Annotated in this window: 56 protein-coding genes and 1 pseudogene (1 of these 57 running past the window's edge); 43 read left to right on the top strand and 14 right to left on the bottom strand. The window is 44.1% G+C overall.

All coding sequences use genetic code 11. The features are described 5' to 3' along the window. Positions 1 to 203, bottom strand: the 5' portion of a protein-coding gene (locus tag F0251_RS17685) for a hypothetical protein (RefSeq protein WP_019822780.1). It extends 118 nt beyond the left edge of the window; the window shows 203 of its 321 coding nt (coding positions 1-203); its start codon is at positions 201 to 203; its stop codon lies off the left edge, out of view. A gap of 342 nt (positions 204 to 545) precedes the next feature. Between F0251_RS17685 and F0251_RS17680 the strand changes: the two genes are divergently transcribed. From F0251_RS17680 to F0251_RS17640, 9 genes are all read left to right on the top strand, one after another. Beyond that, positions 546 to 1,175 (top strand): PepSY-associated TM helix domain-containing protein, encoded by a 630-nt coding sequence (locus F0251_RS17680; RefSeq protein ID WP_019822778.1) that lies wholly within the window; start codon positions 546 to 548, stop codon positions 1,173 to 1,175. Between the two features lie 71 nt (positions 1,176 to 1,246). Next, entirely contained in the window at positions 1,247 to 1,765 is a 519-nt protein-coding gene (locus tag F0251_RS17675) for a DUF2271 domain-containing protein (RefSeq protein WP_171731490.1), read from the top strand. A 118-nt stretch (positions 1,766 to 1,883) separates the two neighbouring features. Next, a complete protein-coding gene (locus tag F0251_RS17670; protein ID WP_019822774.1) occupies positions 1,884 to 2,720 on the top strand; it encodes a DUF4198 domain-containing protein in 837 nt (278 codons plus the stop codon). A gap of 115 nt (positions 2,721 to 2,835) precedes the next feature. After that, a complete protein-coding gene (locus tag F0251_RS17665) occupies positions 2,836 to 3,171 on the top strand; it encodes a hypothetical protein (protein WP_061030894.1) in 336 nt (111 codons plus the stop codon). Beyond that, on the top strand, positions 3,168 to 3,761 hold the full coding sequence (locus F0251_RS17660; protein WP_171731489.1) for a hypothetical protein: 594 nt from the start codon (positions 3,168 to 3,170) through the stop codon (positions 3,759 to 3,761). The genes F0251_RS17665 and F0251_RS17660 overlap by 4 nt, the downstream gene beginning before the upstream one ends. A 45-nt stretch (positions 3,762 to 3,806) precedes the next feature. Further along, positions 3,807 to 4,742 carry a zinc ABC transporter substrate-binding protein gene (locus tag F0251_RS17655; RefSeq protein WP_171731488.1) on the top strand — a complete coding sequence of 312 codons (936 nt, stop codon included), beginning with the start codon at positions 3,807 to 3,809 and terminating at the stop codon, positions 4,740 to 4,742. Then, entirely contained in the window at positions 4,742 to 5,476 is a 735-nt protein-coding gene (locus F0251_RS17650; protein WP_171731487.1) for a metal ABC transporter ATP-binding protein, read from the top strand. Before F0251_RS17655 ends, F0251_RS17650 begins: the two co-directional genes overlap by 1 nt. Then, positions 5,476 to 6,351: a metal ABC transporter permease gene (locus F0251_RS17645; RefSeq protein ID WP_171731486.1), complete on the top strand. Its 876-nt coding sequence runs from the start codon at positions 5,476 to 5,478 to the stop codon at positions 6,349 to 6,351. The genes F0251_RS17650 and F0251_RS17645 overlap by 1 nt, the downstream gene beginning before the upstream one ends. 2 nt (positions 6,352 to 6,353) lie before the next feature. Continuing rightward, positions 6,354 to 7,277, top strand: coding sequence for an ABC transporter substrate-binding protein (locus tag F0251_RS17640; RefSeq protein WP_171731485.1), 924 nt, complete (start codon positions 6,354 to 6,356; stop codon positions 7,275 to 7,277). Between the two features lie 115 nt (positions 7,278 to 7,392). On the opposite strand, the gene F0251_RS17635 is transcribed toward F0251_RS17640, so the two are convergent. After that, positions 7,393 to 7,602, bottom strand: coding sequence for a DUF2986 domain-containing protein (locus tag F0251_RS17635; RefSeq protein WP_171731484.1), 210 nt, complete (start codon positions 7,600 to 7,602; stop codon positions 7,393 to 7,395). Positions 7,603 to 7,699: 97 nt separating this feature from the next. On the opposite strand from F0251_RS17635, the gene F0251_RS17630 reads away from it, so the two are divergent. Further along, positions 7,700 to 8,215: a GNAT family N-acetyltransferase gene (locus tag F0251_RS17630; protein WP_171731483.1), complete on the top strand. Its 516-nt coding sequence runs from the start codon at positions 7,700 to 7,702 to the stop codon at positions 8,213 to 8,215. A gap of 3 nt (positions 8,216 to 8,218) precedes the next feature. Further along, entirely contained in the window at positions 8,219 to 8,614 is a 396-nt protein-coding gene (locus F0251_RS17625) for a nitrous oxide-stimulated promoter family protein (protein ID WP_017060975.1), read from the top strand. Between the two features lie 109 nt (positions 8,615 to 8,723). Here F0251_RS17625 and F0251_RS17620 read toward each other — a convergent pair whose 3' ends face one another. Next, entirely contained in the window at positions 8,724 to 10,121 is a 1,398-nt protein-coding gene (locus tag F0251_RS17620; RefSeq protein ID WP_171731482.1) for an MATE family efflux transporter, read from the bottom strand. 50 nt (positions 10,122 to 10,171) lie between these two features. Here F0251_RS17620 and F0251_RS17615 point away from each other — a divergent pair, with 50 nt between their 5' ends. The 3 genes from F0251_RS17615 to F0251_RS17605 all read left to right on the top strand — a co-directional run bounded on the left by F0251_RS17615 (position 10,172) and on the right by F0251_RS17605 (position 12,054). After that, on the top strand, positions 10,172 to 11,065 hold the full coding sequence (locus F0251_RS17615) for a helix-turn-helix transcriptional regulator (protein ID WP_171731481.1): 894 nt from the start codon (positions 10,172 to 10,174) through the stop codon (positions 11,063 to 11,065). Positions 11,066 to 11,213: 148 nt separating this feature from the next. Then, complete coding sequence (locus F0251_RS17610; protein WP_171731480.1) at positions 11,214 to 11,558, top strand: winged helix-turn-helix domain-containing protein; 345 nt, start codon at positions 11,214 to 11,216, stop codon at positions 11,556 to 11,558. A 154-nt stretch (positions 11,559 to 11,712) separates the two neighbouring features. Next, positions 11,713 to 12,054: a helix-turn-helix domain-containing protein gene (locus tag F0251_RS17605; RefSeq protein ID WP_061030905.1), complete on the top strand. Its 342-nt coding sequence runs from the start codon at positions 11,713 to 11,715 to the stop codon at positions 12,052 to 12,054. A gap of 102 nt (positions 12,055 to 12,156) precedes the next feature. Here the strand turns inward: F0251_RS17605 and F0251_RS17600 are convergent, their stop codons facing one another. Continuing rightward, positions 12,157 to 13,308: an MFS transporter gene (locus F0251_RS17600; RefSeq protein ID WP_061030906.1), complete on the bottom strand. Its 1,152-nt coding sequence runs from the start codon at positions 13,306 to 13,308 to the stop codon at positions 12,157 to 12,159. 268 nt (positions 13,309 to 13,576) lie between these two features. Further along, positions 13,577 to 14,602, bottom strand: a complete 1,026-nt coding sequence (locus F0251_RS17595; RefSeq protein WP_171731479.1) for an AraC family transcriptional regulator — start codon at positions 14,600 to 14,602, stop codon at positions 13,577 to 13,579. 390 nt (positions 14,603 to 14,992) lie between these two features. Between F0251_RS17595 and F0251_RS17590 the strand changes: the two genes are divergently transcribed. Next, a complete protein-coding gene (locus tag F0251_RS17590; protein WP_171731478.1) occupies positions 14,993 to 16,606 on the top strand; it encodes a long-chain fatty acid--CoA ligase in 1,614 nt (537 codons plus the stop codon). Continuing rightward, positions 16,593 to 18,260: a GMC family oxidoreductase gene (locus F0251_RS17585; protein ID WP_171731477.1), complete on the top strand. Its 1,668-nt coding sequence runs from the start codon at positions 16,593 to 16,595 to the stop codon at positions 18,258 to 18,260. The genes F0251_RS17590 and F0251_RS17585 overlap by 14 nt, the downstream gene beginning before the upstream one ends. A gap of 108 nt (positions 18,261 to 18,368) precedes the next feature. Here the strand turns inward: F0251_RS17585 and trxC are convergent, their stop codons facing one another. Beyond that, a complete protein-coding gene (gene trxC, locus F0251_RS17580; protein ID WP_171731476.1) occupies positions 18,369 to 18,803 on the bottom strand; it encodes a thioredoxin TrxC in 435 nt (144 codons plus the stop codon). A 122-nt stretch (positions 18,804 to 18,925) separates the two neighbouring features. Here trxC and F0251_RS17575 point away from each other — a divergent pair, with 122 nt between their 5' ends. The 5 genes from F0251_RS17575 (at position 18,926) to F0251_RS17555 (ending at position 22,961) form a co-directional block, all read left to right on the top strand. After that, positions 18,926 to 20,023 (top strand): ketoacyl-ACP synthase III, encoded by a 1,098-nt coding sequence (locus tag F0251_RS17575; RefSeq protein WP_105058219.1) that lies wholly within the window; start codon positions 18,926 to 18,928, stop codon positions 20,021 to 20,023. 22 nt (positions 20,024 to 20,045) lie between these two features. Further along, positions 20,046 to 20,510, top strand: coding sequence for a GNAT family N-acetyltransferase (locus F0251_RS17570; RefSeq protein WP_171731497.1), 465 nt, complete (start codon positions 20,046 to 20,048; stop codon positions 20,508 to 20,510). Positions 20,511 to 20,607: 97 nt separating this feature from the next. Then, positions 20,608 to 21,840: a glycosyltransferase gene (locus F0251_RS17565; protein ID WP_171731475.1), complete on the top strand. Its 1,233-nt coding sequence runs from the start codon at positions 20,608 to 20,610 to the stop codon at positions 21,838 to 21,840. 213 nt (positions 21,841 to 22,053) lie between these two features. After that, entirely contained in the window at positions 22,054 to 22,530 is a 477-nt protein-coding gene (locus tag F0251_RS17560) for a YeeE/YedE family protein (protein ID WP_171731496.1), read from the top strand. Continuing rightward, positions 22,530 to 22,961: a YeeE/YedE family protein gene (locus tag F0251_RS17555; protein WP_105058216.1), complete on the top strand. Its 432-nt coding sequence runs from the start codon at positions 22,530 to 22,532 to the stop codon at positions 22,959 to 22,961. The genes F0251_RS17560 and F0251_RS17555 overlap by 1 nt, the downstream gene beginning before the upstream one ends. Before the next feature lie 96 nt (positions 22,962 to 23,057). Here the strand turns inward: F0251_RS17555 and F0251_RS17550 are convergent, their stop codons facing one another. Next, positions 23,058 to 23,936 (bottom strand): endonuclease/exonuclease/phosphatase family protein, encoded by an 879-nt coding sequence (locus tag F0251_RS17550; RefSeq protein WP_105058215.1) that lies wholly within the window; start codon positions 23,934 to 23,936, stop codon positions 23,058 to 23,060. A 303-nt stretch (positions 23,937 to 24,239) separates the two neighbouring features. Between F0251_RS17550 and nrdD the strand changes: the two genes are divergently transcribed. After that, entirely contained in the window at positions 24,240 to 26,360 is a 2,121-nt protein-coding gene (nrdD, locus tag F0251_RS17545) for an anaerobic ribonucleoside-triphosphate reductase (protein WP_171731474.1), read from the top strand. 156 nt (positions 26,361 to 26,516) lie between these two features. After that, the gene (gene nrdG, locus F0251_RS17540) at positions 26,517 to 26,987 is read left to right on the top strand and encodes an anaerobic ribonucleoside-triphosphate reductase-activating protein (RefSeq protein WP_171731473.1); all 471 of its coding nucleotides are present in this window, start codon (positions 26,517 to 26,519) and stop codon (positions 26,985 to 26,987) included. Positions 26,988 to 27,104: 117 nt separating this feature from the next. On the opposite strand, the gene F0251_RS17535 is transcribed toward nrdG, so the two are convergent. Then, positions 27,105 to 28,532 (bottom strand): MATE family efflux transporter, encoded by a 1,428-nt coding sequence (locus F0251_RS17535; RefSeq protein ID WP_171731472.1) that lies wholly within the window; start codon positions 28,530 to 28,532, stop codon positions 27,105 to 27,107. Between the two features lie 90 nt (positions 28,533 to 28,622). On the opposite strand from F0251_RS17535, the gene F0251_RS17530 reads away from it, so the two are divergent. From F0251_RS17530 to F0251_RS17515, 4 genes are all read left to right on the top strand, one after another. Then, the gene (locus F0251_RS17530) at positions 28,623 to 29,459 is read left to right on the top strand and encodes an AraC family transcriptional regulator (protein WP_171731471.1); all 837 of its coding nucleotides are present in this window, start codon (positions 28,623 to 28,625) and stop codon (positions 29,457 to 29,459) included. Between the two features lie 211 nt (positions 29,460 to 29,670). Continuing rightward, positions 29,671 to 30,855: an amino acid aminotransferase gene (locus F0251_RS17525; protein WP_061030919.1), complete on the top strand. Its 1,185-nt coding sequence runs from the start codon at positions 29,671 to 29,673 to the stop codon at positions 30,853 to 30,855. Between the two features lie 11 nt (positions 30,856 to 30,866). Beyond that, positions 30,867 to 31,553, top strand: a complete 687-nt coding sequence (locus tag F0251_RS17520) for a RimK/LysX family protein (protein WP_061030920.1) — start codon at positions 30,867 to 30,869, stop codon at positions 31,551 to 31,553. A 290-nt stretch (positions 31,554 to 31,843) separates the two neighbouring features. Then, positions 31,844 to 33,451, top strand: a complete 1,608-nt coding sequence (locus tag F0251_RS17515) for an ABC-F family ATPase (protein ID WP_081090279.1) — start codon at positions 31,844 to 31,846, stop codon at positions 33,449 to 33,451. A gap of 125 nt (positions 33,452 to 33,576) precedes the next feature. On the opposite strand, the gene F0251_RS17510 is transcribed toward F0251_RS17515, so the two are convergent. From F0251_RS17510 to F0251_RS17500, 3 genes are all read right to left on the bottom strand, one after another. Next, positions 33,577 to 35,463, bottom strand: a complete 1,887-nt coding sequence (locus tag F0251_RS17510) for a methyl-accepting chemotaxis protein (protein ID WP_061030922.1) — start codon at positions 35,461 to 35,463, stop codon at positions 33,577 to 33,579. Between the two features lie 304 nt (positions 35,464 to 35,767). Continuing rightward, complete coding sequence (locus F0251_RS17505; protein ID WP_061030923.1) at positions 35,768 to 36,292, bottom strand: hypothetical protein; 525 nt, start codon at positions 36,290 to 36,292, stop codon at positions 35,768 to 35,770. Between the two features lie 98 nt (positions 36,293 to 36,390). After that, the gene (locus F0251_RS17500; protein ID WP_061030924.1) at positions 36,391 to 36,768 is read right to left on the bottom strand and encodes a YgiW/YdeI family stress tolerance OB fold protein; all 378 of its coding nucleotides are present in this window, start codon (positions 36,766 to 36,768) and stop codon (positions 36,391 to 36,393) included. Between the two features lie 196 nt (positions 36,769 to 36,964). Between F0251_RS17500 and F0251_RS17495 the strand changes: the two genes are divergently transcribed. Genes F0251_RS17495 through modC form a run of 4 tightly spaced genes read left to right on the top strand, consistent with a single transcriptional unit; the run spans position 36,965 to position 41,030 of the window. Then, a complete protein-coding gene (locus tag F0251_RS17495) occupies positions 36,965 to 38,464 on the top strand; it encodes a cobyric acid synthase (protein WP_061030925.1) in 1,500 nt (499 codons plus the stop codon). A 5-nt stretch (positions 38,465 to 38,469) separates the two neighbouring features. Further along, the gene (gene modA, locus F0251_RS17490; protein ID WP_105058211.1) at positions 38,470 to 39,228 is read left to right on the top strand and encodes a molybdate ABC transporter substrate-binding protein; all 759 of its coding nucleotides are present in this window, start codon (positions 38,470 to 38,472) and stop codon (positions 39,226 to 39,228) included. Next, a complete protein-coding gene (modB, locus tag F0251_RS17485; RefSeq protein ID WP_061030927.1) occupies positions 39,229 to 39,927 on the top strand; it encodes a molybdate ABC transporter permease subunit in 699 nt (232 codons plus the stop codon). Further along, complete coding sequence (modC, locus tag F0251_RS17480; RefSeq protein ID WP_171731470.1) at positions 39,924 to 41,030, top strand: molybdenum ABC transporter ATP-binding protein ModC; 1,107 nt, start codon at positions 39,924 to 39,926, stop codon at positions 41,028 to 41,030. The genes modB and modC overlap by 4 nt, the downstream gene beginning before the upstream one ends. A 319-nt stretch (positions 41,031 to 41,349) precedes the next feature. Here modC and F0251_RS17475 read toward each other — a convergent pair whose 3' ends face one another. Continuing rightward, positions 41,350 to 41,787, bottom strand: coding sequence for a DUF3069 domain-containing protein (locus F0251_RS17475; protein WP_008224132.1), 438 nt, complete (start codon positions 41,785 to 41,787; stop codon positions 41,350 to 41,352). 131 nt (positions 41,788 to 41,918) lie between these two features. Between F0251_RS17475 and F0251_RS17470 the strand changes: the two genes are divergently transcribed. Beyond that, positions 41,919 to 42,887, top strand: a complete 969-nt coding sequence (locus F0251_RS17470; RefSeq protein ID WP_171731495.1) for a diguanylate cyclase — start codon at positions 41,919 to 41,921, stop codon at positions 42,885 to 42,887. Positions 42,888 to 42,968: 81 nt separating this feature from the next. After that, on the top strand, positions 42,969 to 43,979 hold the full coding sequence (locus F0251_RS17465) for a Solitary outer membrane autotransporter beta-barrel domain (protein ID WP_105058209.1): 1,011 nt from the start codon (positions 42,969 to 42,971) through the stop codon (positions 43,977 to 43,979). Between the two features lie 95 nt (positions 43,980 to 44,074). Here F0251_RS17465 and F0251_RS17460 read toward each other — a convergent pair whose 3' ends face one another. Then, complete coding sequence (locus F0251_RS17460) at positions 44,075 to 45,316, bottom strand: GGDEF domain-containing protein (protein ID WP_171731469.1); 1,242 nt, start codon at positions 45,314 to 45,316, stop codon at positions 44,075 to 44,077. 395 nt (positions 45,317 to 45,711) lie between these two features. On the opposite strand from F0251_RS17460, the gene F0251_RS17455 reads away from it, so the two are divergent. From F0251_RS17455 to F0251_RS17415, 9 genes are all read left to right on the top strand, one after another. Further along, on the top strand, positions 45,712 to 46,080 hold the full coding sequence (locus F0251_RS17455) for a late competence development ComFB family protein (RefSeq protein WP_008224142.1): 369 nt from the start codon (positions 45,712 to 45,714) through the stop codon (positions 46,078 to 46,080). A gap of 39 nt (positions 46,081 to 46,119) precedes the next feature. Next, the gene (locus F0251_RS17450) at positions 46,120 to 46,401 is read left to right on the top strand and encodes an HlyU family transcriptional regulator (RefSeq protein WP_105058207.1); all 282 of its coding nucleotides are present in this window, start codon (positions 46,120 to 46,122) and stop codon (positions 46,399 to 46,401) included. 391 nt (positions 46,402 to 46,792) lie between these two features. Continuing rightward, complete coding sequence (gene pntA, locus F0251_RS17445) at positions 46,793 to 48,340, top strand: Re/Si-specific NAD(P)(+) transhydrogenase subunit alpha (RefSeq protein ID WP_061030931.1); 1,548 nt, start codon at positions 46,793 to 46,795, stop codon at positions 48,338 to 48,340. A 10-nt stretch (positions 48,341 to 48,350) separates the two neighbouring features. After that, positions 48,351 to 49,748, top strand: a complete 1,398-nt coding sequence (gene pntB / locus F0251_RS17440; protein ID WP_061030932.1) for a Re/Si-specific NAD(P)(+) transhydrogenase subunit beta — start codon at positions 48,351 to 48,353, stop codon at positions 49,746 to 49,748. A 276-nt stretch (positions 49,749 to 50,024) separates the two neighbouring features. Beyond that, positions 50,025 to 51,497, top strand: coding sequence for a sensor histidine kinase VxrA (gene vxrA / locus F0251_RS17435; RefSeq protein ID WP_061031335.1), 1,473 nt, complete (start codon positions 50,025 to 50,027; stop codon positions 51,495 to 51,497). Continuing rightward, on the top strand, positions 51,472 to 52,131 hold the full coding sequence (gene vxrB / locus F0251_RS17430) for a response regulator transcription factor VxrB (RefSeq protein WP_061030933.1): 660 nt from the start codon (positions 51,472 to 51,474) through the stop codon (positions 52,129 to 52,131). Before vxrA ends, vxrB begins: the two co-directional genes overlap by 26 nt. Then, entirely contained in the window at positions 52,131 to 53,018 is an 888-nt protein-coding gene (locus F0251_RS17425; protein ID WP_105058206.1) for a DUF2861 family protein, read from the top strand. Before vxrB ends, F0251_RS17425 begins: the two co-directional genes overlap by 1 nt. Before the next feature lie 50 nt (positions 53,019 to 53,068). After that, positions 53,069 to 54,217 carry a conjugal transfer protein TraF gene (locus tag F0251_RS17420; protein WP_171731468.1) on the top strand — a complete coding sequence of 383 codons (1,149 nt, stop codon included), beginning with the start codon at positions 53,069 to 53,071 and terminating at the stop codon, positions 54,215 to 54,217. Between the two features lie 41 nt (positions 54,218 to 54,258). Beyond that, positions 54,259 to 54,411 (top strand): YoaH family protein, encoded by a 153-nt coding sequence (locus F0251_RS17415; RefSeq protein WP_008224757.1) that lies wholly within the window; start codon positions 54,259 to 54,261, stop codon positions 54,409 to 54,411. Between the two features lie 701 nt (positions 54,412 to 55,112). Here the strand turns inward: F0251_RS17415 and F0251_RS17410 are convergent. Further along, positions 55,113 to 56,378: a GGDEF domain-containing protein gene (locus tag F0251_RS17410; RefSeq protein WP_171731467.1), complete on the bottom strand. Its 1,266-nt coding sequence runs from the start codon at positions 56,376 to 56,378 to the stop codon at positions 55,113 to 55,115. Positions 56,379 to 57,549: 1,171 nt separating this feature from the next. Between F0251_RS17410 and F0251_RS24685 the strand changes: the two are divergent. Further along, positions 57,550 to 57,671: pseudogene (locus F0251_RS24685) on the top strand (regulator); the annotation flags it as partial.

Below are 57,671 nucleotides of genomic sequence, written 5' to 3'. Positions count from 1 at the left end.
TTGTCTAACGGCTTCTTGGTTTCAATCCAAGCATAATTTCGAGACGCCCAAAAACTGATAGGGCGTGACCGTTCGGTGAGATAACGTTCTTGTACATCGGATATGTCTGAACCGATGTATTGTTGAATATGTTCTTCCGTGCTGGTTATTTGGCTGGTACACGCCGTTGCTAGCGCAGCAAAAACCAAAACAAAAATACGCATTTAAAATCCTTTTAAGCTTCATTAGCTATCATCAAACCAGTGATCAAATAGTCCCAACTTTCAATCCTTAAAGCCACAACTGTTACCTTAAACCCATCTTAATCAAGCATGTTGAGATTGACGTTTTTTGAGCTTTGACCTGTTATCGATAAGCTCTAATAGAACGAATCAAATCCCTTTAGTACACGTTAGCAAGAATATGCATACAGTTCGATTACTTCCGATGTAATGTTATGTAAATTTCCTTACGCCGCTCAGCAAACGTAAACAATGTAAATTGAATGCCAATACGAATGATTATCAACTAAATTGTCGCCATAAAATTTATAGGTATTGGTTTGTATGTCGTTAAAAAGTAGGGCGGTTCAGTCATGGGCTCGTCGACTTCATGTTTATATTTCTATGGCGCTTCTGTTCGTGGTTCTTTTCTTCTCAGTGACAGGTATAACCCTGAACCGACCTGAGTTATTTGAATCAAGCCAACCTAATATCCAACGCTCTACGCTAACGCTTCCTACGAGTTTATTTACGATCCAAGACGGCCGTTTAAAAGCTGACGAGACAGCCTTTGAAAAGTTTCTGTTTGAAGAAGCTAACCTCTCCGGCGTTCCTTCAGGTTTGGACGTCTACGCAGAGATCGAAGAGGGTGAGTTGCTCATCGGTGAAGTGTCTATGGACTTCAAAGGACCGGGCTACAACGCTTCCGTGTTTGTTGACGTTACGTCTGAATTTGTAGAAGTCGAAACCACTAACTACGGCGTTATCGCATTGTTGAACGATCTACATAAAGGTCGTAACAGCGGTGAAGTATGGAAATGGTTTATCGATATCACTGCGCTACTGATGATCTTCTTTGTGCTTACTGGCGTGTGCTTACTGTTACCTAAGAAAAAAACGCTTAATACCTCCATCAAATGGACGGTGTTTGGGTCTGCAATCTCACTTGTTATCTATTTTGTCGCCGTGCCTTAACACTTGATTCGATTGATGAATCAGATTGAAGAACGAGCTTAAGGTTAAACGGGTTTATAAGGTTGTTAAACATGAAAAAAATGAACTGGAGCAAGGCGTTTCTTGCTTTATCTCTTTTGCAAAGCCTAGGTATGGCACAAGCGATTCCTGATACGGCAAAACTGGATGTCAGCTTTGAGCTTCCAAAGATTGATACCTCTATGTATGCACGTCCTTATGTGGCGGTGTGGGTAGAGAACAGCGAACGAAAGTCAGTGAAAACCATCGAGCTTTGGGTCGGTAAAGATGAATGGCTTAAAGATCTGCGTAGCTGGTGGAGAAAGGTTGGCCGTTACGATCGTGAGCTGGTTGATGCTGTGACGTCTGCAACGCGTCCTGCTGGTCAGTACCGTTTCGTTTGGGATGGCAAGAGCGACAGCGGTGAAACGTTAGAACAAGGTGAGTACACGGTTCATATCGAAGTGGTTCGCGAACACGGTGGCCGTAACTACCTTCGTCAAAAAGTATCACTCACAGATTCAAACGCATCTTACGAATTAATAGCAACGGAAGAGACGGGTGAAATCACCCTGAACTACATCGCTAAATAGTAAGTGCGAACAGTAACTAGTAAGTACGAACTAAAACCAAGCTGAACAGAATAGACAGTGGTCATCGTAGGCTCAGATAGAGCGACACGGCTAACAATTATAAATAATGGAATTGAACATGATGAAACAAACGAAAATTAAAGCACTTGCTCTAGCAGGTGTGATGGCATTCGGCCTAGCAGCAACGACAACAGCACAAGCTCACCCACGTTGGATTCTGCCATCTCACTTTACCGTATCTAAAGAAGGTGGTGATTGGCTAACGTTCGACGTTACTGCGTCTCACGGTACGTTTGTTTTTGATAAGCCTGCTGGCAGCGAAAATGCTCATGTCATCATGCCTGATGGCCGCAGCGAGCGTCCTAACTTTGTTATCCGTGGCAAGCGTCGTTCAATCTTCGACTTCTATTTTGAAGAAGAAGGTACACACAAAGTGGCGATCAACAACTATCCGTCTTACTACACACAGTATAAAGCGGGTCGTCGCGACACCGTGAAGTGGATTAAAGCAAACAAAGCAGAGCGTGATTCAGTGCTACCAGAAAAAGCACGTGACGTGGTAACACAAATCAGCTTCACTCGTGCAGAAAGCTACATCACGGTAGGTAAGCCAACGGATTCAGTCTTCAAAATTGAAGGCAAGCTACTTGAGATGAAGCCAGTGACTCACCCTTCAGACATCGTTGAAGGCGAACCAGTAACATTCCAATTCTTCTACAACGGTGAAATCCAGAAAGATGTGAAAGCTGAGATCACTCGTGAAGGTACGCTTTACCGCAACCACCAAGAGCAGATTGATGTAGTGAGTGATGAGAACGGTGAAATCACGTTTACTCCAGACGTAGCGGGTCGTTACGTAATGAAAGCGAACTACAAAGGTGAGTTGATTGACAATCCATTGGCAGACAAAGCAAGCGCGAACGTTCACCTAACGTTCGAAGCACTGCTTCAATAGTCTGTGGTATCGGGGTTAGATCCCTGATTAAGAACCAAAAAACTTAAGGGCTCATATGAGCCCTTTATCGCTCAGTTTACTTCTGAGAATTTGCACTGTGGCTAGGGTATGAACCATGACAATAAAAACAAAACTTAACACTTTAATGACTCCTTGCTTAGCACTGGGACTTGGTTTTGCTGCATTACCTGCGCAAGCACACTTTCCCCTGATGAGCTGCTGGTTTGAAGGAAAAACTGTTGCTTGTGAAGCTGGCTATTCCGATGGAAGCAAAGCGATTGATTACGCGGTTGAGATGTACGATTACGAAGACAACTTGATTGCAAAAGAGATGACAGATAAACGTTCTATAGTTGAATTTCCACATCCAGACACTGAGTTCTACCTTGTGTTCGATTCAGGTCATGAGTTTCCAGTTGAAGTTGATGTTGTAGAGATCAGCGAAAAATGATGATTCAAGGCGTACGTGCTGATACGGGCGGCAGAGAGGGCAAATGGGTAGGGCTGATCATTGTGTTCATCCTGTGCTTTGCAAGTGTTGCTATCCCATTTCATAAAGCAGAATCCCACGTCAAAGCGGTACTTGATCATCAAATCTTAGTGACTGATGTTGAACAAGAAAACTTGGCGATGCTGTCAGAGCTGCGTTTGGCTCATGAAGAAATTCGTGATCTACGCATGGACTCAGACGGTGAATGGCCGAGTGTTGCATCACTTAAAGATGAATGGGTTGCTCCGTTTGTAGAAGATCAGAGTTGGAAGCGCAAAGGTTCTCATGCTTGGGTACTGGACGAGCGTGGTTACTATTTCTCTGCTCCCAGTGAATCTGCAACACCAAGTGAACAAGCCAAACCAGCTGATCATGGTTCTGCGGATTCCTTTATTTTGAACGCCAACAGCGTTTCTCCTGAAATCTGGATTTACCTGGGTGGCGTAGCAAGTCAACCGACTAGTTTTGATGAGAACACACTTGAATCTTCCGGCTGGAAAATGGTCGTGAATGAATCAGAAGTTGAGCAGCATGATGCATCTTCTCATTAAACAATCCGGCTTATAAAAATGCTCACTAATAATAAGAGAATTACTATGCGAATTATGACTCTGTTCATGTCGTTATTAGCGGTGTTCATGACACCCAATGCATTGGCAAAAGAATATAATATCGACAGCGACAAGCTGACGATTGGTATCACGCTTCAACCTTACTACAGCTACGTAAAAGCAGTAGTAGGTGACAAAGTGAACATTCTTCCTTTGGTTGACGCAGGTTTCAACCCACATAACTACTTGCCACAACCCAATGATTTAAAGCGATTGAGCCAAATGGATGCAATCGTAGTAAACGGTATTGGTCACGATGACTTCGCGCTTAAAGTGATTTCAGCCGCGCAACGTGATGACTTAATCGTGATCGAAGCCAACAAAGAAGTGCCTCTACTTCCTGCACTTGGTCAGTCTGTTGGTCAAGGCGCCGTAAACCCACATACCTTTGTTGGGCTCTCGACAACGATTCAAAAGGTTTACACCATCGCCAGTGAAGTCTCTAAGCTCGACCCAGACAACGCTGCGTTTTATCGCAAGAACGCACGCAAGTACGCTAAGCAATTCCGCTTTATGAAGCGTGATGCGATGCTGTCACTGGGTGAACTCAATACATCAGGTATGAAGGTCGCGACGACGCATAATGCTTATGGTTACATTCTTCAAGAGTTTGGCGTGGATGTAGCAGCAGTAATCGAGCCTGCACACGGTGTTGAGCCAAGTGCTAGCCAACTGCAAGAGACGATCGAGAAGATCCGCACATCAGGCATTGATGTTCTGTTCTACGAGTTAAACATGCCAAACCGTTTTGTTGACACCATTGAAGCGGAAACAGGCGTTCAGCTTTATCGTTTTTCTCACATGACGCATGGTGAATATGAGGACGATAAAGTAGAAGTTGAGATGAAGAAGAACCTAGAGACGTTAATCGAAGCCATGAAATTTGCGGCGGCGAACCAAGCTAAAAGCGGGAACGCATAATGTTAGGTCCATCAATCTCAATTAATAAACTCGGTCTGCAATACGATAACAACGTAATTCTTGATGATATCTCGCTCGAACTTAAAGCGGGTGAATGTCACGTGATCATGGGACCAAACGGTGGTGGTAAAACTTCATTATTGCGCTCTGTACTTGGCCTTACGCCTTTCTCTGGGCAAATAAATATCCACTGGCCAGAAAAGCCGAGTATTGGTTACGTACCTCAAAAAGCGACGTTCGAGTCGAGCTTACCTTTGACGGTCATGGACTTCGTACTGCTTAATCAAACGCGAATCCCATTGTTTTGGCGTCGCAAATCTAAGCAGCTAGGTCTTGCACTCGCACAATTAGATCGCGTTGGTATGGCGACACGCAGCGACCGCCGTATGGGACAGTTATCGGGTGGTGAACAGCAACGTGTGTTGTTTGCCCAAGCGCTGTTGGATAACCCAAGCCTATTGGTGTTGGATGAACCAACGACCGGTATGGACGAGCAGGGTGTTCGTTACCTTGAATCGTTAATTCGTGAATGTGTTAGTGAAGGTCGTACGATCCTTGCAGTACACCACGATGTCACGGCCGTGCGTCGACTCGAAGCGAACGTACATGTTGTGAACCGGTTCTTGGTTGATAGTGGACCACACGAAGAAGTCTTACACCCAAGTAAAATCGAGAGCCTATTCCAGCACTACAGCAGTGGCTCTGCCATGACCAAATCGAAGGAGGTTGCGTAATGGATTGGTTACGACAACTTGCCATTAGTGGTGTTGAAGCGGGCTGGTTATCAGACAGCTTCATGTATGCCTTCATGGTCAATGCTCTGGTTGCTGCGTTACTACTTGGTCCTCTGTTAGGTGGGCTTGGTACCTTGGTGATTGCCAAGCGTCTGGCTTTCTTCTCAGAAGCCGTCGGTCACGCAGCATTAACCGGTATCGCTATTGGTGTTTTGCTTGGCGAGCCACCAGAAAACCCAATTATTGGTTTGTTTAGCTTCTGTATGATCTTTGCTCTGCTTCTTCACTTTGTAAGAAACAGAACTAACGTACCATACGATACCTTAGTTGGTGTGTTTCTAGCACTAGCACTAGCGGTCGGCGCGGCATTGCTGATGTACGTTGCTCGTAAGATCAACATCCACATGCTTGAAAACGTACTGTTTGGCTCGATTCTTACCGTAACAGACCAAGACTTAGCGATTCTCGCAGGTAGCTGCGCGATCATCATCTTGCTATTGATACCGACTTTCAACCGTATTCTCCTGACCTGTATCAGCCCTGATATTGCAAAGGTTCGTGGCTACAACACCAGCTTTTACGATTACTTGTTTGTCATGATGATCACCTTAGTGACCATTGCAGCCGTAAAGATCGTGGGCGCGGTTTTAGTAGGTGCGTTATTGCTGATTCCAGGTGCGACAGCTCGATTGTTGACTAAACGCATGGGGAACTTTGTACTGCTGTCTGCGTTACTAGCAACCATTGCGTGCTTGGTAGGCACGGTGCTGCCTATGGAGCTCAAACTACCAGTGCCATCGGGCGCGTCAATCATCATCGTTTCTGCAACATTTTTCCTAGCAGCAACGCTATACCGAATTGTAAGAAAGGCGTAATCATGACTTGTTTAATGAATCGTATCGCTAGCTCAGTAAAAGCAGCGGCTCAAGTGAGTGTGCTGGGTAGTGTGCTAATGGCTGGTTCTGTGCTGTCACTGAACGTGCATGCAGAAGACATCCTAACCAGTACACCTGTGACTTATGCATTGGCGACAGAGCTAACCAAAGGCACGGACATTACGACCGAATATCTACCACCCAAGCGCTACGGTATTGACCGTCTGCCGAATTGGTTTGGTACCAAGGGGGCGAGTAAAGTGCTTCAATCGGGTGAAAAGGCGACCGTTGCGGTAACACTGTCATCCATCTGGCAAGCGGATCCTACGTTTGTATACGCAAGACAAGGCAATATCCACTTAGTTGAGGTTGATGCCGCTCAAGCGATAACACCGCGTGCACAAGGTGTTGCAGCACTTACATTGTCGAATGGTGATGTGTCTAAATACGCGTGGTTAAATCCGACCAACTTAACGCGTATGGCGGCGATCGTGGCTGACGACTTTAAGTTGTTGTGGCCTGCGCAAGCTGAAACGATTGATAGCAACTTACAACGTGTGATGTTGAATGTTCGTGAACTGATCAACAAGCAGCAAGCGGTATTACTGGATAACGACGTAGATTCAGTATTGCTGCTTTCAGAAAGCTTGGAAGATTTTGCCTCTGGCAGCCAACTGTTTGTTGAAGAGCGTATGTTCAAAGCTGAACTGGAATGGACAGAGGAAGACAAAGCGAAGTTAAAAGCGATGTTTTCGGAAGATGATGCTCTATGGTTAGTTACAGCGAAAAAGCCAAGCAACTTGATTAAATCATTGGTACCGAATGAGCGTATCTTAGTGGTGGATTCTGTTGATCGTTGGGGTAGAGCAGGGATTAATGGAAATGCACCTTTTGCCCGTTGGGAAGTGCAGCCATTCAAAGGCTAATCAGCGCGATTACAAATGGTAGGATCAAAAAAGCAGCCCAAATAAAGGCTGCTTTTTTTGTTCTTGACTGTTGGCTCTGAAAAGAGTGTCAGACAAGAGGACTGCGAGTTTAAGCTTATTCTGCAGTTTTTGTCTCTTCAGCTTCAACAGTTGTTTCTACTGAACCTTCAGCTTGCTCTTGAGCTGCTTTCGCTTGTTCTTCAGCTTCCATTTTTGCGCGGTCAGCTTTAGAAATGTAGCGAGGCTTGTTGCTACTATGCAGTTTAGAATTCGCCTGTTTCTGCTTCTTTTTTAGAATTTGATTGATTTTTTTCTTACGGTTCATTGCTGCATAGCCTTGTATTTAGTTTAGGCGGTGGAGGATAATCATTTTAGCTCTAGAACTCAATATTTACATGGCATTCAGCAAGGAAAATATCACTATGCAGGCAGTCGAGACCGAACGTTTAAGATTAAGAATGATCACACCTAAAGATGCGGCGTTTATTCAACGATTATACGGCTCAGAAGATTTCCTGCGTTACATTGGTGATAAGGAAATCAACGACTCTGAAAAGGCTGTTGATTACATCGAAAACAACATTCTTAAGATGCATGAAGAGAAGGGTGTCTGCTTGTTGATGGTTGAAATCAAGGACTCTTCAACACCAATTGGTATCTGCGGACTAATCAAAAGAGACACCTTAGAGTCGCATGATATTGGCTACGGTTTTGTTCCTGAGTTTTATGGTCAAGGCTTTGCCCAAGAAGCTGCGGAGGCGATAATTGAACAAGCTAAGCAGAATGCTGATATCGATCATTTAGTTGCCATCACTACCTCTGATAACATTCGAAGTATCACACTACTGACTAAGTTAGGCTTTGTGTTCGAGCGAGTTGAAGATGTGATCAGCGAAAGCGTTAATCTCAACCTGTACGGTTTCTCATTAGGTAATTAAAACATGTTCCAACATAACAATATTCTACAAGGCGAGCTTGCAACGGAGTACAAAACCGTTATTGCGATGGTGCACATCTATTGCAAAGATCACCACGGTGAAGTTCGTCAGAATAACGCGTTATGTGAGGAGTGTGAGCAACTGTTGCGTTATGCCGAAACACGGCTGGATAGATGTCCTTATGGCGAAGCAAAGCCGACCTGTAATAAGTGTCCGATTCACTGCTATAAACCCGATCCGAAAGAGCAAATGCGTTTAGTGATGCGCTATGCCGGGCCAAGAATGCTACTTAAGCATCCTATCTTAGCGATTCGACATCTGATTCATGAGAAGCGGAAAGTACCTGAAAAGCCGTTGCCGAATGTGTCGAACCGCCACATCCGAATGAATAAGAAGTAACTTGCGCTTTAAAGTAAGTTCCAAAGAAACGAAAAAGGTCTGATTTCTCAGACCTTTTTTGATATAGATACGTTGTATCTAAGTTTGAATATAGCTAGGTAACTGTAACTTACGCCGCTTGAGGCTCTTCGTAGGTCACCGTTAGGTTGTTGATCCAGCGTCTGCTCAAGTAACGGTGTGAACAAATAGCCAATTTCACCACTTCTTCTACTAACATCAGACCATAGATGTATTTGAAGTCCCACCCAGCGACAAATGCGCCGTAAACACATACTGGAATACCCACCATCCACATTGCGATGAAATCCATGCGAAGGCAGAACGCATTATCACCACCAGCACGAATAATACCGTTAATGATCACCATGTTGAGCATGCGAATTACAACTGCAAAACACATGATCATCATCGCTGGCGAAGCAAGCGGGTATAAAGCGTCTGTGGTCAGGTTTAGCCATGATAGAACATGCTCTTTACCCATAAACAGTAGCAAGCCTACAACAGCCCCAAAACCAACCACGGCTTTAATGAAGGTCAGACCCATGCTCATAGCGTCGTCAAATTCATCACGACCGAGTGAGTGACCAAGCAACACTGAACACGCTACAGAAATACCAAAGAATATTGAGTAACACAGCGACTCAAACGGCGCGAGCATTGAGAATACTGCGAGCTCCGTTGTGCCCATGTGACCAAAGATCATTTGGTAAGCCATGGTACCCATTGCCCATAACACCGCATTCATGGTCAGTGGCAGCGCAATACGACGGTAAGACAACCAAAGCGACGGACGATGTGGCGAGCTGAGTGTCGTCAAAAGCCAATGATTGCGCATACGCATGTAGCCGTACATTAAACCCACTTGAATCAAGCGCGCTAAAGTTGTTGCTAATGCCGCGCCTGCAACGCCCATCGCTGGAATACCAAAGGCACCTTTGATTAGAACGAAGTTAAGCGCAATGTTGAGTGCAATAGTCACTGCGCCCAATAGTAGCGGGGTTACGGTGTCACCTGATGAGCGCATGCTTGCTTCTACGACGACAACAATATGAGTCAGCAGTAAAACAGGGAAGCCATACCATAGGTAAGTCGCGCCGAGCTCAATGACGGTTTGATCGCTGGTTTGCAACATCATTAAAAACTGAGAACCAAGAGTGATGACTGCAGTAACTGGCAACAGAACTTTTAAGCCAAACACCATCGCGATAGATGATACCGTTCGCGCGCTTTTCCGGTCACTCTTTCCCCAGTATTGAGCGACTAATGTTCCGTTTGCTGAGGCCAACCCTGCCATAATCATAATAGCAACGAAGTGCCATTTTGATGCAATTCCCACAGCGGCAGCTGCTTCCATACCAAAGTCACTGACCATTAACACGTCAGCAAGGGCAAGAATAGCAACCAGCGCACTTTGCAAAGCAACAGGCAAACCAAGTTTTACGATACGAGGTAAGATGCTCTCTGGCTTGTTATTCATAGATGAGTTAGGGTTGATGTTAGTTGTCATAAGCTCTCCGATTTATGGCAGAACTATAGTGATTTGAGCGAAGTAACAACATGTTTAAAAAACAACAAAACCTGTGCAAATCCGTCATTGATACCATGAAGCCTAAATCAACGTGGCAAGATGATGTTTTTCTCGCAGAACAGTGTAAAGAACGTTTTTTGACCGTTGAAGATATCCCAGAGATGAAAAGCTGCGGTGTTTACATGGGGGGAATGGCAAAGCTGCATGATGCGTATTGGGTTGAACGAGAATCTGTGAATGTTCATACGTTGATCTTCACTCAAGAAGGGGGTGGGATTTTAACCACCGCGAACTCAGTACAAGCGATTACACCTTATACGCTTGTGGTTCTTCCTGCTGAAACGCCATTCCGCTTTGAACTCGATCCTCAATACAACTATTGGAAAATGGCGTGGATGCTGACGCCCGATACGCCACAGTGGCAGCATATCGCGAGTTTAGGGCAGAGTATTGTCCCTTTCGGAGAGTGTGAGCAAATCTGGTCACTGATGAATTTGGTTCACTTTGAAATTGGCGGCAGAGCGAGTTATCGAAAACTACTGATGAGTGAAATCATTCGCACGTTAACAGGGTTTGAACCTAAGTCGACCAGCACCACTGCACGTGTTCAAGCGCTCTATAACGAGATTGAAAGCAGTCTTCACCAGCCATGGACAGTGGCTGGGATGGCTGAAAGAGTGTTCATCAGTGAAGAGCAACTCAATCGAGTCACCAAGACGCTATTTAACCTGTCACCACGCAGCAAATTGATTCAATTACGCATGGATAAAGCCACCAGTCTGCTGAAATATCAAGATTGGTCAGTTTCTATGATTGCTAATCGTTTGGGCTACAAAGATCCTTATAACTTTTCGCATCGCTTCAAAAAGCATTTCGGCTTGTCACCCAGTCAGTATCGAAAGAGTCATCGACTGCCCGGTTAGCTTTGCTTGTTTCCTCGATCAATTACGCAAGATCAAGCTTTGCAGTAATATTACTGTATTGAGCTATCTATCAATTTAGTATTTTTACTCTATTCGGTACTATTAGAAATATCTAAAAACATGAATGCATATGCAATGTGAGGAATAAATGCAAAAAGCTATCGATAAGATGAATGATTTTACTCTTACATCAAAGCTCACTTTAAATAATAAAGAGTTTCAATCCGGCACGAAAATTGTTCGAAAACAGGGCTGTGGTTCAATAATAGGAACGCTTTCTGAGCCTCATCGTAAGGTACTTTTTTATCTTTATCAGAACAAAGGCGTAGTTGTTAGCAAGAATATTCTTAAGCGTGTTGGGTGGCCTGGGAAATCGGTAACATCCGCGTCAGTTCTGGTTGCAATCTATGAAATTCGCCGAATGATAGACTGTAAATGCCTATACACTATACCAAATGAAGGCTATTTGTTAGAGCCTAGACCCTGCTGTTGATATTCTGTTCATATTCTTATAATAAAATTTTAATCTCTTTACCGTATACGCTCCTTTCATTATCTTCGAATTCAAGCGTCCATTTATAAGTGACGTTATTAAACACATCTCTTAATAAAGTTGTGTCGTTGGTTGCTCTGTTAGGGAATATTATATGAATACGGACTCTTCCCCTGTCATTGAGGGTATACGTGAAGAACAAAACGAGGTCTTGGAAGTAAACGGTAAGGTTATTGAGCTAAATACCAAGCTCATACGCAATTTGGAAAATGGTTATATCGTAGGAACGATGCCATTGGCTTATAGAAAGATGATTCTTGCTATGAATCGTCATCGTGGACAACTATTCAGTGTGCCGCAGCTAAAAAAAATCGGTTGGGAAGGTGAGAAGGTCACTAACTCTTCAGTGATTGTCGCTATTTCAGAGATACGTTCTATTCTTGGTGATGGCTTGATCCTAACGATCACTGGCGAAGGCTATGTGTTCCAACCCTAGTGTAACCCTCTAAATATCGTGTACAAAAAAGGGCGCTTCATTTGGACGTATTGTCTTTAGTGAAGAGCCCCTAAGTGTATCGCTCAAAAGTAAGATAACGACTTATTCGCCCGCAATTTGTAGATGAGAGCGCTTAAGGCTCGCAATCAACATGTAAATCGTCGTCGCTAGTAACGATGCAAACAGGTAAGTGAACAACCCTGCTTGTGAATCCATGAAGCTATCTGCCACGATCGGACCTGCAACAGAGCCAATGCTGTAGCAAAGTAGCATGATCTGAGTCACTGACACCAAGTAGCTTGGGTCAAGGTTTCGGCAACCCAAGTTAATTGCGATTGGGTATAGCGCAAATGTCGCCATGCCTAATACGAACAAGCTCATGCCTAGTACGTAGAAATCGTGATTGATAGTCAACACACCAATGCTTGCAACGCCTAGCAGGCAGAACAGAGCCATCAATAACACTTGACCTACATGGTGAGATAACCAAGTCACCATTGGTTGTACAGCCATACCACCCATAATAACTAACGCCATCAAACCGCCAATGTCTTCGTGCGCAATGTTACGTTGAGCAAGCTCGACAGGCATTAAACCGTAAATCGCACCTAGCGTTAATCCAGACACAATGCAGCCAATTAACGCGCTGTGGCTTAATTTGCTGATCTGCTTTAAAGACAAAGATTGCGCATCGTGGATCTGTGGTGGTGTTGCTTGTCCGTACATCAAAACAATGATCGCACCAAACAGAAGGGTGAACATTGCGATGAAAGGTACGCCACCAGTAATACCTAAGTAACCGATACCAAGCTGACCAACTGCTGAACCGCCGTAAAGTGAACACATGTAGATAGCGAGACGTTTTGCGCGTTGTGACTCGTCACCGCTCATAAGCCATGATTCAACAATGACGAAGATGCCCGCTACCGCAACACCAGCAACAAAACGAGCCAATAGCCATACTGCTTGATGTGGGATCAATGGCAACACAAGGATCGTTGCAATGAATACGCTCAGTGCCACTACGAATGCGTCTTTATGACCAATACGAGCAATCGCACGCTCAATCAATAACGTACCCGCTAAAAGGCCTGCATAAAAGGCACTCGCCAACCAACTCGATAGGTTACTGTCTAGGCCGTATTCAGATAGCATTAATGGCAATGAGCTCATTAGGTAGCCTGAAGCGATCGCGTAGAAAGACAGTGCAATAACTGGAACGGTTATGCGAGTTGTTGGTTGGATGTTGTCCAATGCAGGAGCCTCCGATAGTGAAAGAAACGATGAATTTTCCGCGACTATGGGGGAGAAACTGAATTGGGTAAAACGAATAAAAATGGTCGTTAAGATAAAAGAAATTTATCGACTAGCGAAACTAAAATACCGTTGTGACATTTGGTGAATTAACGAGATTTTATGTGGTCAAAACGCCGTTAAACCTTTGTTCATCGGTCGTTTAATAGAGAAGGCGACAACATAATAATTCCTGTGACCAAAATTTAATTAAATGCGCTATTTTCTGTTAGACCGCTTCTTTACGGTATTGGCGTGGCGAGCTTCCACTCCACTTACGGAAGGCATGACGAAAGTTCGCGCTATCTGAAAATCCCACACGTTCAGAGATCTCTTCAATGCTCATTTTTGTCGAAGATAGGTAGTGTCGAGAAAGATGAAAGCGGACATGGTCGAGTATCTTTTGATAGCTAGTATCGGCGGCTTTAAGGTGTCGTCGCAGCGTGCGAGAAGACATCCCCAGCTCTGACGAGATTGATTCTATCGATGGATAACTTCCTGGTCTCTCAAGCAGCATTTGCGAGACCTTTTCTTTAAGGCTGGTGGACGCACTAACTTTTGCCAACATGTCATCACATGATTTAAGACACATCTGCAGCGTAATGGTATTGGCCGTAGGGAGAGGCGAGTACAAGCTGGTTGCATCAAACTGCCATTCAAGGTGGTCACTGTTAAATTCAACAGGGCAACGGAATACCTTTGTATAAAGGTCACCGTACTCTGGCTTCGGGTAAGGGAAGCGGATCACTTGTGACGGAAAGGGCTGTTGCAGCACTTCTTCACACAGGCTTTGGATCGCCGCAAACCAATATTCGCAACAAAATGGCAGTAGAGAGTCCAAGTCGATCAGCTGTTCCGCTCTAAAGTACCCAACGTTATCCTCTACCGACATGGTTTTTCTGAGTACTGGACCAGCAAGTTGCAGATATTTAAATCCAATTAGCAAAGCATCTAATAGAGTTTCGCTACTGAATACTGCATAACCTAGAACACCGAAGTCACTAAACCGAGCTTGTTGGCCAACTCTTAACCCTAAACCGCCTTCATCAGTATTTGCCAGTGCATTGCTAAACACCGCCAACTTTTGCGCCAAGGTAATGTGCGTGTCTGGCGTGTTTAGCTGAAGATCATCAATGTTACTGCCTTCTAACAATGCTTCGATATCAAGTGCGGGTGACATATAGCGATGCAGTAGTTGAAGATCAAGAATACCGAATGCTTGCATATCGGGTTCGTAGACTGCGGTGTATTCCATAGGATGCCTCTTGTTGAATATCGTCATCTTAACCGAACTTTTAACATTTACGCCTGTTGCTTGTTCTCACTTTCCTAAGCTTGTTCAAACTTTTGCTTTATGTGTGCAAGGTTTTACAAGGTCTGATTGAGCTGTGTCCGAATATCACCGGTTTTTGTCTTTTTGAAACCTGTTCGATATGTTATCAAAATGTTGTAATTTAATGGGTTGCACATTGGGGCGTCTCAAAACATTTTGCTCAATACCTACTGTTTTGCTCAATAAATACTTTTACCTACATGACACGCCAATGTGCAGGCTCTGATAGCAACAAAGACAACACTTATTACAACGATTAAAACGTCTATGGCGAATGTGACCGCTAGGTCTAGCCAAATAAGGAGATCATGGATGCACAATCTTGCTGTTAACTTGGAACGTAGCGCTTCGCTGTTTCCAACTAAAGCCGCTCTGCGTATGGGCTCGGATGAAGTCAGCTTCGCTCAGTTGGAACAACTTGCTGGGAAGGTAGCTGCCAATCTAGAACGACTTGGCTTAAAAAAGGGCGATAAGGTCGCGCTGTCGTGTCCCAATGTGACTTATTTTCCCATTGCTTATTACGGCATTCTAAAAGCAGGCTGTGTCGTTGTGCCTTTAAACGTGTTGTTTAAGGCCAGAGAGATCGCTTATCACCTCAATGACTCTGACGCGAAAGCTTATTTATGCTTTGAGGGCAGTGAAGAGTTACCTATTGGGCGCTATGGATTACAAGGTTTTGCGCAGGCCGATAACTGCGAACATTTTGTGTCTATGCCAATACCAAACGGCGCAGCATCCACGCTCTCAGAAAACCACGAGCAGCAAGAAACGATTGCAGATTGGCTAGCACAACCTTTGGATGCGTATGAGTCTGTAGCGTGTCATGGCGATGATACCGCGGTAATTCTTTATACCTCAGGTACTACAGGCCAACCAAAAGGTGCAGAGCTTTCTCATACCAACATGCAAACCAATGCGATGTCATCACAGTATCTGATGCGGTTGGAATACAGCGATACCACAATGGCCACACTTCCTCTGTTCCACAGTTTCGGTCAAACCGTCATGATGAACGCGAGCGTGTTGACGGGGTCTACCATGGTCTTAATTCCTCGCTTCGAGCCATCACTGGTGATCGAGCAGATCATTAGCCATAAAGTCAGTGTCTTTGCTGGCGTTCCTACCATGTATATCGCTCTATTAAGAGCCGGGGAAGAATCTCCTGATGCTTCTGAAAAAACAAGCAAGCGTTCTGAGCAGGTTAAGCATAGTTTGAGGTTAGGCGTGTCTGGAGGAGCGTCTATGCCACTTGAGGTGATTCGTCAGTTTGAGTCGCGCTTTGAACTGCCAGTATTGGAAGGATACGGGCTCTCTGAAACAGCGCCAGTCGCGACCTTTAATCACATTGATGGTGATCGACTGTCTGGCAGTGTCGGTCAACCACTGTGTGGACATCTTATCAAGATTACTGATGTACAAGGCAACTCGGTCGCAATGGGAGAGTTGGGCGAAGTGTACATTAAGAGCCCAAGTGTCATGAAAGGTTACTATCAACGACCAGAAGCAACCTCAGAGGCGATCAGAGATGGCTGGTTTTTAACGGGTGATATCGGGCGTGTTGATGAGCATGGGAACTTGTTCATTGTTGATCGTGTGAAAGACATGATCATCCGCGGTGGTTACAACGTTTACCCGAGAGAGATCGAAGAGGTATTGATGTGTCATCCTGATGTGGAAATGGTGGCAGTGGTGGGTGAACATCATGATCAGTTAGGTGAGGAGATTCATGCCCACGTGGTGCTTCACGAACATACGCAATGTGATAGTGCTGCCTTGATTGCTTGGTGTCGTGAGCAACTCGCAGATTATAAATACCCTCGTAAGGTGTTCATTCGTAGTGCGTTACCCATGACGGCAACAGGTAAAATCTTGAAGCGAGAGTTGCACCCTCTAGAAGTCGCGGAGGCAATCAATGGATTACTATGACTTTATTATCGTGGGCGGTGGCTCCGCTGGGTGTGTGATGGCTTCTCGATTGTCAGAAGACCCAAATACTACTGTTTGTTTGCTCGAGGCTGGTGGCAAAGACACGAGCCCCTTTATTCATACTCCAGTTGGCGTTGTGGCGATGATGCCGACCAAACTCAATAACTGGGCTTTTGAGACGGTTGAACAGCCGGGCTTAAATGGTCGTAAAGGTTATCAGCCAAGAGGAAAGACGCTTGGTGGGTCGAGTTCTATTAACGCCATGATGTACGCGCGTGGACATCGCTATGACTATGACACTTGGGAAGGTTTAGGTAATGCAGGATGGGGCTATGAGTCGTGCCTGCCTTACTTTAAGAAAGCTGAAAACAACGAAGTGCACAAAGATGAGTACCATGGTCAAGGAGGTCCCTTGAATGTGGCAAACCTTAGATCACCGAGCCCAATGTTGGAGCGCTACTTGTCCGCGTGCGAATCGATCGGTGTACCGCGAAATGAAGACATCAACGGAGCCGCTCAGTTTGGTGCCATGCCGACTCAGGTAACTCAGTTAAATGGTGAACGATGCAGTGCAGCCAAGGCCTATTTGACGCCAAACCTATCGCGTCCCAACCTAACTGTCGTAACTAAAGCTACGACTCATAAAGTCTTGTTTGAAGGTAAGAAAGCGGTTGGAGTTGAATACGGTTCTAACGGTAATCGCTATCAGATTCGATGTAACAAGGAAGTCATTTTATCTGCAGGGGCTTTCGGATCTCCTCAACTGTTGTTGCTGTCAGGCGTGGGTGCTAAAGACGAGTTGGCGGAACATAGTATCGAGCAAGTCCATGAGCTGCCAGGAGTGGGTAAGAACCTGCAAGATCATATTGATTTGGTGCACTCTTATAAGTGCAGCGAAAAGCGAGAAACCTTCGGTATTTCGTTGCAAATGGCCGCTGAAATGACTAAAGCATTACCTTTGTGGCATAAAGAGCGCCGTGGGAAAATGAGCAGTAACTTTGCTGAGGGTATTGGTTTTCTTTGTTCTGAAGATCATATCGCCGTGCCAGATTTAGAGTTTGTATTTGTGGTTGCAGTTGTCGATGACCATGCGAGGAAAATTCATACCAGTCATGGGTTTACCTCACATGTGACTTTACTTAGGCCAAAAAGCAATGGCACCGTAACACTGAATAGCACCAATCCTTACGATCCGCCTAAGATCGACCCTGCGTTTTTCAGTCACCCTGAAGACATGGAAATAATGATTAAAGGGTGGAAAAAGCAGTATCAAATGCTAGAGAGTGAAGCGTTTGATGATATCCGTGGTGATGCTTTTTATCCTGTCGTTGCTAGTGATGACAAGGCGATTGAACAAGATATCCGTAATCGTTCAGATACCCAGTACCACCCTGTGGGAACCTGCAAAATGGGGCCTAGTAGTGATTCTTTAGCCGTGGTGGATAAAGATCTTAAAGTCCATGGTTTGAATAACTTAAGAGTCATTGATGCGTCGATTATGCCGACCTTAGTTGGGGCTAATACCAATGCGCCAACCATAATGATTGCTGAGAAAGTCGCTGATCAGATTAAAGATCAATATAGCTTGGTTAAGGAAGATGGTGCACACAAGCAAGACGCGAATGAGAGCGCAAAACACGAAATGACTGGCTAGAAGAACATATTAGAGATAACCGTTGGATTACAATAGGTTAGGGAGCCTTATCCTTTAAGGTTCCTTAACCTATTTTGTTTGTTGATTACTGAAAGAATCGAAACAAACTTACTTAGCTAGAGCTTGATTAAGCCATTGATCAAATTGACCTTTTGGTAACGCGCCGTTGATCGTGTCGACACGTTTACCACCCTTAAATACCATCACAGTAGGAATGCTTTTGATTTGATACATAGCCGCCAGTTGCTGTTGAGCTTCGGTATCAATTTTAACAAATCGAACATCGCCAGCGCGCTCTTTAGCGACATCGCTAAATACAGGTGCGAAACCTACACATGGGTTGCACCATGTCGCCCAAAAATCGACAACGACAGGTTGTGAACTGTTCAAAATCGATTGGAAGTTCAATGACGTGCCTTCGATTGGCGCGCCATCTAATAATGCGTTTTTGCATTTACCACAAGTTGGACTTTCTGAAATTCGTTCTGAAGGAACTCGGTTTACGCCACCACAAGAAGGGCAACGTGTGTTGAATGTAGACATAACTTTCTCTTTTTATTGCAACTCCGTGTCTAACGCGATTTACGAATCACGTACGGAACGCTTATACTGTTTAAAACAAGAATACGATACTTAAATAAAAACAAACAATAAACAGGTAAATGATGACAAAATTTTACGCCGAAATTACTGGCTGGGGAAAGTGTCTGCCACCAGCCGTGCTGTCCAATGATGATTTAAGCACTTTCATTGATACGTCTGACGAGTGGATTCGTACTCGAACTGGTATCGAAAACCGTCGTATCAGTCATGTAAATACCTCTGAACTAGCAACTGTTGCTGCTCAACATGCAATGGCGTGTGCTGGTTTAACAGCCGAAGATATCGATCTTGTGATCGTAGCGACGTGCAGTCCAGACTCTCTTATTCCAAATACTGCGTCTAAAGTTCAACAGAACCTAGGCATCAAGAGTGCAGCGGCTTTTGACCTTAATGCGGCGTGTACAGGCTTCATTTACGGTGTTGAAACTGCAACTCGATTGATTCAGGCGGGCAACTACCGCAATGCGATCGTTGTGGGCGCAGAGCGTCTATCATTCTTCATCGATTGGACCAAGCGTGATACAGCGGTTCTATTTGGTGATGGCGCTGGCGCTGTGGTTCTATCGCGTACTGAAGAGCAAGTTGGCCTGCAAGAAGCGCAGATCGGTTGTGACGCCGAAGGTCGTGATATTCTAGCAGTACCAAAATTTGGTACTTCAATGGATCGTTTTGCGGCTGATAACGGCTACTGGGACTTTGATTTCGTAGGTAAAGAGATCTTTAAACGTGCGGTTAAAGGCATGGGCGCTGCAGCGCACACAGTATTGAGCCGTACTGGCATCTCAACGGACAACATCGATGTTGTGATTCCACACCAAGCAAACATCCGAATCATTCAAACTCTGTGTGACATGGCGGGTATTGAGCGCGATAAGGCGTTTGTGAACATTCAAAACTATGGCAACACATCGGCTGCGACTGTGCCAATTGCATTGTGTGAATCGTTAGAGCAAGGCTTTGTTAAACCGAACTCAAACATCCTTGTGGCGGCATTCGGTGCCGGTTTAACTTGGGGGGCAGGCCATATTAAGTGGGGTAGCCGTGTTGAGCCGTTAGGTCAATCGGACGCTAAGCTTCCAGAAGCAGATAGCTCGGCATTAGAACTTCTAGAGAGAGCCATTTTACACTGTAAAACGCGTCCTAATTCTGAGAATGAGTAGCAGCATGGCGCAAGTTCGTTTTATGACAGAAGCCGACCTCGATGGAGCGGCTTTAGTTCACCAAGCTACTTTTGTTCGACAGCAAAAATCAAAAAAATGGTTACAATGTAACTTAAGTGCTGCGCCACGCTTTCTTAACTTTGTTGCTGAAAGCGATGGCGAGATTGTCGGCTACATTATTTGGGTTCAAAAGAGTGGGTTTAGGCCTGAAGCTGTTTTGGAGCTAGAACAACTTGCTGTGTTACCGAGTGCTCAGGGGCAAGGATTGGGCAAAAAGCTGATTCTAGACTCTTTGCGTCAAGTGAAGCAGAAGCTATCAGAGCAGGGCTCGACACTAAAACATGTATTAGTGACCACCAGGGCAGATAACTTTGCACAAAAGCTCTATCAGTCGACATTGGGCGCAGAAGTCGAAACCACGATTTCAAACCTTTACTCAGCCGATGAAGTGCTTATGATAGCTCGCAATGTAGGTGAACGAATCTGATCGCTGAGTTCTTAGAACCATTATTATCAGCGGCATAACTCGATTAACGTTTTATTAGGGGCTTTCGTGGCCCCTTTGTTATTTCTTAGGAAGTGTTTTGAAGAAAGTTTTAGCAATTGGCTACGTTTGGCCAGAACCGAATTCATCGGCGGCTGGCAGCCATATGATGTCACTTTTACGACTGTTCAAGAGACAAGGTTGGTCCGTTGAGTTCGCAACGCCAGCTCAAGAAACCGAGCATATGATTGATCTTTCTGAAGAGGGCATTACAAGCCAATCTATTCAGCTAAATTGCGATAGCTTTGACCAGTACATCGAAGAGCTGCAACCTGATGTTGTCATGTTTGACCGCTTTATGATGGAAGAGCAATTCGGCTGGCGCGTCGAGAAGGTATGTCCGAATGCCTTTAAGCTACTGGATACTGAAGATTTACAATTCCTACGCAATGCTCGACATGAAGCTGTTAAGAAAGAGACAGAGTTAACGAAAGAGCACCTGTACAGTGACTTGGCGAAACGTGAAATCGCTGCAATCCTGCGCTGTGATCTTTCGTTGATCATCTCAAGTTACGAGATGGAATTGCTCCAAGCCGAGTTCAATATCGATCCCAAACTGCTTCATCACTTGCCGTTCATGGTTGATCTTAATACGTTGCCTGAAAGTACGAAAAGCTTTGAAGAACGTAAGCATTTCATGACGATAGGTAACTTTAGACACGCACCGAATTGGGATGCTGTGCTTCAGTTACACAAGATTTGGCCGAAGATTCGCAAGCAGTTACCTGATAGTGAACTTCATATTTACGGATCTTATCCGCCGCCGAAAGCAACCGCTTTGCATAATCCAAAAACCGGTTTCCATATCAAAGGTTGGGCGAAAGATGCTCAAGAAGTAATGGAACAGGCGCGTGTTTGTGTTGCGCCATTACGTTTTGGCGCTGGCATTAAAGGCAAGCTGCTTGATGCGATGAAGCTGCAAACTCCAAACGTGACGAGCGAGATCGGCAGTGAAGGCATGTTACCGCAAGGCGAACTGCAATGGCCGGGTGCGGTTGCTGATGATATTGATGAGTTTGTTGAACAAGCTGTCGCACTCTATAAAGATGAAGAGAAGTGGCTTAAGGCTCAAAGTCAATGTCACTCAATTCTTGAAACACACTATGAACAGAATCAGCTGGGCGACAAATTAATCGAGCGATTGATTGCACTAGATTCTGAGCTTAAATCTCATCGACTGAATAACTTCTTCGGTTCAATGCTCAAGCACCACAGCATGGCAAGCACTAAGTACATGTCGCAGTGGATTGCTGAGAAGAACAAGATCAAATAGCTGTTCTTTACCAAAGACAGAATAAATCTTAAGCCCTTAGGTTAACGCCTAGGGGCTTTTTTCATGGGTGAAGCTTCTTGGCTTTAGACACTAGACTTGCAAAACCGAAACATAGTGCCATTACATTAGCATTGACTAATTTATATTTATTAGTAAACTCTAATTTAACTTGTGGTGAGTTAGATTAGAGTTTGTGGATAGGAGAGGTCAGTGATTAGTTTTATACCTTGGGATGCGTTTTTCGGCGGCATGCTGTTAGGCGCGTCGGCAATTATTCTGATGTTGGGCATCGGGCGAGTAGCAGGAATCAGCGGAATCGTTAGTCGTTTATTACCGTCTAGAAAGAATAAAAGCTTAGAATCAGGATCTGAATCCAGCTCGGACACGCGTATTGAGAAAACCGAGAAACATTGGCGACTTGCCTTTGTTGTCGGAATGGTTGTGAGCGGTTGGTTGTTGATTCCTACCGGTTATCAACTCCCTCAATTAGAGGAGATGAACCTGTTGGTAGTTGTTATTGCTGGTCTGTTAGTCGGCTTTGGTACTAAAACAGCGAATGGTTGTACTAGTGGACATGGCATTGTGGGCATGGCGCGTTTGTCTAAACGTTCGATTATCGCAACGTGTGTATTCATGAGTGTGGCAATAGCAACCATGCTTATCAAGAACCTGATAGGGCTGGGGGCATAATGAAAAACTCTTTATTTACTATCGTCGTTGGTTTGCTTGCCGGAATCTTGTTTGGCTCGGGTATGATCATTTCAGGCATGGTAGACCCTAACAAGGTACTTGGATTTTTAGATGTGACAGGCGATTGGGACATAAGCCTGGCATTCGTAATGGGCGGTGCACTGATGGTGTTTGCTCCGTTTTATCACTTAGTCATTAAAAAGCGTGACAAAGCTATTAATGGTGAGCAATTAGATAGCCGAAACAACCCGTTAATCGACAGAAAGCTGATTGTGGGTTCCACAGCGTTTGGATTAGGTTGGGGGCTTGCAGGCTTTTGTCCGGGACCTGCGGTGACGAGTCTCAGTGGCGGTAACCCAACCGTATGGGTATTTATGGTCAGCATGCTGGTGGGAATGTGGCTTGCAGGTCGAACGAATAAAACCTGTTAGGGTAAACCTATCGTGTACTTGATAGGCTTGATATGAGCATTTGAGAGGTTGACTGGCTTTTGAGTAAAAAGCCAGTCAGCCTCCTTTTAGATCTATCTATTGTTTGATGGTCGTTGATACTGGGCAATGGTCACTGAGTTTGTAGTCCAGCACGTCTTGTGTTTTAAATACCTGTTGTTTAGCAGGAGCTGCATTCAATGATTCACTCACCACAATATGATCAATAACAGAGCGGAACTGATGCGTGCGATGGTTGTTGCGGTTAGAGCGTACTTTGCAGTCGGCGCGTGTCTTTCGTGTCGCTAACTGCGCATCAGTATATTGTGTTAACTCTTTCCACATCCAATCTCGTGAGTAGGCGAGGTTATGGTTAAAGTCGCCAAGAATGGCGTAGTCTTCGTTATTGCGCTCTCTCTGCTTTATCCATTTATTCAATTGCTGAGCTTGCTCTTTTAAACGTGAGCAGTCGCGGTTGGACTTATAAGCACCACTGCATCCTGCCTTTAAATGAACAGAGAGCATATGAATGGGTTTAGTCTCTGTTTCTATAACGATATAGCTGGCAAACCTAAGCTTGCTGTTAGAACTCGATTCCAGAGGAAAATCAGCGTAGTCGGTGAGGCTTACTTCTTTACGAACCGCAAACCCAGTGTATTGGTTCACTTCTTTGAACTGGCGGTTGCTGTTCTTAGGTAGCGCCCGGTCAGACATCAATATCTTGTATTGATCACCAGCCACACGCTGAATGGCATTTATGTCATCGACTTCTTGAAACGCAACCACATCGGCGTTTAAGGATTGAAAGTATTCTTCAAGTTTGTCGAAATCAGCTTGATCACGTTTGTCAGAAAACTTATTCACAGCCTCGTTGGTTGATAACCATTCGATATTCCAACTGGATATGGTTAAAGGTTCAGCAATTGCTTGGTTACCGATTAGGCAGCCTAACATTAACCACTTTTGTAGTCGTTTCATCCCAAATATCCCTAAATTTGTCGACCAATATTGATGAGCCGTTATCCTACAACACTTACCAAAAATTCAACTCTTTTTAGCAGTTTTTTTATTGTTACATTGTTTCTTTTCGAGTTGAGAACTAGCGTAATAATATTGAATTGATCTTAGTCAGCGTTCTCTTTTTATTGATCCAAATCAATACCCAAGTTTGGTGGTTCTCGTTAAATACGCCACAATATCTAGTGTTAGTTTAACGGTAAATCGCTCTATATAGTGTGTTTGTGGATAAGTCTGTGAATACCTCAAGAGTAAGGAGAAGTGGTGAAATCAATCGTAATCAAGCGTGATGGCTCAAGAGCTCCATTCAGTAGAGATCGCATCCAGGCTGCAGTGGAAGCAGCATCAGACAAAACCGATAAGGAAATTGCTATTTATGCATTGAATGTGGCATTAGCAGTTGAGTTGAAGCTCGAAGACTACGATGAAGTTCATATCTCTGAAATTCAAACCATGGTCGAGAACGAGCTAATGCAGGGACCATATAAGTCTCTAGCACGTGCATACATCGAATATCGTCATGATCGCGATATTGCACGTGAGAAGCAAAGTGCGTTAACTCGTGAAATCGAAGGTTTGATCGAAGAAAGCAACGTTGATCTAATCAACGAAAACGCGAACAAAGATGGCAAAGTAATCCCAACTCAGCGTGACCTGCTGGCGGGTATCGTGGCTAAACACTATGCAAAAACTCACATTTTGCCACGTGACATCGTACATGCTCACGAGTGTGGTGACATTCACTACCACGATTTAGACTACGCACCGTTTTTCCCGATGTTTAACTGTATGCTTATCGACTTGAAAGGCATGTTAACGCATGGCTTCAAGATGGGTAATGCAGAAATCGATACGCCTAAGTCTATCTCTACCGCAACGGCAGTAACTGCGCAGATCATCGCACAAGTGGCGAGCCATATTTACGGCGGTACAACAATCAACCGTATCGACGAGGTTTTAGAACCTTACGTGATGGCAAGTTACGAGAAGCATTTATCGTTAGCGAAAGAGTGGGACATTCACAGCCCAGAAGCGTTTGCTATTTCTCGCACTGAGAAAGAGTGTTACGACGCATTCCAATCTCTTGAATACGAAGTAAATACACTGCACACCGCTAACGGTCAAACACCATTCGTGACGTTTGGTTTTGGTTTAGGTGAAAGCTGGGGCTCGAAACTGATTCAGCAATCAATCTTGAAAAACCGCATTGCAGGTTTGGGTAAGAACCGTAAAACAGCCGTGTTCCCTAAACTGGTATTTGCAATCAAAGATGGCTTGAACCACCAGCCACAAGATCCAAACTACGATATCAAGCAACTGGCACTTGAGTGTGCGTCTAAGCGCATGTACCCAGACATTCTTAACTACGACAAAGTAGTAGAAGTGACAGGGTCATTCAAAACACCTATGGGCTGCCGTAGCTTCTTGAATACATACGAAGAAAACGGCGAGCTTATCCATGAAGGCCGTAACAATTTAGGTGTTGTGAGCTTGAACTTGCCACGTATTTCGATCAACGCAAAACAAGATATGGCTAAGTTCTACGAGTTGCTAGATGAAAAACTGAAGCTTGCTCGTCGCGCATTGGAAACTCGTATCTCTCGTCTAGAAAACGTGAAAGCGCGTGTTGCTCCAATCCTATATATGGAAGGTGCATGTGGTGTTCGCTTGAAAGCAGACGACTCTATTGCTGATATCTTTAAGAACGGCCGTGCTTCTGTGTCCCTTGGTTACATTGGTATCCACGAAGCGATGACTGCGCTTTACGGTACTGACGTTCACCTGTACGACGATGGCGAAATGCGTGCTAAAGCGCTTGAGCTGGTGGAGTACATGAAGCGTGAAGTGGAATCTTGGACCAAAGAGACAGGTTACGCATTCAGCCTATACGGCACACCAAGTGAAAACCTATGTAGCCGCTTCTGCAGCATCGATACCAAAGAGTTTGGTGTGATTGATGGTGTAACAGACCGTGGTTACTACACAAACAGCTTCCACTTAGATGTGCAGAAGAAAGTGAACCCATACGACAAGATCGATTTCGAGATGCCTTATCCTGAAATTTCTAGTGGTGGTTTCATCTGTTACGGCGAATTCCCTAACATGCAGAAGAACATCGAAGCATTAGAAAACGTATGGGATTACAGCTACACACGTGTTCCTTACTACGGCACCAACACACCGATTGATGAGTGTTACGAGTGTGGTTACAACGGTGAGTTTGACTGTACAAGCAAGGGCTTTACGTGTCCTAAGTGTGGCAACCATGACTCAACCAAAGTATCGGTAACACGTCGTGTTTGTGGTTACCTTGGTAGTCCAGACGCTCGCCCATTTAACTTCGGTAAGCAAGAAGAAGTTAAACGCCGCGTGAAGCATCTTTAATAAGCCCTAAGATCAATAGCTAGCTTATTTAGAAGAGCTAAGTTTCTAAGAAATAAGATTGGTATTGGCGCTATGTCGATACCAATTCATTTGTTTCACTTCTCGCTATTTTTCGAGTTAAACCACTAAGCCATCACGAGTTATCAATACTGCCTTATGAATTATCATCAATATCACCCAATCGACGTTGTAAACGGCCCCGGAACACGCTGCACCTTGTTCGTATCGGGTTGTGTGCACCAGTGCCGTGGGTGTTATAACCAGTCGACGCAAAGGTTGGATTCTGGGCATTTGTTCACTCAAGAACTACAAGACCACATTATTGCCGATCTGAATGACCCGCGAATCAAACGTCGTGGCTTGTCGCTTTCTGGTGGTGATCCTCTGCATCCTGCGAATGTGTCTGAAGTGCTTAAGCTTGTTCAGCGTGTAAAAGCTGAATGCGAAGGCAAAGATATCTGGATGTGGACGGGCTACGAGCTAGACGAACTCGATGAAAAGCAGAAGCAAGTGCTGGAATATGTCGATACTTTGATTGATGGTCGCTTTGAGCAAGATAAAGCGGATCCGATGTTGGATTGGCGTGGTAGTTCAAACCAAATTATCCATCGATTCACTGATAACTAAGGCTGTCGTCACTTCGTATTGTTGTAAAACGAAAAAGGGCATCATGGTTAGCGCAATGCAATCAATCAGCCCTTGGGTGTGAGTTCTTTTCGTTTGTTCTAGTAGTTCAAATAAATATTAAGTGGTTAGTTGGTTAGGCTCTTCTATGAGGTTGTTTATCCATTTCTTAGAACGAATTCGCTGGCTAGTTAACGCGATCTTCGCCAGCTCCTCCAGTAACACAATCATCAAAACCCATTCTAAAGACCAGCCAAGCACCAAAGCGGTGAAGTAGGCGAGGGGGATGCCAATCGCCCACTGGCCGAATATGTCGATAAAGATGCTGTAGTTGATGTCCCCACCACTCTTTAAAACACCTCCGATGCCAACCATGTTGAACACTCTCAATATCATCCCTGCCGCCATCACCAAGGCTACGTTGACCGCTGTATCTTTGAGTTCTAGGTGCGTTAAATCGATTAATTGAATAATGGCAGGCTTGGCGATAAAACACAGCAGTGCCAATAGTGTCGCAAGCGCACAGCTTACAAATACATAGCCCCAAGCGGTGTTTTCAACACGTTGATAGTTCTTAGCACCAATCTCATTACCAAGGATGATCGAAGCAGCGACGGCAAAACCTAAGAAAGCTGAAATTAAGATACTTTCCACTGGAGATAGCAGTGAGATGATCGCAAGTTCACCAACCCCGATCTGACCTACAATAACGTTGTAAATCAGTATTCCACCAGCCCATGCCGTGTCGTGAATCAGCATAGGAATCGCAATCTTGAAGTACTTCTTTCTGTGCTTAGGCAATATTGCATCACGCCAACTCTCAATCGTAGGGAATAGATGCGCGTAATGTTTTCTCGCCATAACAAGCAATGCAATCGTCTGAAAGAATCGAGAAGCTGTGGTGCCAATCGCTGCGCCAACCACGCCGAGTTCTGGAAAGCCAAATAGTCCGAAGATCAGCAGAGCATTGAGAATCGCATTGACGATGATTGCCCAAATACTGATCTTGGTGGGCAATTTGGCTTCACCAACCGATCGCAGTGCGCTTTCTAGCGGCACAACGATTGCCGTACCAATAAGGCTGGCTCCTGTTATCCAAAGGTAATCCGTTGCCAAGCGGATGTAATCAGGGTCTGAGGCCACCACAGACACGACTGATTCAGGAGCCAATGTGTAAATCAAAATAAAAGGGATGATGGCAAAGATAGACAAGGCCCAAGATTGCGACAAGACACGTCGAATCCCATTGAAATCGCCCGCACCAAAATATTGCGAAGCTAGCACACTGACTGCACCGCTGATTCCCGATACCATGATTAGGTTAAAGAAGAAGATACGGTTGCCAACACCAACTGCTGCGGTTGCCGCATCACCAAGCTGATTGACCATGAAAATATCGACTACGCCGAGCAATGAAAACAACATGGTTTGCAGAGACACAGGTAAACCGATGTGCAGTAACTTTTGCCAAAAATCTTTGTCTAAATGACGATATGTCGAGAGCATCGCACTTCCCCTGTCGTGAATATGCGAGAAGTGTATCGGCATTTGTTTTAGCTGTATTGTTCAGGTTAATCACAAACTTTTGCCAAACTATCTACTTTTATGGGTTGGCCAATTGAATGAGTTAACAGTGGTATGAGTGATAAACAAGAACGTTACGACATTTCTGAAAAGACCCATCAAGAGTTTGTCGATCAAAGCCATGTATTGGCATTTGAAGAGCTAGGTATCGTTCAATGTGGGACAGCATCGTGCCGCGATTTCTTTTCTGTTTATCGAAAGAACCAACAAAAACATATGCTGCTGTACACCGTAAGAGGCAAAGGGTGGCTTGAAAGTGAAGGGTGTCGATATATTCTAGAGCCGGGGTCGTGCATTACTGTGCCAGCAGGCGTTGAGAACGGTTTTGGTATTGAAGAAGAAACATGGCAAATAGCGTGGATCTTTCTATCGCCTGATAAACAATGGGAGAATGTCGTTACTGATGAGGTGAGTTACACGTTATCCCCAGCAGCAGAAGTCGTCTCATCTTGCATACATACCTTGCTAAGAAGTATTGCTTTGCCAATTGATTTAGGTGGAGCGATTGCCAATCACAGTGTGGCTCAAATCGAGTTCATGATTAACGCGCCGGTTCCGCAGCAACAATCAAGAAATTTGATTCGTTTGAGACGAGTGTTCGACAGTGTTCAAAAGCAGCTTCACAAAGAGTGGAACGTGCATGAACTGGCAAGCCTGTTTCCGTGTTCAGAACCGCATTTTCATCGCTTATGCCAGCGTTACTATTCGCATGGTCCTATGACACACATCATGCGAATGAGGATGGAGTACGCGGCTCGTTTGTTGAAATCCAGCGATTGGTCCATTCAACACATCGGCGAGATTGTTGGGTATCCTAATGCGGCCAATTTCAGTACTCGGTTTAAAGCATGGTCGGGCGTGACACCAAGGCAATTCAAACAAGGCATTTAGCTGAGAATCAACAAGGTACTTCTTAAACAAGCCACTGATCTTTTGATAAAGCACTAAAAGTGTTCGAAATTTGCGCTGTTTTGTGACGTAAAATGACCAATCTCTGATTACTTATTCTAACTAAGCGCTTCTATTAAAAAATGTTTCTGATTTGTCTACGATAATGTTAACGTGAAACTCATTACTTGAATTTCAAAGGGTTGTGACTTTCATGTTTTCACATCTACCAAAACCAACTTTAGATCCAATTCTATCTCTTTCTGTTGCTTACCGCGGCGATACTCGTACTGATAAAGTCGACTTAGGCATTGGCGTTTACAAAAATGACCAAGGCGAAACTCCGATCATGAAAGCCGTTTCTATGGCTCAAGATATCGTTGTTGAAACGCAGAAAACCAAAGCTTACGTTGGCCTAGCAGGCTGTGAAGAGTTCAACCAGAGCATGGTTGATCTGCTGCTTAAAGGGACTTCTGCAATGGATCGCGTTGCTGCGATTCAAACACCAGGTGCAAGTGGAGCACTTCGTATGTTGGGTGACTTAATGAAAGTTTCTCAACCAGACACCACGGTTTGGATTTCAAACCCAAGCTACGTTAACCACAAACCGGTGATGGAGGCGGCAGGCTTAAAAGTTCGATACTACAATTACTTCAGTCCTGAAACGAAGCAAGTTGATACCGCAAGAATGTTGGATGACCTTTCAAAAGCGGGTCCATCAGATGTGGTACTACTGCACGGTTGCTGTCACAACCCAACGGGTGCGGATATCGACTTTGAGGCGTGGCAGGAAATTACCAAACTATCGCAGAAAAATGGCTTCTTGCCGTTTGTTGATATTGCTTACCAAGGCTTTGGTGACGGCTTAGAAGAAGATGCGAAAGGTCTTCAGCATATGGCGAACAACGTGGAAGAGATGTTGATTACCACTTCTTGCTCAAAGAACTTCGGTTTGTACCGAGAAAGAACGGGCGCGGCGATTGTGATTGGTAAGAATAGCGAACACGTTGGCAACGCAAAAGGTAAGCTACTGACGCTTGCTCGCTCAACTTACACGATGCCGCCAGATCACGGTGCGGCTTTGGTGAAAACAATTCTTCAGAATCAAGAGCTAACATCGATTTGGAAGCAAGAGTTGAGTGAAATGCAGCAACGTTTGTTAAATCTGCGCCAAAGTTTATGTGATGAATTGCGAAATACTTATAACACGTCACAATTTGATTTCATTGAAAGCCATAAAGGTATGTTTACTGTACTAGGCTTTAAAGAAACTCAAATGAATCAATTACGTGAAGAATATGGCATCTACGGTGTTGGTGACGGACGCATCAATATTGCAGGCCTTTCTGAATCCCATATTCCTTACGTAGCAAAAGCGATAGCCAACGTATCAAAATAGAAGGTGACTGAATGTATAATTGGAAAGCGATTATAATCCTAATGTTAAGTGGCGGTCTGTTTGCTTGTTCAACTACGACTCAAGCGCCAGTTGAACCAGAGCAAAAGCCTCAGGTCGAACAACCAGTAGTTGATGACTCTTCTAAGCCTGACGCAACTGAAGGCGACAAAGTAACGGAACCTACTGAGAAGCCAGAAGAAGTAAAACCAGCTGAACCAGAAGCAAAGCCAAAACCTGAAGAAAAGCCAGTAGCGAAACCTACAAAAACCAGTGATGGTAAATTGATTCTTGGTGAAGAAGAGTGGGTATTTGTTCCAGGTTTGAAAGAAGCGTTTAAAGCACGTGTCGATACTGGTGCGACAACGTCTTCAATCAGTGCGGTTGATATCGTCGATTTTGAGCGTGACGGAAAAGACTGGGTTAAATTCAAGATTGAACATGATGGCATCACAACAGAAGAGATCAGCTTACCTGTAGAGCGTTGGGTGAAGATCAAACAATCTAGCGCTGAAGGCACACAACGTCGTGCCGTGGTTGTAGCTTCTATCCAAATTGGTGACCTGAAAGACAAAACTGAATTTACACTTGCAGATCGAACGCATCTTTCTTTCCCACTTCTTTTGGGAAGAAGCTTCTTTAGAGATGTTGCGGTTGTCGATGTAAGCCAGAAGTACGTTCAGAAGAAAGTGACTAAATAGACTTAGCTTCTGTTGATTCAGACTTGTTCTGAGACTTTCTCTTTTGGAAAATTGAATCCCTGCTAATTGAATTAGCGGGGATTTTTTCGTTTTACGGTCTAAAATCTTAGTAAATATCGTTAATTCGGCTCTGTTCGTCATCAGGTTACTGTTTAGCCTCGACAACGTGATCCAGATCTCTATATAATCCGCGCTTCGTTTTTGTTTAATCCATACTTTCGTAGTCCTTATTTAGGTTTATTCAGTGACCTAATAACGATCTATCCAGTACACGCTTAGGAATTACTTCTTTGATATCTACCGCGAACATCACAATGCAATTTGGCGCAGAGCCTCTGTTTGAAAACATCTCTGCTAAATTTGGTAACGGAAACCGTTATGGCTTGATCGGCGCCAATGGTTGCGGAAAATCAACGTTCATGAAAATCCTAAGTGGCGCATTAACGCCAAGCTCGGGCAACGTTTCAATCACTCCTGGAGAAAAACTGGGCGTATTGAGCCAAGATCAGTTTGCTTTTGAGCAGTACAGCGTAATCGACGTTGTGATCATGGGCGACAGAAAGTTATGGGAAGTAAAACAAGAGCGTGACCGTATTTACTCTTTGCCTGAAATGAGCGAAGAAGACGGTATGAAAGTGGCAGAGCTTGAAAGCGAGTTCGCTGAAATGGATGGCTATACAGCGGAAAGTCGTGCTGGAGATATTCTTATTCAAGCGGGTATTGAAGAAGAGCTTCATTTTGGCCTGATGCAGCAAGTGGCTCCAGGTTGGAAACTGCGTGTGCTTTTGGCACAAGCATTGTTTGCGAACCCAGACATTCTGTTACTTGATGAACCGACCAACAACTTGGACATTCACACCATCAACTGGCTTGCTGAAGAGCTAAACCAGCGTAAATGTACAATGATCATCATTTCGCACGATAGACACTTCCTGAACTCGGTATGTACGCACATGGCGGACATCGATTACGGTGAACTTCGCATCTACCCAGGTAACTACGAGTACTTCCTAGAAGCATCGGGTTTACGTCGTGAACAACTTCTGGCTTCTAATGCGAAGAAAACGGCAGAAATAAACGAACTGCAAGACTTCGTAAACCGTTTTGGTGCCAATGCATCAAAAGCGAAGCAAGCGAGTTCTCGTGCCAAGAAGATGGAAAAGATCACCCTTGATGAAGTGAAGTCTTCGAGCCGTATGAGCCCATCAATTAACTTCGGCGAAGGTAAAAAGCTGCATCGTCAAGCGCTTGAGCTTCAAGAGCTAGGCCACGGTTTCGAAGGCGAGACGCTATTTGCTGGTGGTAATTTGTTACTTGAGGCGGGTACGCGCCTTGCGGTTATCGGTGAGAACGGCGTAGGTAAAACCACTTTACTACGCTGTCTAGTTGGTGAATTGGAGCAAAACCAAGGTATCGTAAAATGGTCTGAAAACGCATCAGTCGGCTACTGCCCGCAAGATAGCAGCGCAGACTTTGACAACGATTTGAGCATATTCGATTGGATTTCACAGTGGCGTACAGCGAAGCACGATGACTTAATGGTGCGTGGCATTCTAGGTCGTCTGCTGTTTACTGCTGATGACGCAAACAAGAAAGCACGTAACTGTTCTGGTGGTGAGAAGAACCGTCTGCTATTTGGTAAGCTAATGATGCAAGACATCAATGTTCTTGTGATGGACGAACCAACGAACCACATGGATATGGAAGCGATCCAAGCGCTAAATGATGCGCTGAAGGTTTATCCAGGTACGCTTATTTTTGTGAGTCACGACCGTGAGTTTGTATCTTCACTGGCAACACACATCATTGATGTGAAAGACCAGCAATTAGTGAGTTTCCAAGGTACTTATGAAGAGTACCTAGATCATCAGAAAAAGATGCTGATGGTTAACCTGTAACAGTCACTATGCAAGACTGATTGAGGTAGGTGAACTGATACTATTGGTTCATCACCAGAAGAAAATAAAGCCCCCGAGCACCGTTGTGTTCGGGGGCTTTTTGTTAGCTAGTACTAATGATCTTATTAGTACTTGAACAACTGAACTTGGGTATTCAACTGTTGGGCGATGCCACGTAATTCTTCTGAAAGGTGGCGCGAGTTATCGGCTTCCGTCGACATCTTGTCTGACACATCATTAACTAATTGGATGTTTTTGCTTACTTCGCCAGTCACGGTTCTTTGCTCAGATGCCGCATTTGAGATGTGTGACGCCATATCAGAGATCTGCTGGATCGATGTTGCGATCTCTTCAAGCGCTGTGGTGGCATTGTTCGCATCATCAACACTAGATTGAGCTAAGTCTTGGCTACGCTGCATTGATTCAACGGCACTAACACTGTTTTTCTGCAGAGTCTCAATCATTTCACGAATCTCATCAGTAGAGCTGTGAGTGCGTTGAGATAGCACGCGTACTTCATCTGCAACCACTGCGAAACCACGACCTTGTTCACCAGCACGTGCCGCTTCAATCGCTGCATTAAGTGCAAGTAGGTTAGTTTGCTCTGCGATGTCTGAAATTGTTGAAAGGATCGCGTTAATGTCTAGGGCATTCTTTTCAAGCTCTTGAATGATGCCCGATGCATTTTCTACCTGTTGTGCAAGGTTAGTGATTGAATCTTGATTACGAATAATCACACGCTTGCCTTGCTCACAGTTTTCAGTAGAACTGATCGCTGAATCTGCTGTCATCTGTGCGTTGTTTGCCACTTCCTCAGCCGTTGCCGACATCTCGTGAACTGCGGTTGCGATTTGCGAGATCTCATGCAGTTGAACTGTTAGGCCATCGCTCGTTTGGCGAGCAACATTGGTACTGACTTCAGATTGCTCGTTCAATTGGCTAGAAGAGTCTGCGATATCACGGACAATTTCTTGTAGCTTAGCGATGAACGCATTCACGTGATGAGCCAGTGTGCCAATTTCGTCCTTGCTGTTGACGGTAATACGTTGGGTTAAATCACCATCGCCTTTAGATAGTGCTTCCATTGCTGAACTTAACGTTGTTAGGGGGGCGAGTGCTTTCTTAATGACAAACATTGCCACAAATGCAATAACGGCAAGCTGAATCAGGCCAAAGATGGCCGATTGGCGAAGCAACGAGCGGTAAGAAGCAAAAGATTGGGATTTATCGATAACGACAGTGAAGTACCAGTCGGTATGAGGAACTTTTTTCGCTGAAAGCAGAGACTCCGCGCCGTCGATGCTCATCTCCTCAAAACCCGGATCTTGAGATAGCGATTTGATCTTATTCGCTGAGAGGTTTTGTGAGACGTTAGCAACTGATTTAAGCGTAAGGTCACGGTCTCTGTGGGCAACAATTTTACCATTTCCATCGACAAGGAATGCGTAAACGCCTGGCTGCTCAATGCTTACAACATCGTTAATCAACGTATTTAGGTTAAGATCTGCGCCAATAACACCTGAATACCCGTTGGTATTGAAAGGGCTGGCAATGGTCACGACAAGGTCATTGGTTGCCACATCGACGTAGGGTTCTGTCACTACTGTTTTGCCTGTAGACATTGGTACTTTGTACCAGTCGCGAGTGCGAGGGTCATAACCTTCGGGTACGGGCAAATCGACACCTTGTAGGAAACGGCCGTCAGAAAGTCCAGCATACGCAATTTGGAATCGACCTGCGTTAGTACTTTGGGTGAAATAGCTTTTTGGATCGTCCGTGTATTTGAACGCGTCTTTCGCTGCATTTACAACGTTAATACGACCTTCTATCCACTTTTCAATTCCAGAAACATTGGCCTCGGTAAGCGTGGTCGAATATTGTTGGATAGAACGGTAAGTTTCGTTCAACAGTTGCTTGCCAGTGATATAAGTTTGAATCATCGTCATGGCGAAGATAATGACAACAAACATCAACGTTAGTTTGTTCTTAATAGAAATGCTGCTTACACCCATTAAGGTACTCCATTTTCAGCAAAATTTTCGCAAAGAGTATCAGTACGCCATATTGCAGTAAAGCTGTTTTATCAATTGGCATTTATTAATAATTTAATTGTATAAAAGGTACTAGAGCGGTTGTGATTGGATGGCCCAAATCAAGAATAGAACGCAGCGTGTCGTGAAGCTGTTTGTATAAAACTGATGGTAAAAGATGAGAACGAAAAAAGGCTAACAGGTAAAGAACCCATTAGCCTTAAAATCATGCTGTAAATGAATAATCAATAAGAATTAGCCACTTACATTAGGGGGTATAGTGAGCTTAGAAGCCGAATCGAGCAGACATTAACAGCTGATGTCCGTATGTACCGTTATTGCGCATATCTAGACCAACAGACAGTTGTTCTGTTGAATGGAAACGGGCACCAATACCCACGATTGAGCGAGTATCATCATTGTCGATCAGCTGACCAAGGCGAGCGTTAACTTCAACGTTTGCCATTAACCACGCTCTTAAGCCTAGGTTAATTTCAGTCTTGATGTGGTTGTCGTCATTGCGCTCAATGTTGTGAAGTAGCATTTGGCCAGTCACATCAGCAAATTGACTAATTGGACCGTTAAAACCCATACCGACAGCAGCATCCCAATCACTTTCAAATTCTGAATCGATGCGAGCCACAAAGTGTGAGTTCTGAGTAAACATGGTTGTGACTTCACCACCGAAAGTACTAGGGCTGGTACCCATGCGCAGCTCGAATGTGTTGTAGTTAAAGTTGTTTGCAGACGCAGAGAATGAACACAGTGCAGCTAGTCCTAAAAGGACAGTCTTGTTAGTGCAACCTAGCATGGTGACTCCATATAAATGTATTTTGCGGCAGTATAATACAAAAAAGCCTGCAATATGCAGGCCAATTTATTTGAAGTCGTTAGTTTTATATTTGTCGGTTATAGAATTTGGATGTGGTCAACCTCGATTTCCGGTGTTTTGCCACCTTCGTATTCACCGAAGATACGTACTTTGGTATCTGCTGTTAACGGTTGTGCTAGACGGATATCGTCGTCCAGTTCAATTTGAATTTCGCTCTGGCCGTCAGAGAAGATAAATGTGTCGTTCTTAAGTTGACGAACAATCTTGCCGTCTACAATCGCGTCTTGCTCAGAAAACATGCTTGTGTCTGCAAGTAGGGTCGCTACAGAAACGGTTTCAATAGGTCCTGTGTAAGCAATCGGGCTCTCGTGCTTGTTACCTTTGTGGTCACCAGCCATTGCGAAAGTTGGAGCAAGAATAATAGTGGTTGCGATAGCTAATACAGTTTTTTTCATGGTGAATCCCTTAATGTTGTTTGTTAGTTGAAACGTTTTGTTTCGATGAGGCTATTAAACAACACTCGGTTTGAATCTAGAGTGAGTAACACATTCATTTTCCATTCATTTTATTGAGCATCGAGTCGCCAATGACGTTAAGATGGTTAAAGAGAAGTATTGCCTGCGGGCTGAGAAATTAAGGATTTAAGTACGAATGCGAGCACCATTGAACGCCCTTATGGTTCAGGGAACCACATCAGATGCCGGAAAAAGTGTATTGGTGGCAGGTTTATGCCGTGTTTTGGCTAGGAAAGGCATTAAAGTGGCACCTTTTAAGCCACAGAACATGGCTTTGAATAGTGCCGTGACCAAAGACGGCGGCGAAATTGGCCGCGCTCAAGCCGTTCAGGCACAAGCTTGTAATATTGAACCTTCAGTGCACATGAACCCTGTATTGCTTAAACCCAATTCTGATACTGGCGCTCAAGTGATTCTGCAAGGGCGCGCATTAAGTAACATGGAGGCTACGGGCTACCATGATTATAAGAAAGTCGCGATGAATACAGTAATCGATTCTTTTGATCGACTTTTGGATGAATACGAAAGCGTGATGATCGAAGGGGCGGGAAGTCCTGCAGAAATCAACCTTCGCGAGAATGATATCGCGAACATGGGATTCGCTGAAAAGGCAGATATCCCAGTGATTATTGTGGCTGATATTGACCGTGGTGGTGTATTTGCGCACCTGTATGGCACATTAGCTCTGTTATCTGAATCTGAACAAGCTCGTGTAAAAGGGTTTGTGATTAACCGTTTTAGAGGCGATATCGCGCTGCTTCAGTCGGGCCTTGATTGGCTAGAAGAGAAAACGGGCAAGCCTGTAATAGGTGTGTTGCCATATCTGCATGGCTTTAATTTGGAAGCTGAAGATGCCATTACCTCCGCTCAAGAATCCGATGGAGAGGCTAAGCTAAAAGTCGTGGTACCTGTTCTAACACGAATCAGCAACCATACGGACTTTGATGCGTTGAGACTTAATCCTTCAATTGATCTTCGTTACGTCGGTAAAGGTGAGCGTTTGAACAACGCTGATTTGATCATCTTACCGGGTACTAAGTCAGTAAGAGCCGATTTGGATTATTTGAAGCAGCAAGGTTGGGACAAAGACATTCAGCGTCACCTGCGTTTAGGTGGCAAAGTGATGGGCATATGTGGTGGTTATCAGATGCTCGGTAATCTTATCCACGATCCTGATGGCGTTGAAGGCGAGCCGGGAAGCAGTGAAGGGTTAGGGTACCTTGATGCTGAAACCACGTTAACGCAACAGAAAACGTTAACGAACGTGTTTGGGAATTTAAGCCTAAATGGAAAGTCAGCACCAGTAAAAGGGTATGAAATTCACGTAGGTAGGACTGATGTCAATGAAATAGCATTACCGGTTCAGTTAGAATCTGGCAACCTTGATGGCGCGATAAACTCAGACAACTCGATATTTGGTACCTACTTGCACGGTGTATTGGATAACAGCGATGCGTTATCCCTGATTTGTGAATGGGCAGGTGCTAATGAAGTAGCAGCGATTGACCACGAACAACTGAAAGAGTTGGGTATTAATCGAATCGCCGATGCCATCGAAGAGCACTTAAATCTTGACCTGCTTTGGCCTGAGCTGAAACAAACTGACCAAGAAATTAAAAGAACAACAGATAAGTGAGAGCAATGAAAAAACTAGTCATTCTTTTAGCGGTAGCGTTAACCACCTCATTGAGTCCTGCTCATGCTTTGGCTGCCGAGAAACTCCGTGTCTATGCGGCATCATCTATGACTAATGCGGTGAATCTGTTAGTTGAAGAGTTTGAGAAAAACCATTCTGTTGACGTTATTCCTGTCTATGCCAGCACATCTTCATTGGTACGACAGATCGAAAGAGGTGCACCAGCAGACATCTTTATCTCGGCAAATGAAAAATGGATGACTCATCTTGTCGATCGAAACTATGTTTCTAGTGACAATGTCACAAATCTTTGTGAGAACGAGCTTGTGCTAATCTCTCCAAAGGAAGATTCAATTTCATTTGATATTTCAAAAGGTGAGCAGTGGTCTAAACTTCTTGATAATGAAAGGCTTGCAGTTGGCAACACCATGTCGGTTCCTGCTGGTATCTATGCGAAAGAAGCGCTAGAAAAACTGGCTGTTTGGGATGAGGTCAAGACACGATTAGCACCAAGTAATAACGTTCGTATGGCATTGGCATTGGTAGAGCGCAATGAAGCTAAGCTCGGTATTGTTTACAAAACGGATGCGCTATTATCTAAGGAAGTGAGTCTTGTATCGACGTTCCCGGTAGATTTGCATACACCAATACGTTACCCTGTAGCGAAACTGAGTGACCAAGCGGTTGCTCAGGAGTTCTATACTTTCCTTAGTAGCGAGCAAGCGAAGGACATTTTGAACAGTTTTGGTTTTGAAGTGCGTTAAATGATGTACCTATCGGAATACGAATACCAAGCTTTAATGCTTAGCTTGAAAGTGGCTGGATTTGCTATCCTATGGCTGATCCCAATCGGGATTGGCCTCGCGTGGCTGCTTGCAAAAAAGCAGTTTGTGGGAAAAAGCATTCTAGAGAGTATTGTTCACCTACCTTTGGTGTTGCCTCCAGTGGTGATTGGCTATTTGTTGCTGGTGATGATGGGTAGACAAGGCATTATCGGCTCTTGGCTGAATGAGGTGTTTGGTATCGTATTCAGCTTTAGTTGGAAAGGCGCGGCATTAGCCTGTGTCGTAGTAGCACTGCCATTAATGGTTCGTTCAATTCGTTTAAGCTTAGAAACGGTCGACAGTAAATTGGAAGAGGCGGCCGCCACATTAGGCGCTTCACCAGTCAGAGTATTCTTTACTATCACCTTGCCTTTAATGATCCCTGGGATCATTACGGGAACCATGCTTTCATTTGCGCGAAGCCTTGGTGAGTTTGGTGCTACGATCAGCTTTGTATCCAATATCCCGGGTGAAACTCAAACCATTCCACTGGCTATGTATACCTTTATTGAAACTCCAGGTGCTGAAATGGAAGCCGCACGCCTGTGTGCAATTTCTATTGTGATAGCGCTAGGTTCATTGATGTTGTCTGAATGGTTAAACAGAAAGTCGGCACAACGCTTGGGAGGTAATGCATGAGTGCTTTGATCCTCCAATACCAACAGCAGCTTGGTGAAACCTTCTTCGATATCGACTTAGAACTGCCAAGCCGTGGTATCACGGCGATCTTTGGTCGCTCTGGGGCGGGTAAAACCTCTTTAATCAATGCCATTAGTGGCCTTAAACAGCCAGATAAAGGTTTGATCAGTGTGTCGGGGACAACCTTGTTCGACAGTGTACAAGGGATTAACTTGCCAACGCATAAGCGCAATGTGGGCTATGTGTTTCAAGAGTCACGATTGTTCCCTCATATGAAGGTATCGGCGAATCTTAAATACGGTGTTAAAGGCACAGATAAAGCGCACTTTGATCAGATCGTGTCTCTGCTTTTATTAAACTCGTTGCTAGATCGTTATCCGGCTAGTTTATCTGGCGGAGAGAAGCAGCGTGTGGCAATTGGCCGAGCTCTGTTATCTAAGCCAAGCATTTTGTTGATGGATGAGCCATTGGCATCTCTTGATTTACCTAGAAAGCGTGAAGTGATGCCGTTTCTGGAGAACTTATCCGAGACCGTACAAATTCCGATTATTTACGTCACTCACAGCCTCAACGAAATCTTACGATTGGCGAATCACTTGGTCATCATTGACCAAGGTAAGGTAGTGTCGTCTGGTGTGACCGAACAGGTATGGGCGTCACGTGCGATGCAGCCTTGGCAGTCTTTCTCAGAGCAAAGCTCACTGTTTGAAGCGAAACTGGCAGAGCACAACGACGATTACGCTTTGTCTCGTTTAATGCTCGGAAAGTCTACGTCTTTGTGGGTTCAGAAAGTGTCGAGTGAGATTGGGGCTACCGTAAGGCTTCAGGTTAGGGCAAATGATGTCTCGATCACGCTAGAGGAGCCAAAAGGCACTTCAATCCGTAACATTCTTCCTGTGTCGATTAAAAGCGTAGAGACGCATCAACAAGGGAGCAATAAGCAGAGTGTGGCGGTTGAGTTGGAATTGGAGCCTGGCTGTTATCTATGGGCAACCATTACATCTTGGGCATTGGATGAGCTTGGCCTTAAAGTCGGCCAGCAAGTATTTGCCCAGATTAAGGGCGTGAGTGTAGCTCAAAGAGACATTGCCGTTACTCATTAAAAGTTAACGCGACTTGTCTGCTTTGGAGTTCTTGTTTAGAAGATATTGGCTTTAGATTAGGTAAAACTCGATCTTGATTCCATGAGTGGGAACATGCGTCATTTTTATACGGTATAAACTTCGGTTTTGAGCCACACTGTATGAGTGCAAAGTCATATTATTTGCACAGCACAAGAGCGGCGTGAAGTATTGATGAATCGCAGATAAGCGACCAATAGAAAAAGCAGTGGGTATAAAAAAGCCGCTTGTTTAAAGCAACAGGCGGCTTAGCATCAGTATCACTGTTTGCGTTCAACCTAATCTAAGGTTGAGCAATGGCTTATTTAGTGAAAACTTCTTTAAAATCACGCTTCAAGATAGCATCACGACGAGCTTTCTTGATTTGTTTAACCATGTCTTTTACACAGTTGTGTAGAACTTGGTCTAGTAGTTGAGCGCGGTACTCTTCTTTTTCTTCGTCAGTCATGCCTTCTGGAAGTTTAAGAGTAGGGAACTCTTCCATCACGTTAACACCAGCGAAAGCTTGGCTAACCGTGATTAGAGCGTGGAACTGTTCGAAGTTGTCCAAAACATTTTGTGCGCTTGCTGGCAGGCTGTCCCAAGCTTCGCGTACTGCTTCTTCAGACACTTCATGAATAGAAGTAACCATAAAGTGCATCTCTTTTGGCACTTCATCAAATTCGATAACTTGGCGAAGTTCAGGAGAGATTGTGGTTAAATCGATTTCTTGTTGCTCTGTGTTTGTAGCGTCTGACATAGTATTTCTCTTTAAAAAGAAACAATGCTAAAAAGATCTGTAAAAAAGTCAATATAATATAGAGATTAGGGCATGATTTAAGCCCAAAAATGAGCTACTTTGAATATTCAACACTCGATAAAGGTGATGCGATGATAGAAAAGGGATCTTCGATGCGCATATTGCTGGTTGACGATGTTCAGCTAGACAGAATGCAACTTGCTATTCGACTAAAACAATTAGGTCATATTGTTGAAGCTGTCGGCAGCGGTAAAGAAGCCCTGAACGTTTATTCTGGTTTTGATCCAGAGCTCGTCTTGCTTGATATTAGTATGCCTGAAATGGATGGCTTCGAAGTAGCGAACGAGATCCGTGAACGATTCCCTGAATGGGTACCTATTATCTTTCTGAGCGGTCACGAAGAGCCTGAGATGATAGCTAAGGCCATTGATGCGGGTGGTGACGACTATTTGATCAAGCCGGTAAATAAAGTCGTACTCAATTCTAAACTGATTGCCATGCAGCGCATCGCCTACATGAGGCGTGAGCTGAAGCAAAGTACCGCCAAGTTAGAAGAGCTCAACATCCTCCTGCAACAGCAAGCCAATGAAGATGGCCTCACCAAATTGTACAACCGTCGATATATGGATACTAAGCTTGAAGAGAGCATTGCGTGGCACGGAAGACGTAATATATCCATGACGGTGATTCTACTCGATGTAGACTTCTTTAAGCCTTACAACGATAATTACGGGCACATTCAAGGAGATAAGTGCTTACAAGGCCTTGCTAATACCCTAAAGGTACTGTTTGTGAGAGCTGGAGAGTTTGTCGGCCGTTATGGCGGTGAAGAGTTTGTGCTTATCTTGAGTGATACCGACAGTGATGCTGCAGAACAGCAGGCGATTCGTATCAAAGAAGCGCTTTATGATATGAACTACGCACATGAGTATTCTACGATTTCAGACAGAGTGACAGCGTCACAAGGGGTGTTGTCGTTTGTGCCTAATGGCGATGAGTCTTTGGCCTCCATCTATGAGAAGGTCGACCAAGCGCTTTATCAAGCAAAACAAAGCGGTAGAAACACCTATATCCAGCGCAACATTTTAGAGCACACATGATAGCTGTTGAGCTCTTTTAGTAATTTGAATTTATAATCCTAGTAGCGTTTGAACTAGGAAGTGTTTTAAGTGATAAACGACATGCCACAATCAAAGTCATTTTCTATGGCTAATTCGCGTTGGACACTGATTGTCCCTGCGCTTTGTTTGATTACCTCTCCTACGGTTTCAGCCAACGTTTTGTCAGACGCATTTCGCAAGGAGCTAGAGCAGCGTTTTGCCACCAGTGTATTACTCAACGATACCGATGTTTTTACTTTTGGTATTAATAACTTCGATCCAAATGAAGTTTTTAGTTTAGACAATGAAGATATTGGCTCGAATGATTCGGTAAGTCGCCGTCAAAACATTACATCTCTCAGTCTTCCTTACACCTTTGAGCTGCCCAAATACATTGAAGGCAACCATCAAGAGATAACGTTGCGCTTATCAGCATTGCGTATCGAGAACGACGTTGAATATGCAGCGACGATAAAAAGCGATTATCAAAAAGAGTCTGTGGTTTCTGGTTACGTCGAGTTTGCTAATGTCTCTCAATTAAATGAGTACTGGAGCTTTCATTCAGGTATTGGTAATCATATCTCTTATTATCGCAACGACTTTGAATACCGCTCGTCACTACTTGAGCCTATTCAGGACCAATTGGATGGACTTTATTACAACACAGATGCGTGGGCATATATCATAGAGCCGAAAATTAAGCTGATTTTTGAAGATAAAAATCATTGGGGGAGATACAAACTGAGTACCAGTTGGCACTATTTTAATGGTGTTGGTTGGGGAGAAGCTAACAACGGTGATGTAGGGAACCCGGAAGGTTGGTATATCGCTAACGAAGCTAAGATCTTCTACGATCTCGTGCGTTGGGATAAAAACATTACATCGATGTATTCGAGCATTAGAAGAATTGATATCGGTGGGGACACCGTGGAGTCGATGGGGACGACCTCGTATTATGAGGGTAGTGTAGGTTGGTTGCTGAACCCCAACTTATTCAATGAATGGGTTGATAATGTAGGCATCGGTTTTACGATCAACTACGGGAGTAGCTTAAAAGGTGGTAGCCTCGTTCTGTTCTTCAACCAAGACTAGTTGCTTGCTGTTTAAAGCGAACTGCATTTAGCACCAAATATCTAATTAACCAAAGAATCATAGCCAAGCACGTATAGAGCTTGGCTTTTGTTTTTTTAGCTATGAATACAGAGTTTGTTTCGGCCCGTCTTTTTGGCTTTGTACAATGCTTGATCGGCAAGCTTCAATACTTCTTCAGGGTGCTTGGTGGTTGTACTGTCTGCCAATCCAATACTCACTGACACATTGACAATTTCAGATGCTTGACCATTTTTACCACGCTTTTTGATGCCTTCATCATGATCATCAGGTCGCTCTTTTGTGTTACGAATTGTCATATCGTAGTCGTGCACTTGTGAAACGAGCGATTGAAGGTGTTCTTTGACTTGTTCGGTATGTTTACCTTTGAAGATGATCGTGAATTCCTCTCCACCATAACGATAAGCTCGAGCGCCACCTGTCGTCTCTTTTAAGATGCTCGCCACTAATTTCAACACGTCATCGCCAATGTCGTGCCCGTACGTGTCATTGAACTTCTTAAAGTGGTCGATATCGACCATCGCCATTGAATACTTGCGCCCTAGATGCTTCATATCGACTTCTAAGGCGTGACGCCCTGGAATGTTTGTCAGTTGGTCATTAAATGCCATATCGTGGCTAGCAGACATCACATAAACAATGATTAAAGTGCCTGACAAAGAAAACATTGTGCTCGATATGTACTGAACATCGAAAAAGATAAAGGTACTCGACGCCAGCAGGATTGCACTATACACAACCACATCGATTGAACGGTTGTAGACCAGAACCAAAATCGCAGTTAAACCCAATAAACACAGACTATATAAGACTAAAACGAAAGGCAGTTTAGAAAAGTCTCTGACGGTGAAGAGGATACCTTCGCTCCATGATTCAAAACCTCCGGCATGAAAATGAGAAACGATAAGTTGCGCCCAAACCACAAATAACACCAATACCAGAGCATACAAGAACATTGACTTAGAATTCACGCCTGTATCTGGGAAGGCGTACACAAGTAGGCAGGTGACAGGCACTAATGCCGCAAGTAGAGAGAGCTCTAATAGAGTCGTTCCGGTATTTAACGGGGTTTGCAAACGAACTTGGATTACAAGATAGGCGACAAGCATGGTCACTGACACCATGGCCATGCGCCCTTGCCTGAATGTATGGCATAGCAATACCGCAACGCTTAATAGAATATACGGAAGGTTGCTAGCAAACCCTAAGTTTGAATCCGTCACCAGAATGACGTTGTTCATACCTGCAAGTAAAATTGCTAGAAGGAGTAAAGGGAAGCAAAATCGAAACATGCTCGACGTTACAAAAGAAGATGCCATTTATGTGGTGAGCCTAACTATAATGATGATCTTATTAATTAATACTATACGTAGGATACGGTTAAACAAGCGATTGCCAAGCATTTTGCTTAAACGAGAGTGAAAACATAGTCATAGGTCGCTATTGGTGCAACCGCTTTTATATGTATTCAGGTTGCTATTAACTACAGAACGAACTACACAGTATATATGAGAAATTTATTAGTCGTTATAGATACTTAACAAAACCTATGTGGTTAATGCTTAAGGGGCATATTCGATTTTAAAACGGTTTAATATTTGTTTTAAAATTGACCGATATAATGCTTTAACAGCCAAAACCAACCAGGTTGGCATAACGTCTAAGACAAGGTTGAAGATTAGATCTTACATAGAGCTACAAACGGAGGTGTAGTATGCAAATTAGTGTGGATGTACATAACTATATGGAGACGCTGGTGGGCCATGTATTGTCTACCGAAGAATACGTGTCTAGTTATACAAACGAGCAGTTGGCTGATCTCGCATGTTTAGCATTAGGTCAGTTAAAACCTATCTATATTCGCTTTGATATCGATTTCCTTTCGGCCTTACCAGAAGATAAATTGGTTCTGTACAAAAGGAATAGTGAGATCGCGGTCAAAAATGCAGAAAGTATGATTATTGACGACAGACGACGCGATCGTAAGGACAATGTGCCCGTGATCTTCAGTCAACACAATTTTGATGATGACGTAGAATTGCAATGGTATGAAAAGCCATTGTTGAACCGTAAACAGTCATGATAGGTTAGTATCAGTAACGTCATTTAAGGAGTAAAAAACGTGGGATTCTTTTCTAGATTATTTGGTGGCAAAGAAAAAACCGAACAAAAAGTAGAGATTGAGCCAGTCGAATATAGAGGGTTCAATATCTATCAAGATGCCATTGCTGAATCTGGTCAATACCGTGTTGCCGGGCGTATCGAGAAAGAAATTGATGGTGAGATTAAAAGTCATCGTTTTATTCGTTCAGATGTTGTTTCAAACAAAGAAGACGCCAACGAATTGATGCTCAAGAAGTCGCAAATGTTCATCGACCAAATGGGCGATAGCATATTTAGCTAACCAATTAGGGTTAGATTTGATGCTAGTCATAATTTAGAGAGCTTTCAGTGTATATGCTGAAAGCTCTTTTTAGTTTTAGGGACAAAGAGCAGCTAGTCGGTTGTTATTAAAAGGATTATTGGCAAGTGGTTTGACCTCTTTATTCGAGAGGGGCATCATTTATCTAAATTAAGTGCTCAAATTCCATCCAAATCGTTATAAGTAATAACTTTTCCTGTTCTTTGAACAAAACGCTTGAAGTATTAGTTGTCGTTAGATACAAACGAATAAGTCATTGTACCAATTGTTAAAGTATCGCTATGCAAATTGGTGTAGCCAAGTGCGCTTACGATCTCTTTAATTTGCCTTTGGTAAGAATAATAATCACAAATTGATACACAAGGAGTCTAATTTGTTGATAGGTGTACCAAGAGAAACGCTCGCTGGTGAAACGCGAGTCGCTGCATCGCCGAAATCGGTCGAACAGCTTCTAAAGTTAGGATTTGAAGTTTGTGTTGAATCACAAGCAGGTGCGCTAGCAAGTTTTGAAGATTCAGCTTACGAACAAGCTGGTGCAAAAGTTGTAAGCGCAGATGAAGCTTGGAAATCCGATATTATCTTTAAAGTTAACGCTCCAATCGTTGATGATACTAAGAATGAAATCGACCTACTTAAAGATGGCGCAACATTGGTCAGCTTTATTTGGCCGGCTCAAAACCCGGAATTAATGGAGCAGCTGTCGAGCCGTAACATTAATGTGATGGCAATGGACTCTGTGCCTCGTATTTCAAGAGCTCAAGCGCTCGATGCACTAAGTTCTATGGCCAATATCGCGGGTTATCGTGCTGTTGTTGAAGCGGCGCATGAATTTGGTCGATTCTTCACGGGTCAAATTACAGCGGCAGGTAAAGTTCCACCAGCGAAAGTACTGGTTGCTGGTGCGGGTGTTGCTGGCTTGGCGGCAATTGGTGCAGCTGGTAGTTTAGGTGCCATTGTTCGTTCATTCGATGTTCGTCCTGAAGTTAAAGAGCAAGTGGAGTCGATGGGCGCTGAGTTCTTGGAAGTGGATTTTCAGGAAGATACAGGCGCTGGTGATGGCTACGCAAAAGAGATGTCTGACGCGTTCAACAAGAAAGCGGAAGAGCTTTACGCGGCTCAAGCAAAAGACGTTGATATCATTATTACTACAGCACTAATTCCGGGTCGTCCTGCGCCTAAACTTATCACCAAAGAGATGGTCGATAGCATGAGCCCAGGTAGCGTAATTGTGGACCTTGCGGCAGCAAATGGTGGTAACTGTGAATACACGGTTGCGGATCAAGTGATCACAACAGCGAATGGTGTGAAGGTTGTCGGTTACACCGATATGGTTGGTCGTCTACCTACTCAGTCTTCCCAACTGTACGCGACTAACCTAGTGAACTTACTGAAACTACTTTGCAAAGAGAAAGACGGTAACATCAATATCGACTTTGAAGATGTTGTACTTCGTGGTGTCACAGTCGTTAAAGAGGGCGAAGTCACTTGGCCAGCTCCACCAATTCAAGTTTCTGCTCAACCTCAACAGGCTAAGCCAAAAGCAACGAAACCTGAGCCAAAAGTTGAAGAGCCTACTTCTCCAGTTAAAAAAGCGGCAGGTATGGCAATCGCGGTTGGTGCATTCGCTTGGATAGCTTCGGTGGCTCCTGCTGCGTTCTTATCTCACTTTACCGTTTTTGTTCTCGCTTGTGTGGTGGGTTATTACGTAGTTTGGAATGTTAGCCATTCTCTTCATACGCCTTTGATGTCTGTAACGAACGCGATTTCAGGGATCATTGTGGTGGGTGCGCTATTACAGATTGGACAGGGAAGCGGCGTCGTGACTTTCCTATCGTTTATTGCCGTTTTAATTGCAAGTATCAATATCTTTGGTGGCTTTACCGTGACCAAACGTATGCTTGAAATGTTCCGTAAAGACTAAGGAGTAACAGATGTCTGAAGGATTAGTACAAGCAGCTTATATTGTTGCTGCTGTATTCTTTATTATGAGCTTGGCTGGATTATCGAAGCAGGAATCTGCACGTGCAGGTAACTATTACGGTATCACGGGTATGGCAATCGCGTTGATCGCGACGATCTTTGGCCCTCACTCTGCAGGTATTGTGTGGATCATCATTGCAATGGTGATCGGTGGTGGTATTGGTATCCACTACGCAAGAAAAGTAGAAATGACTGAAATGCCAGAGCTGGTGGCAATTCTGCACAGCTTCGTAGGTATGGCAGCGGTACTTGTGGGTTACAACAGCTACATCGATCCACCGGCGGCTGTGTCACTTAACCCTGCTGATATTCATGCAGAGCACGTTATCCACCTAGTGGAAGTGTTCCTTGGCGTATTTATCGGTGCTGTGACGTTCACAGGTTCGATTGTTGCGTTTGGTAAGCTTCGCGGCGTTATCTCTTCGTCTGCACTGAACATTCCTCACAAGCACAAATGGAACCTAGCGGCTATCGTGGTTTCAACACTACTTATGATCATGTTCGTTAAAGCAGATGGCAGCATGTTCGCACTGATGGTGATGACACTTATCGCGTTCGCATTCGGTTACCACTTAGTGGCGTCGATCGGCGGTGCAGATATGCCAGTGGTTGTTTCTATGTTGAACTCGTACTCTGGTTGGGCTGCTGCGGCGGCAGGTTTCATGCTTGCAAACGACCTGCTTATCGTAACTGGTGCACTGGTTGGTTCGTCGGGTGCGATTCTGTCTTACATCATGTGTAAAGCAATGAACCGCTCGTTCATTAGTGTTATTGCTGGTGGTTTCGGTCAGGAAGTACAAGTGTCTGAAGGCGATGAAGATCAAGGTGAACACCGTGAAACTTCAGCGGAAGACGTGGCTGACATGCTTAAGAACTCTAAGTCAGTAATCATCACTCCTGGATACGGCATGGCAGTAGCTCAAGCTCAGTACCCAGTGCATGAAATTACTGAAAAGTTGCGTGCACAAGGCGTAAACGTTCGCTTTGGTATCCACCCAGTAGCCGGTAGGTTACCGGGTCACATGAATGTACTGCTTGCTGAAGCAAAAGTCCCTTACGATATCGTTCTTGAAATGGACGAGATCAATGATGACTTTGACGAGACAGATACTGTATTGGTTATTGGTGCGAATGACACCGTAAACCCAGCAGCTCTGGAAGATCCAAACAGCCCAATCGCTGGCATGCCAGTGCTTGAAGTTTGGAACGCTCAAAACGTTATCGTGTTCAAGCGTTCTATGAACACGGGTTACGCAGGCGTACAAAACCCATTGTTCTTTAAAGACAATACACAGATGCTGTTTGGCGATGCTAAACAAAGCTGTCTAGGTATTCTAGAGCACCTATAGAGGTCGGTTCTAGAAACAAAAGTAAGGAGCTCAATTGAGCTCCTTTTTTGTGCCCACAGAGTGGGGGAAATAGTGCGAATGCGAGAGAATATGAGCGCACTAATTGCTTCCCATAGCGACGATGAAATGGCTTAGCTCTAATGCGTTAGACTAGTACATCCGCTCGCTTTGAGCGCAATCAAGTCAATTTAATGACAGTTAGTCGTCATTCTTGCTGTTTTTCATGCGGTTAAAATTTATCTTTGAAAGCGAATGGTATATATTTGTTTGATCTATATGAATTTGCGCTGGTTTGTGATCATCAAAAGAACATTTACTCTTCTTATCGCTACGTTATCAGTATCAGTAAACGCGTTTGCTGATTCTTTGCCTGAGCGTATCGATAATTTCACCAAACTATTTGATCATGAAACGGCAATCGAATCTTATGATATTCGATTGCTTCAGGCTGATTATCCGACGCGTTTGATCACGCCTTCTTCAATGCTGCCGCAAACAGCAGAGTACCCATTAAAAGATATTCAACGCTTATACCAGTTATCAAAAACCTGTAGCGGTAAGTTGCCGTTAAGCCCATTAATAACGGAGCCTTTGGTGTTTACACGTGCGATGTGTAAAGGGACCAAGCTATCTGATCGTTGGTTTAGCCGTAGCGGTCTGATTCACCCAGGTGGTGGCTCTTATGCAGCACGTTACGTTGAGAAATACCCAGAAAAGTTCGATGCGCTAAAACGCTTTATGCACATCCAAGAGCGTCCAAATACTGAACACGATGAACTGCTATCTCGTTTGCAGCAGATGGACAATGAAGCCATTACCGCGCTTCTGGCTGGTGCAAGCATGTTTGTTGAACTTGATGAAATGTGGGTCAAACGGGGCGACAGATATTACCTATACAAAGAGTCTGACTGGCATGAAAACGCGACGTTAGCAGGGCTGTCGTTCAGCTTATCTTCAGAAGGTAAGAGCTGTTTCGTCCAACGTGGTAATGTGTGTTGGGAAATTGAAGATCACTCTGAACTGCTTCAGGTCGCAATGTTCATCTTGGTGATTGCCAACATCATGCTTGTGCTAGGTTGGGCGATATACCGTTGGAACAGTAAGAAACAGGAATTGAAGAGTCGTATGTTGGTTCTTCAGATCTTAACGCACGAACTGAGAACACCGATTGCGAGCTTATCATTGACCGTTGAAGGCTTCAGACGTGAGTTCGAACACTTACCTGAATCGGTATATGATGAGTTCCGTCGACTGTGTGAAGACACGCGTCGTTTAAGGCAGCTAGCAGAAGCAAGTAAAGACTACCTACAGTCGGACAACCAACCACTCGCGACTGAGTGGGTGCCAAGTGTCCAAGAGTGGTTAGAGTACAAAGTTGAAGAAGATTTTGCGCCGGGAATTGAACTGCGCATCAACCAAGATATCGCTGCAAAAGTGAACGTATATTGGTTAGGAACCTGTATCGATAACCTGATCAGGAACGCTGTTAAATACGGTGTCGCACCAGTGATACTAGAACTGAATACTTCTGACAAGAAGCTGACATTCAAAGTTATAGATAATGGAGACTTGTCCCGCAAAGACTGGGGGCAACTAAGAAAGCCATTCGTTAGTAAGAGTGGACTTGGTTTAGGTCTGACGATAGTAGAATCTATGGTCGGAAAAATGGGCGGTCACATGACGCTAATCGGCCCCCCGACAACATTTATTTTGGAGATACCTTGTGAAACAGACATTGCTTCTCGTTGAAGATGATAAAAATTTAGCTGATGGCCTATTAGTTAGCCTTGAGCAAGCTGGGTATGAATGTTTACATGCTGAACTGATCTCTGAAGTTGAAGGCTATTGGGAACAAGCGGATCTAGTTATTCTAGACCGTCAACTTCCTGATGGTGACTCAGTAGACTCACTTCCAAGCTGGAAGAAAAAGAAAGATATTCCTGTAATCTTGCTGACTGCACTGGTTACGGTAAAAGACAAAGTAGCGGGCCTAGATTCAGGCGCTAACGACTACCTAACGAAGCCATTCGCAGAAGCAGAGTTGTTTGCTCGTATCCGTGCTCAACTTCGCCTACCAGATGCTGAAGAGCAAGACGCGTCAAAAGTTATCGCTCAAAACCTTGTTATCGACAAGGCAACACGTGAAGTGTTTTTCAATGAGCAAGAAGTCACGTTAACACGTACTGAGTTTGATCTTCTGCTGTTCTTGGCAAGCAATCTTGGCCGTGTATTTACACGCGACGAACTGCTTGACCACGTTTGGGGTTACAACCACTTCCCAACAACACGTACAGTAGACACGCACGTTCTTCAGTTAAGACAGAAACTGCCAGGTCTAGAGATCGAAACGCTACGTGGCGTTGGCTACAAGATGAAAGCGTAATGAAAAAAGCCTTACTTCCACTATTAATATTGACGAGCGTGGTTAACACCGCGTACGCCACAGATTGGTTTAAGAGCAGCGATGCTCTCACTCAAGTGCATAAACATTTGTTGGATAATGATCTACCGCAGATGTTTGATTCTCTAGTGGAAGTTTGGCAAATCAATGTTTCTCAATCTCGAGAAGAGCACCTCAATGAACTGTTCGACCAAGCGTTGAATAAAGATTGTGGTAAAACCCTCACTAAGAAAACGCTACCGGACTGGATTAGCTCGGTTGTTGTTAAGAGACACATCATCCAAAGCCCAGGTCGAGACACATTTCGGGTTTCAATTGATGTCGAATCTGAACAAGAAATCCAAAACATCACCTTCGAAAAGTGGGTAGATAAAGTCGTTTCTTCCGATAGCGAGTTTACGAAAGAAAGCGAAGTGGTTAACAACGCCTCGGTCAGTTTGTACCGCAAGCGCTATAACTTAGCGTCACAGCTCGATTCTGGCTTGTATCGCCTGAACGTGAAGGGCGAAGGGGGTAACTCTTGGAGCACATGGATCATTTTGGGTGAAGTTGCCATGCGTCAGCAAGTACGCTGGGCATCAAAAGATACGTGGCGAATAGATAAGAAAGACCTGCTTAACCCATACTGTCCGCTTCCTAAGCTAGAAATCGGTTTGTACGATTATGTCGACGAGCACTATGAACAAGTGTGGGGTAAGAGCTATGAATCGGATTACCCGATGAATCTGACAGGCGAAGATCTGCCCAATGACCGTTATGTTCTGGCGGTTTCTATGGTGCATTCGCGTTGGCAAGGTGACATAGCGATAGAACAAGCACAAACTATCAGTAAAACTTATGATATTTCTAGCGAAGAAGAGTTAAAGTAATTTAAAATTGTGCCGTTAACTATGTAAGGGATCTAACAAAGATAAACGGCATGAAAAAAACTACTAAACTACTCGCAGCGTCAATTGCATTCGCCAGTCTTCCTATTTCAGCAGCAAACTACGCCATTGAAGCGCGTGGTGATGCAATGGGTGGTGTTGGTGTTGTTTCTGCAAACTTCCTAACCGCTCCATTCTATAACCCAGCATTGGTTGCCATTTACCGTCGCAATGATGATATGGGTATGATTACGCCTAGCTTTGGTGGTAATTATAATGATCCTAACGATATGAAATCGAATATCGATAGTGTCATTGACGCTTCAAATACTGCAGACTTAGATGCCGCTCTTAACAAACTTGATGGTAACCAGGCGAACGTAGAGCTTGGTGGTGTTGTGGCGTTCGCGCTACCTAACCAATTTGTTGCTGCAAACCTATTTGCTAAAGCCTACACAGAATCTTTTGCGACACCTGATGTTTACACAACGGGTTCCGATACGGACAAAGTTGAGTTGTCTACCGTTGAAGCGGTTTCAATTGGTGTAGCTGAAGTTGGCCTTTCTCTTGCTAAATACCAAACCTTTATAGGCCAACACATCTCTTTTGGTATTACTCCTAAGATTCAACGCATCTACACATACAACTACATTGCATCGGTTAATGATTACGATCTCTCTGACGTAAGAGAAAACAGCAATGGTGAAACTGCATTTAACATGGATGCAGGTGCGCTTTGGTTCTTCGGACCGTTCCGAGTAGGTGTTGCTGCGACCAACTTGTTCTCAAGAGATATTGAGACGAAAGATACAACCCGAACGTTAACTAGCAGCACAAGTGGTGCCACTCACCAAGTTGGTGGTAAATACGCTTATCAGCTTGAGCCAGTTTATACCGTTGGTGCTGGTATCGTGTCTGACTACTTCTCGTTAAGTGTCGATTACGATTTGAATGAAACTGAAAAGTTTACTTCGTTTGAAGACAATGAGCAGATGATTCGTGTCGGTACTGAAGTTGACCTATTGCGTCAAATACAGCTAAGGGCAGGGTACTACAAGAACCTCGCTTACTCTGATTCAGAAGGGACCATCACAGCGGGTATCGGTTTGTCGCCTCTTAATTTGTTTCAGTTAGATCTAAGTGCTAACTACACAAACGAAAATGCAATGGGTGCATCTATCAATTTCCTTGCTAGTTACTAACAGTCCTTATATAGTTCTGCTCCTAAACAAAGGAGCAGAGCATGCTAAACGACTTACCAACCCTTTCTCACGAAGAGCAACAGAAAGCTGTTGAGCGAATTCAAGAAATGATGACCCAAGGTGTCAGCACAGCACAAGCTATCAAAATCGTTGCTGAGCAAATTCGTGAAGAAATGAGTAATAAAGAAGAGTAGGGCATTGGCCCTTCTTTTTTACCCATCTAATGCACTATAACTAAATATATTACCCTCTAGTATATTCTCTCGTTCATACCAACACTTTATTCGTCCTCAGTTTTGACCTATCCAAAACGCTTAAGTTAAGTTTATTCAGTAAGTTACATCAGAGTAATCAACTTTAAGGGCTTTTTTGGGTTCCTAACTGTAATTAAATTACAACAGGATCTGAAAGTTAAACAACTGGCACTTTTGGTGTCAGCATTTATGTCACTAGGCGTAAGTTGTTCAATATTCGAGCTTTTTCAACGATCGTGACGCTGTGACTTCAATTAGCGAATAGATTAGGGTAAGCCTAATGAGTAAGGTTTTGTGGTTTGAGTGTGGGAGTGTTCGTTACAAGCACCGATATTAAGATACCCAGCGACAGATCTGTCCATCTATCGCTGTTTAGGCTTAAATACGCATACTTCAAGTGCAGCAGAACGCATTAGCTGAGGGGGATTTAGTGCGGAAAATACAAGGTTTGTGTTGAGGTGGATAGTGATTTATTTAAGTGTGTGGCTTGAACTTAAAACAAGTTGATTCACAGCCACTAGAGTGAGCAGGTAGATTCGAAGACTTGCCATGCAAAAGCGGCGAGCATTAAGGGACTTAGCTGGCTGGGCGCAATCTTACAGGTACTTAGAGACGCGCAGGTGAAAAACGAAGAGGTGGAATCAAAACGTCACGACTTGGTTTCGTCCGTTATTCTTTGCTTCATACAGCGCTTTGTCTGCACGTTTAATTGCAGAACGTATCGACTCATTCTGCTTAAGCTGTGTGATACCAGTAGAAGCTGTGACAGTCAGCGCGTTCGGCCATACCTTTGTGTCCATTGCAAGGTACAAGTTATCGATTGATTCGTGACACTGTAGCGTTGTTTGTTCTAGGCAAACGAGTAGAAACTCCTCACCACCCCAGCGATAAAGCAAATAATGCTCGCCAAGTGTTTCATTTGCGGTAGTAACAAATTGGATGAGAACCTTATCACCAACTTCATGGCCATGCTGGTCGTTAATCTGCTTGAAATGGTCTAAGTCAAACAACGCGACGTGAATCATTTTTCCTTGTTGTGCTAACCATTCGAAATCATAGAAGGTATCTAGCGCTTCGGTTCTGTTTCTGCAGCCAGTCAACGGATCTGTTGTGGCCTTTACCTTTAACTCTTCAATCTCTTGGGTTAGATGGCGTTGTTGCTGTGCTAAGCGCCTTTTGTTTCGTCGAGCGATATGTAGAGCACAGCAGACATAGTAGACGGCATATATTACCCATAGCCCAACTAAGAGTTCACCGAGTAAAGCCTTGCTGATGATTTTACCGTGGAAGGCAATACTAGAGATCTTAATTGAGTGATGCCCTTCGAGCGTGCTAGCACCAAGACCGAGTTCAACTGATACTGCGTTCGTGATGTCTACCGCGCTATCAGAAACAGGGCGTTTATAATGATCAATCCACCAGAATGGGACATTGAAGTAGTCCAAGTCGATGTGGCTTGCATCGGGTAGCGAAAAGTCTAAGCGATTGAACTTATTCGACATTGCATCGCCCTTAACACTGTAACCCTTGTCGTAGTTGCGAATGTAAAAGCGAAACCTAGGGTTCTCTTGTCCTTCGTATTCCATGTTTATGGATACCGAATCATACGTGGAGAGATCTAACCCTTTGCCTTCTGTAGATAGCACGAATTCAACTTCACAGAATGGCTTGCTGTAGGTTCTCTTAAAGTCACACTGTAACTCAATTCCATCTTTTGAACTGTGTAATGAGCCAATTGTGTCGCCATTATGAATGCTATCTGTGTTAACCCGTGTAGGGTATTTGTCTGCTTCAATGACATAGCTCTTGTTCATAATCTTATCAAAAGAGAGTAGCGACAATAGGGTGATTGCTAGGCAAAAAATTGAGAGAAATATGTTGAGTTTGCGGAATGCTTTGTCGCTCATGATGTTAATCCGTACACGTGATTCGAACCTAATACGCAATGCCTTAGAGTTGGCGTAATCGAAGATTAGAGTATTAGCATTGCTGGAATTGCTACCTCTAAAACTGTTCTAGAAGTGACGGTTATACAGGAAACTGCGCCATTAGACCAAGATGAAGTTTAAAAATTGAACGCAGAGCATTGATTTTGAATGTAATTTACTCAGTAAGTACCGTTTTTACGGGCAGATAAATTTAACTGTATAAATACACAGTTAAATTTTAAGTGGATTTGTTCGTCGTGATTAGAGCGAATCTACGTCCTTTATAAGCTCGCCAAGTAGCGGGCCATCAGCAAACTGTTCATTAGTTCTAATTAAAGAAATGTTGCACTGTCACTTTTAAGGTGTGTGACTTTAGTGAGTAAGTAGAACGTATGAAAATAACCACTAAACAAACACCTGAATTGTTGGCGCTATACACGATCGGAGCCCGATTTTTGTAGATTTGATCGCTGGTCACGTTGAACTTAGAGCTAATAGCTAGTGATACACGAGATCTGGTAATGGCTAGGTTAAAGATCTTAAGTCTCCACAGGTTCATAGGCACGGGTACTACGAAGCGCAGTTTGCCAAAGAGTGTGCTCAAACCTATAGACTCAAATGTGCTCGTAGATAGCTTTGGTATAGGCGTCTTCGCTGTTAAAGCTTGAAGCAACCAAGCGCAGGAAGCATTGCATCACAATGGATAAAATTAAGTACGTAGATTTTGTTATGTAGTTGAAGCATTCGTGTATGTGAAATCTGAAAGCACAACAGCAGGATAACTTACAAAGTTAACACACAGGAATCTTTAGCCATTGTTGTAAGTTAGGAGGAATTGAACGTTTTTAAAATTCAGTGGTTAACATCAGATGAGAATTTCTGTTTCGTGAACAAAGTAATGCAATGGTTCTAACATTAGAAACTGTGTTAAAGGCGACTTGAACAGGTGCGCTGGGTTTAGAGCCTATAAGGTTGTTTTACTGGCGTAATGAAAATAGAGTGAATTATATGGAGCTAACGTGTATCCAAATCCAAAAGTGCTTAAACGAATGAAATTAAGCAGCGCGTATGTAAAATATGCCAGGGATAAGGCTAATAAGTCTCCCAGATTTCAATGTCCATCACTGCGTATTATGTCTGCTTATGTTCAATCGTGCATACCTCCTTGAATCAGTGCAACCTCTTGTATTTAGAGGTTTTATCATTGAAGTATCGCGAAATGAGTAAGAATTACATTTTTCGAGAGTTAGAGTGCCAAATGACCAAGGAAGA

Source organism: Vibrio sp. 070316B (assembly GCF_013114115.1).
GTDB lineage: Bacteria > Pseudomonadota > Gammaproteobacteria > Enterobacterales > Vibrionaceae > Vibrio > Vibrio chagasii_B.
The sequence above is the reverse complement of the archived record's forward strand: the minus strand, read 5'-3'. Positions and strand labels throughout refer to the sequence as shown.

Coding starts and splice junctions, on each gene's coding strand:
- F0251_RS17510 (WP_061030922.1), bottom strand. CDS start 35,463: ATGGGTGTAAGCAGCATTTCTATTAAGAACAAACTAACGTTGATGTTT.
- F0251_RS17670 (WP_019822774.1), top strand. CDS start 1,884: ATGATGAAACAAACGAAAATTAAAGCACTTGCTCTAGCAGGTGTGATG.
- F0251_RS17525 (WP_061030919.1), top strand. CDS start 29,671: ATGTTTTCACATCTACCAAAACCAACTTTAGATCCAATTCTATCTCTT.
- F0251_RS17645 (WP_171731486.1), top strand. CDS start 5,476: ATGGATTGGTTACGACAACTTGCCATTAGTGGTGTTGAAGCGGGCTGG.
- F0251_RS17520 (WP_061030920.1), top strand. CDS start 30,867: ATGTATAATTGGAAAGCGATTATAATCCTAATGTTAAGTGGCGGTCTG.
- F0251_RS17505 (WP_061030923.1), bottom strand. CDS start 36,292: ATGCTAGGTTGCACTAACAAGACTGTCCTTTTAGGACTAGCTGCACTG.
- F0251_RS17635 (WP_171731484.1), bottom strand. CDS start 7,602: ATGAACCGTAAGAAAAAAATCAATCAAATTCTAAAAAAGAAGCAGAAA.
- F0251_RS17410 (WP_171731467.1), bottom strand. CDS start 56,378: ATGAGCGACAAAGCATTCCGCAAACTCAACATATTTCTCTCAATTTTT.
- F0251_RS17420 (WP_171731468.1), top strand. CDS start 53,069: ATGAAAAAAACTACTAAACTACTCGCAGCGTCAATTGCATTCGCCAGT.
- F0251_RS17415 (WP_008224757.1), top strand. CDS start 54,259: ATGCTAAACGACTTACCAACCCTTTCTCACGAAGAGCAACAGAAAGCT.
- F0251_RS17495 (WP_061030925.1), top strand. CDS start 36,965: ATGCGAGCACCATTGAACGCCCTTATGGTTCAGGGAACCACATCAGAT.
- F0251_RS17640 (WP_171731485.1), top strand. CDS start 6,354: ATGACTTGTTTAATGAATCGTATCGCTAGCTCAGTAAAAGCAGCGGCT.
- F0251_RS17570 (WP_171731497.1), top strand. CDS start 20,046: ATGACAGAAGCCGACCTCGATGGAGCGGCTTTAGTTCACCAAGCTACT.
- F0251_RS17655 (WP_171731488.1), top strand. CDS start 3,807: ATGCGAATTATGACTCTGTTCATGTCGTTATTAGCGGTGTTCATGACA.
- F0251_RS17550 (WP_105058215.1), bottom strand. CDS start 23,936: ATGAAACGACTACAAAAGTGGTTAATGTTAGGCTGCCTAATCGGTAAC.
- F0251_RS17675 (WP_171731490.1), top strand. CDS start 1,247: ATGAAAAAAATGAACTGGAGCAAGGCGTTTCTTGCTTTATCTCTTTTG.
- F0251_RS17680 (WP_019822778.1), top strand. CDS start 546: ATGTCGTTAAAAAGTAGGGCGGTTCAGTCATGGGCTCGTCGACTTCAT.
- F0251_RS17665 (WP_061030894.1), top strand. CDS start 2,836: ATGACAATAAAAACAAAACTTAACACTTTAATGACTCCTTGCTTAGCA.
- nrdG (WP_171731473.1), top strand. CDS start 26,517: ATGAATTATCATCAATATCACCCAATCGACGTTGTAAACGGCCCCGGA.
- F0251_RS17455 (WP_008224142.1), top strand. CDS start 45,712: ATGCAAATTAGTGTGGATGTACATAACTATATGGAGACGCTGGTGGGC.
- F0251_RS17425 (WP_105058206.1), top strand. CDS start 52,131: ATGAAAAAAGCCTTACTTCCACTATTAATATTGACGAGCGTGGTTAAC.
- modA (WP_105058211.1), top strand. CDS start 38,470: ATGAAAAAACTAGTCATTCTTTTAGCGGTAGCGTTAACCACCTCATTG.
- F0251_RS17615 (WP_171731481.1), top strand. CDS start 10,172: ATGTTTAAAAAACAACAAAACCTGTGCAAATCCGTCATTGATACCATG.
- F0251_RS17530 (WP_171731471.1), top strand. CDS start 28,623: ATGAGTGATAAACAAGAACGTTACGACATTTCTGAAAAGACCCATCAA.
- F0251_RS17585 (WP_171731477.1), top strand. CDS start 16,593: ATGGATTACTATGACTTTATTATCGTGGGCGGTGGCTCCGCTGGGTGT.
- vxrA (WP_061031335.1), top strand. CDS start 50,025: ATGAATTTGCGCTGGTTTGTGATCATCAAAAGAACATTTACTCTTCTT.
- F0251_RS17555 (WP_105058216.1), top strand. CDS start 22,530: ATGAAAAACTCTTTATTTACTATCGTCGTTGGTTTGCTTGCCGGAATC.
- F0251_RS17595 (WP_171731479.1), bottom strand. CDS start 14,602: ATGGAATACACCGCAGTCTACGAACCCGATATGCAAGCATTCGGTATT.
- trxC (WP_171731476.1), bottom strand. CDS start 18,803: ATGTCTACATTCAACACACGTTGCCCTTCTTGTGGTGGCGTAAACCGA.
- F0251_RS17465 (WP_105058209.1), top strand. CDS start 42,969: ATGCCACAATCAAAGTCATTTTCTATGGCTAATTCGCGTTGGACACTG.
- F0251_RS17620 (WP_171731482.1), bottom strand. CDS start 10,121: ATGACAACTAACATCAACCCTAACTCATCTATGAATAACAAGCCAGAG.
- F0251_RS17460 (WP_171731469.1), bottom strand. CDS start 45,316: ATGGCATCTTCTTTTGTAACGTCGAGCATGTTTCGATTTTGCTTCCCT.
- F0251_RS17475 (WP_008224132.1), bottom strand. CDS start 41,787: ATGTCAGACGCTACAAACACAGAGCAACAAGAAATCGATTTAACCACA.
- F0251_RS17575 (WP_105058219.1), top strand. CDS start 18,926: ATGACAAAATTTTACGCCGAAATTACTGGCTGGGGAAAGTGTCTGCCA.
- F0251_RS17625 (WP_017060975.1), top strand. CDS start 8,219: ATGTTCCAACATAACAATATTCTACAAGGCGAGCTTGCAACGGAGTAC.
- F0251_RS17630 (WP_171731483.1), top strand. CDS start 7,700: ATGCAGGCAGTCGAGACCGAACGTTTAAGATTAAGAATGATCACACCT.
- F0251_RS17605 (WP_061030905.1), top strand. CDS start 11,713: ATGAATACGGACTCTTCCCCTGTCATTGAGGGTATACGTGAAGAACAA.
- pntB (WP_061030932.1), top strand. CDS start 48,351: ATGTCTGAAGGATTAGTACAAGCAGCTTATATTGTTGCTGCTGTATTC.
- modC (WP_171731470.1), top strand. CDS start 39,924: ATGAGTGCTTTGATCCTCCAATACCAACAGCAGCTTGGTGAAACCTTC.
- F0251_RS17610 (WP_171731480.1), top strand. CDS start 11,214: ATGCAAAAAGCTATCGATAAGATGAATGATTTTACTCTTACATCAAAG.
- F0251_RS17590 (WP_171731478.1), top strand. CDS start 14,993: ATGCACAATCTTGCTGTTAACTTGGAACGTAGCGCTTCGCTGTTTCCA.
- F0251_RS17660 (WP_171731489.1), top strand. CDS start 3,168: ATGATGATTCAAGGCGTACGTGCTGATACGGGCGGCAGAGAGGGCAAA.
- F0251_RS17650 (WP_171731487.1), top strand. CDS start 4,742: ATGTTAGGTCCATCAATCTCAATTAATAAACTCGGTCTGCAATACGAT.
- F0251_RS17535 (WP_171731472.1), bottom strand. CDS start 28,532: ATGCCGATACACTTCTCGCATATTCACGACAGGGGAAGTGCGATGCTC.
- modB (WP_061030927.1), top strand. CDS start 39,229: ATGATGTACCTATCGGAATACGAATACCAAGCTTTAATGCTTAGCTTG.
- F0251_RS17470 (WP_171731495.1), top strand. CDS start 41,919: ATGATAGAAAAGGGATCTTCGATGCGCATATTGCTGGTTGACGATGTT.
- F0251_RS17500 (WP_061030924.1), bottom strand. CDS start 36,768: ATGAAAAAAACTGTATTAGCTATCGCAACCACTATTATTCTTGCTCCA.